This is a genomic window from Streptomyces sp. NPDC045026, from assembly GCF_056432625.1.
Window position 1 is genome coordinate 111587 of record NZ_JBWKIS010000021.1, and the last position, 55251, is coordinate 166837.

Annotated in this window: 59 protein-coding genes (2 of these 59 only partly in view); 33 read left to right on the forward strand and 26 right to left on the reverse strand. The window is 71.1% G+C overall.

Features of this window, described 5'->3' with window-relative positions; all coding sequences use genetic code 11:
- Positions 1-263: the final stretch of an enoyl-CoA hydratase/isomerase family protein gene (locus AC07EJ_RS33130; protein WP_389475523.1), read on the forward strand. It extends 550 nt beyond the left edge of the window; 263 of the gene's 813 nt are visible here — the last part of the coding sequence; the start codon falls outside the window, past its left edge; its stop codon occupies positions 261-263.
- Positions 264-296: 33 nt separating this feature from the next.
- On the opposite strand, the gene AC07EJ_RS33135 is transcribed toward AC07EJ_RS33130, so the two are convergent.
- Positions 297-1043 carry an Asp23/Gls24 family envelope stress response protein gene (locus AC07EJ_RS33135; protein WP_478885647.1) on the reverse strand — a complete coding sequence of 249 codons (747 nt, stop codon included), beginning with the start codon at positions 1041-1043 and terminating at the stop codon, positions 297-299.
- Between the two features lie 117 nt (positions 1044-1160).
- Between AC07EJ_RS33135 and AC07EJ_RS33140 the strand changes: the two genes are divergently transcribed.
- Genes AC07EJ_RS33140 through amaP form a run of 5 tightly spaced genes read left to right on the forward strand, consistent with a single transcriptional unit; the run spans position 1161 to position 3436 of the window.
- On the forward strand, positions 1161-1622 hold the full coding sequence (locus AC07EJ_RS33140; protein WP_329574603.1) for an Asp23/Gls24 family envelope stress response protein: 462 nt from the start codon (positions 1161-1163) through the stop codon (positions 1620-1622).
- Positions 1623-1659: 37 nt separating this feature from the next.
- Positions 1660-1845 carry a hypothetical protein gene (locus tag AC07EJ_RS33145; protein WP_362908099.1) on the forward strand — a complete coding sequence of 62 codons (186 nt, stop codon included), beginning with the start codon at positions 1660-1662 and terminating at the stop codon, positions 1843-1845.
- A gap of 3 nt (positions 1846-1848) precedes the next feature.
- Positions 1849-2193 carry an Asp23/Gls24 family envelope stress response protein gene (locus tag AC07EJ_RS33150; RefSeq protein WP_389475528.1) on the forward strand — a complete coding sequence of 115 codons (345 nt, stop codon included), beginning with the start codon at positions 1849-1851 and terminating at the stop codon, positions 2191-2193.
- Positions 2190-2852: a DUF6286 domain-containing protein gene (locus AC07EJ_RS33155; RefSeq protein WP_389475530.1), complete on the forward strand. Its 663-nt coding sequence runs from the start codon at positions 2190-2192 to the stop codon at positions 2850-2852. Before AC07EJ_RS33150 ends, AC07EJ_RS33155 begins: the two co-directional genes overlap by 4 nt.
- Positions 2849-3436, forward strand: a complete 588-nt coding sequence (gene amaP / locus AC07EJ_RS33160) for an alkaline shock response membrane anchor protein AmaP (protein ID WP_389475532.1) — start codon at positions 2849-2851, stop codon at positions 3434-3436. The genes AC07EJ_RS33155 and amaP overlap by 4 nt, the downstream gene beginning before the upstream one ends.
- Before the next feature lie 38 nt (positions 3437-3474).
- Here the strand turns inward: amaP and AC07EJ_RS33165 are convergent, their stop codons facing one another.
- From AC07EJ_RS33165 to AC07EJ_RS33190, 6 genes are all read right to left on the reverse strand, one after another.
- A complete protein-coding gene (locus tag AC07EJ_RS33165) occupies positions 3475-4230 on the reverse strand; it encodes an SDR family oxidoreductase (protein WP_393585787.1) in 756 nt (251 codons plus the stop codon).
- A gap of 4 nt (positions 4231-4234) precedes the next feature.
- Positions 4235-6019 carry a glycoside hydrolase family 15 protein gene (locus AC07EJ_RS33170; protein WP_389475536.1) on the reverse strand — a complete coding sequence of 595 codons (1785 nt, stop codon included), beginning with the start codon at positions 6017-6019 and terminating at the stop codon, positions 4235-4237.
- An 89-nt stretch (positions 6020-6108) separates the two neighbouring features.
- Complete coding sequence (locus AC07EJ_RS33175; protein ID WP_389475538.1) at positions 6109-6903, reverse strand: SURF1 family cytochrome oxidase biogenesis protein; 795 nt, start codon at positions 6901-6903, stop codon at positions 6109-6111.
- Positions 6904-6958: 55 nt separating this feature from the next.
- Complete coding sequence (locus AC07EJ_RS33180) at positions 6959-7192, reverse strand: hypothetical protein (RefSeq protein WP_389475540.1); 234 nt, start codon at positions 7190-7192, stop codon at positions 6959-6961.
- Between the two features lie 63 nt (positions 7193-7255).
- Complete coding sequence (locus tag AC07EJ_RS33185; RefSeq protein ID WP_389475542.1) at positions 7256-8251, reverse strand: DEDDh family exonuclease; 996 nt, start codon at positions 8249-8251, stop codon at positions 7256-7258.
- 97 nt (positions 8252-8348) lie between these two features.
- Positions 8349-8978: a TetR/AcrR family transcriptional regulator gene (locus AC07EJ_RS33190; protein ID WP_478885648.1), complete on the reverse strand. Its 630-nt coding sequence runs from the start codon at positions 8976-8978 to the stop codon at positions 8349-8351.
- 83 nt (positions 8979-9061) lie between these two features.
- Here AC07EJ_RS33190 and AC07EJ_RS33195 point away from each other — a divergent pair, with 83 nt between their 5' ends.
- The 8 genes from AC07EJ_RS33195 (at position 9062) to AC07EJ_RS33230 (ending at position 16929) form a co-directional block, all read left to right on the forward strand.
- On the forward strand, positions 9062-9859 hold the full coding sequence (locus tag AC07EJ_RS33195; protein WP_478885649.1) for an acetoacetate decarboxylase family protein: 798 nt from the start codon (positions 9062-9064) through the stop codon (positions 9857-9859).
- Complete coding sequence (locus AC07EJ_RS33200) at positions 9859-10743, forward strand: SDR family NAD(P)-dependent oxidoreductase (protein ID WP_393585784.1); 885 nt, start codon at positions 9859-9861, stop codon at positions 10741-10743. The genes AC07EJ_RS33195 and AC07EJ_RS33200 overlap by 1 nt, the downstream gene beginning before the upstream one ends.
- A 10-nt stretch (positions 10744-10753) precedes the next feature.
- Positions 10754-12037 carry an amidohydrolase family protein gene (locus AC07EJ_RS33205; protein ID WP_389475549.1) on the forward strand — a complete coding sequence of 428 codons (1284 nt, stop codon included), beginning with the start codon at positions 10754-10756 and terminating at the stop codon, positions 12035-12037.
- The gene (locus tag AC07EJ_RS33210) at positions 12034-13260 is read left to right on the forward strand and encodes an amidohydrolase family protein (RefSeq protein ID WP_389475551.1); all 1227 of its coding nucleotides are present in this window, start codon (positions 12034-12036) and stop codon (positions 13258-13260) included. The genes AC07EJ_RS33205 and AC07EJ_RS33210 overlap by 4 nt, the downstream gene beginning before the upstream one ends.
- Before the next feature lie 77 nt (positions 13261-13337).
- Complete coding sequence (locus AC07EJ_RS33215) at positions 13338-14060, forward strand: VIT1/CCC1 transporter family protein (RefSeq protein WP_389475553.1); 723 nt, start codon at positions 13338-13340, stop codon at positions 14058-14060.
- A 124-nt stretch (positions 14061-14184) separates the two neighbouring features.
- Positions 14185-15087, forward strand: a complete 903-nt coding sequence (locus tag AC07EJ_RS33220; protein WP_478885650.1) for a sterol desaturase family protein — start codon at positions 14185-14187, stop codon at positions 15085-15087.
- Complete coding sequence (locus AC07EJ_RS33225) at positions 15084-15827, forward strand: lysoplasmalogenase (RefSeq protein WP_478885651.1); 744 nt, start codon at positions 15084-15086, stop codon at positions 15825-15827. The genes AC07EJ_RS33220 and AC07EJ_RS33225 overlap by 4 nt, the downstream gene beginning before the upstream one ends.
- A 58-nt stretch (positions 15828-15885) precedes the next feature.
- Positions 15886-16929 (forward strand): zinc-dependent alcohol dehydrogenase family protein, encoded by a 1044-nt coding sequence (locus AC07EJ_RS33230; protein ID WP_389475559.1) that lies wholly within the window; start codon positions 15886-15888, stop codon positions 16927-16929.
- A gap of 18 nt (positions 16930-16947) precedes the next feature.
- On the opposite strand, the gene AC07EJ_RS33235 is transcribed toward AC07EJ_RS33230, so the two are convergent.
- The 4 genes from AC07EJ_RS33235 to AC07EJ_RS33250 all read right to left on the reverse strand — a co-directional run bounded on the left by AC07EJ_RS33235 (position 16948) and on the right by AC07EJ_RS33250 (position 22759).
- On the reverse strand, positions 16948-17979 hold the full coding sequence (locus AC07EJ_RS33235; RefSeq protein WP_478885652.1) for a CopD family protein: 1032 nt from the start codon (positions 17977-17979) through the stop codon (positions 16948-16950).
- Positions 17980-18063: 84 nt separating this feature from the next.
- The gene (locus tag AC07EJ_RS33240) at positions 18064-19470 is read right to left on the reverse strand and encodes a CoA transferase (RefSeq protein WP_478885653.1); all 1407 of its coding nucleotides are present in this window, start codon (positions 19468-19470) and stop codon (positions 18064-18066) included.
- A gap of 87 nt (positions 19471-19557) precedes the next feature.
- The gene (locus AC07EJ_RS33245) at positions 19558-21105 is read right to left on the reverse strand and encodes a S8 family serine peptidase (RefSeq protein ID WP_389475565.1); all 1548 of its coding nucleotides are present in this window, start codon (positions 21103-21105) and stop codon (positions 19558-19560) included.
- 112 nt (positions 21106-21217) lie between these two features.
- Positions 21218-22759, reverse strand: coding sequence for a S8 family serine peptidase (locus AC07EJ_RS33250; RefSeq protein WP_478885654.1), 1542 nt, complete (start codon positions 22757-22759; stop codon positions 21218-21220).
- Between the two features lie 335 nt (positions 22760-23094).
- Here AC07EJ_RS33250 and AC07EJ_RS33255 point away from each other — a divergent pair, with 335 nt between their 5' ends.
- The 3 genes from AC07EJ_RS33255 to moaA all read left to right on the forward strand — a co-directional run bounded on the left by AC07EJ_RS33255 (position 23095) and on the right by moaA (position 26237).
- Positions 23095-23478, forward strand: a complete 384-nt coding sequence (locus AC07EJ_RS33255; RefSeq protein WP_389475569.1) for a DUF485 domain-containing protein — start codon at positions 23095-23097, stop codon at positions 23476-23478.
- Positions 23475-25103: a solute symporter family protein gene (locus tag AC07EJ_RS33260; protein ID WP_389475571.1), complete on the forward strand. Its 1629-nt coding sequence runs from the start codon at positions 23475-23477 to the stop codon at positions 25101-25103. The genes AC07EJ_RS33255 and AC07EJ_RS33260 overlap by 4 nt, the downstream gene beginning before the upstream one ends.
- Positions 25104-25247: 144 nt before the next feature.
- On the forward strand, positions 25248-26237 hold the full coding sequence (gene moaA, locus AC07EJ_RS33265) for a GTP 3',8-cyclase MoaA (RefSeq protein WP_389475573.1): 990 nt from the start codon (positions 25248-25250) through the stop codon (positions 26235-26237).
- Between the two features lie 10 nt (positions 26238-26247).
- Here moaA and AC07EJ_RS33270 read toward each other — a convergent pair whose 3' ends face one another.
- The gene (locus AC07EJ_RS33270; protein ID WP_389475575.1) at positions 26248-26469 is read right to left on the reverse strand and encodes a hypothetical protein; all 222 of its coding nucleotides are present in this window, start codon (positions 26467-26469) and stop codon (positions 26248-26250) included.
- A gap of 196 nt (positions 26470-26665) precedes the next feature.
- Positions 26666-27076, reverse strand: coding sequence for a DUF3099 domain-containing protein (locus tag AC07EJ_RS33275; RefSeq protein ID WP_389475577.1), 411 nt, complete (start codon positions 27074-27076; stop codon positions 26666-26668).
- Between the two features lie 191 nt (positions 27077-27267).
- Here AC07EJ_RS33275 and AC07EJ_RS33280 point away from each other — a divergent pair, with 191 nt between their 5' ends.
- Positions 27268-27543 carry a GlsB/YeaQ/YmgE family stress response membrane protein gene (locus tag AC07EJ_RS33280; protein ID WP_329574648.1) on the forward strand — a complete coding sequence of 92 codons (276 nt, stop codon included), beginning with the start codon at positions 27268-27270 and terminating at the stop codon, positions 27541-27543.
- 70 nt (positions 27544-27613) lie between these two features.
- On the opposite strand, the gene tyrS is transcribed toward AC07EJ_RS33280, so the two are convergent.
- From tyrS to AC07EJ_RS33295, 3 genes are read right to left on the reverse strand one after another with little or no spacing between them, the layout of a single operon-like run.
- Entirely contained in the window at positions 27614-28882 is a 1269-nt protein-coding gene (tyrS, locus tag AC07EJ_RS33285; RefSeq protein WP_389475579.1) for a tyrosine--tRNA ligase, read from the reverse strand.
- 52 nt (positions 28883-28934) lie between these two features.
- A complete protein-coding gene (locus AC07EJ_RS33290) occupies positions 28935-30329 on the reverse strand; it encodes a metallopeptidase TldD-related protein (RefSeq protein ID WP_389475581.1) in 1395 nt (464 codons plus the stop codon).
- 5 nt (positions 30330-30334) lie between these two features.
- Positions 30335-31858, reverse strand: a complete 1524-nt coding sequence (locus AC07EJ_RS33295; RefSeq protein ID WP_389475583.1) for a TldD/PmbA family protein — start codon at positions 31856-31858, stop codon at positions 30335-30337.
- Between the two features lie 233 nt (positions 31859-32091).
- Between AC07EJ_RS33295 and fabG the strand changes: the two genes are divergently transcribed.
- The 3 genes from fabG to AC07EJ_RS33310 all read left to right on the forward strand — a co-directional run bounded on the left by fabG (position 32092) and on the right by AC07EJ_RS33310 (position 34130).
- Positions 32092-32808 (forward strand): 3-oxoacyl-[acyl-carrier-protein] reductase, encoded by a 717-nt coding sequence (gene fabG, locus AC07EJ_RS33300; protein ID WP_362908126.1) that lies wholly within the window; start codon positions 32092-32094, stop codon positions 32806-32808.
- A 5-nt stretch (positions 32809-32813) separates the two neighbouring features.
- Positions 32814-33590 (forward strand): enoyl-ACP reductase FabI, encoded by a 777-nt coding sequence (gene fabI, locus AC07EJ_RS33305; protein ID WP_389475586.1) that lies wholly within the window; start codon positions 32814-32816, stop codon positions 33588-33590.
- Between the two features lie 162 nt (positions 33591-33752).
- Complete coding sequence (locus AC07EJ_RS33310) at positions 33753-34130, forward strand: hypothetical protein (RefSeq protein ID WP_393585765.1); 378 nt, start codon at positions 33753-33755, stop codon at positions 34128-34130.
- Positions 34131-34191: 61 nt separating this feature from the next.
- Here the strand turns inward: AC07EJ_RS33310 and AC07EJ_RS33315 are convergent, their stop codons facing one another.
- Positions 34192-34875 carry a FadR/GntR family transcriptional regulator gene (locus AC07EJ_RS33315; protein WP_393585764.1) on the reverse strand — a complete coding sequence of 228 codons (684 nt, stop codon included), beginning with the start codon at positions 34873-34875 and terminating at the stop codon, positions 34192-34194.
- 131 nt (positions 34876-35006) lie between these two features.
- Here AC07EJ_RS33315 and AC07EJ_RS33320 point away from each other — a divergent pair, with 131 nt between their 5' ends.
- The 4 genes from AC07EJ_RS33320 to AC07EJ_RS33335 all read left to right on the forward strand — a co-directional run bounded on the left by AC07EJ_RS33320 (position 35007) and on the right by AC07EJ_RS33335 (position 37562).
- A complete protein-coding gene (locus AC07EJ_RS33320; RefSeq protein ID WP_389475592.1) occupies positions 35007-36305 on the forward strand; it encodes a CynX/NimT family MFS transporter in 1299 nt (432 codons plus the stop codon).
- Positions 36306-36399: 94 nt separating this feature from the next.
- The gene (locus AC07EJ_RS33325; protein ID WP_264484672.1) at positions 36400-36519 is read left to right on the forward strand and encodes an SGM_5486 family transporter-associated protein; all 120 of its coding nucleotides are present in this window, start codon (positions 36400-36402) and stop codon (positions 36517-36519) included.
- Positions 36520-36742: 223 nt separating this feature from the next.
- Positions 36743-36958, forward strand: coding sequence for a hypothetical protein (locus AC07EJ_RS33330; protein WP_389475666.1), 216 nt, complete (start codon positions 36743-36745; stop codon positions 36956-36958).
- A gap of 85 nt (positions 36959-37043) precedes the next feature.
- Entirely contained in the window at positions 37044-37562 is a 519-nt protein-coding gene (locus tag AC07EJ_RS33335) for a SixA phosphatase family protein (RefSeq protein ID WP_389475594.1), read from the forward strand.
- A gap of 155 nt (positions 37563-37717) precedes the next feature.
- Here the strand turns inward: AC07EJ_RS33335 and serB are convergent, their stop codons facing one another.
- Together serB and AC07EJ_RS33345 are read right to left on the reverse strand one after the other, a co-directional pair.
- Positions 37718-38956: a phosphoserine phosphatase SerB gene (serB, locus tag AC07EJ_RS33340; protein WP_389475596.1), complete on the reverse strand. Its 1239-nt coding sequence runs from the start codon at positions 38954-38956 to the stop codon at positions 37718-37720.
- Positions 38957-39069: 113 nt separating this feature from the next.
- The gene (locus AC07EJ_RS33345) at positions 39070-41025 is read right to left on the reverse strand and encodes a streptophobe family protein (RefSeq protein WP_478885655.1); all 1956 of its coding nucleotides are present in this window, start codon (positions 41023-41025) and stop codon (positions 39070-39072) included.
- A gap of 267 nt (positions 41026-41292) precedes the next feature.
- Here AC07EJ_RS33345 and AC07EJ_RS33350 point away from each other — a divergent pair, with 267 nt between their 5' ends.
- The gene (locus AC07EJ_RS33350; RefSeq protein ID WP_478885656.1) at positions 41293-43854 is read left to right on the forward strand and encodes an ABC transporter ATP-binding protein/permease; all 2562 of its coding nucleotides are present in this window, start codon (positions 41293-41295) and stop codon (positions 43852-43854) included.
- Positions 43855-43941: 87 nt separating this feature from the next.
- Here AC07EJ_RS33350 and AC07EJ_RS33355 read toward each other — a convergent pair whose 3' ends face one another.
- From AC07EJ_RS33355 to AC07EJ_RS33365, 3 genes are all read right to left on the reverse strand, one after another.
- On the reverse strand, positions 43942-44673 hold the full coding sequence (locus AC07EJ_RS33355; protein WP_478885657.1) for a transglycosylase SLT domain-containing protein: 732 nt from the start codon (positions 44671-44673) through the stop codon (positions 43942-43944).
- Between the two features lie 295 nt (positions 44674-44968).
- Positions 44969-46051 (reverse strand): S-adenosylmethionine:tRNA ribosyltransferase-isomerase, encoded by a 1083-nt coding sequence (locus AC07EJ_RS33360; protein ID WP_389475604.1) that lies wholly within the window; start codon positions 46049-46051, stop codon positions 44969-44971.
- Complete coding sequence (locus AC07EJ_RS33365) at positions 46048-46749, reverse strand: SDR family NAD(P)-dependent oxidoreductase (protein WP_478885658.1); 702 nt, start codon at positions 46747-46749, stop codon at positions 46048-46050. The genes AC07EJ_RS33360 and AC07EJ_RS33365 overlap by 4 nt, the downstream gene beginning before the upstream one ends.
- Positions 46750-46951: 202 nt before the next feature.
- On the opposite strand from AC07EJ_RS33365, the gene AC07EJ_RS33370 reads away from it, so the two are divergent.
- From AC07EJ_RS33370 to AC07EJ_RS33385, 4 genes are all read left to right on the forward strand, one after another.
- Positions 46952-48097: a GAF domain-containing sensor histidine kinase gene (locus tag AC07EJ_RS33370; protein WP_389475608.1), complete on the forward strand. Its 1146-nt coding sequence runs from the start codon at positions 46952-46954 to the stop codon at positions 48095-48097.
- Positions 48090-48734, forward strand: a complete 645-nt coding sequence (locus AC07EJ_RS33375; protein WP_362908139.1) for a response regulator transcription factor — start codon at positions 48090-48092, stop codon at positions 48732-48734. Before AC07EJ_RS33370 ends, AC07EJ_RS33375 begins: the two co-directional genes overlap by 8 nt.
- A 193-nt stretch (positions 48735-48927) precedes the next feature.
- Positions 48928-49170: a chaplin gene (locus AC07EJ_RS33380; RefSeq protein WP_389475610.1), complete on the forward strand. Its 243-nt coding sequence runs from the start codon at positions 48928-48930 to the stop codon at positions 49168-49170.
- Positions 49171-49369: 199 nt separating this feature from the next.
- Positions 49370-49609 carry a chaplin family protein gene (locus tag AC07EJ_RS33385; RefSeq protein WP_389475612.1) on the forward strand — a complete coding sequence of 80 codons (240 nt, stop codon included), beginning with the start codon at positions 49370-49372 and terminating at the stop codon, positions 49607-49609.
- Positions 49610-49956: 347 nt separating this feature from the next.
- Here the strand turns inward: AC07EJ_RS33385 and AC07EJ_RS33390 are convergent, their stop codons facing one another.
- Complete coding sequence (locus tag AC07EJ_RS33390; RefSeq protein ID WP_389475614.1) at positions 49957-50745, reverse strand: hypothetical protein; 789 nt, start codon at positions 50743-50745, stop codon at positions 49957-49959.
- Between the two features lie 124 nt (positions 50746-50869).
- On the opposite strand from AC07EJ_RS33390, the gene AC07EJ_RS33395 reads away from it, so the two are divergent.
- The 3 genes from AC07EJ_RS33395 to AC07EJ_RS33405 all read left to right on the forward strand — a co-directional run bounded on the left by AC07EJ_RS33395 (position 50870) and on the right by AC07EJ_RS33405 (position 53236).
- On the forward strand, positions 50870-51667 hold the full coding sequence (locus AC07EJ_RS33395; RefSeq protein WP_389475616.1) for an ABC transporter ATP-binding protein: 798 nt from the start codon (positions 50870-50872) through the stop codon (positions 51665-51667).
- A gap of 64 nt (positions 51668-51731) precedes the next feature.
- On the forward strand, positions 51732-52163 hold the full coding sequence (locus AC07EJ_RS33400; RefSeq protein WP_389475618.1) for an NfeD family protein: 432 nt from the start codon (positions 51732-51734) through the stop codon (positions 52161-52163).
- A 140-nt stretch (positions 52164-52303) separates the two neighbouring features.
- Complete coding sequence (locus AC07EJ_RS33405; RefSeq protein ID WP_100592537.1) at positions 52304-53236, forward strand: SPFH domain-containing protein; 933 nt, start codon at positions 52304-52306, stop codon at positions 53234-53236.
- A 74-nt stretch (positions 53237-53310) separates the two neighbouring features.
- On the opposite strand, the gene AC07EJ_RS33410 is transcribed toward AC07EJ_RS33405, so the two are convergent.
- The 3 genes from AC07EJ_RS33410 to AC07EJ_RS33420 all read right to left on the reverse strand — a co-directional run.
- On the reverse strand, positions 53311-53817 hold the full coding sequence (locus AC07EJ_RS33410) for an HNH endonuclease (RefSeq protein WP_389475622.1): 507 nt from the start codon (positions 53815-53817) through the stop codon (positions 53311-53313).
- Between the two features lie 145 nt (positions 53818-53962).
- Positions 53963-54502 carry a YbhB/YbcL family Raf kinase inhibitor-like protein gene (locus AC07EJ_RS33415; protein WP_389475624.1) on the reverse strand — a complete coding sequence of 180 codons (540 nt, stop codon included), beginning with the start codon at positions 54500-54502 and terminating at the stop codon, positions 53963-53965.
- Between the two features lie 95 nt (positions 54503-54597).
- On the reverse strand, positions 54598-55251 hold the 3' portion of the coding sequence (locus AC07EJ_RS33420) for a sporulation protein (protein WP_389475626.1). 129 nt of this gene lie beyond the right edge of the window; 654 of the gene's 783 nt are visible here — the last part of the coding sequence; its start codon lies beyond the right edge, outside the window — the gene reads right to left on this strand; it ends in the stop codon at positions 54598-54600.

Genomic DNA, 55251 nt, shown 5'->3' on the forward strand with positions numbered 1-55251 from the left:
TGGAGATCTGCGTCACCGGCCGCTACGTCCATGCCGACGAGGCCGGCCGTATCGGCCTGGCCAACCTCGTCGTGCCCGCCGACCAGCTCGACGCCGCCGCGCGCGATCTCGCCGGCGCACTCATCGCCGCGCCCCGCGACGCCGTCATCGAGACCAAGGCCCTGCTCCAGGGCGCCTTCGGACGCTCGTACGAGGAGCAGCGCACCGCCGAGCGCGCCGCACAGGGACGCCGGCTCCGGGACCTGGCGGGCCTCGGCGACTGACGCGCCCACGCACCACCTGGGCCGGACCGGCCCTCAGCCCACGGCGGTCACCAGAACGGCCACTGACGGATCATCCGCCAGGGCCCCGGTGACCGCCGTCCGCACGTCCCGCGCCACATCGAGCACCCGGCGCCCGCTCGACACGGCCAGTTCGATCCGCACGTGGCGCCGGGGCAGGGCGGCCGCGTCCTCGGGGTGCTCCCCGATGTGCACGGCACGCCCCAGGCCGCCCAGCGAACCGGTCAGCCGCGCCACCCCCGGCACGGACAGCGCGGCCTGCCCGGCCCGTTCCTCGTCACTGTCAGCCTTCGCCTGCCCGCCGTCCGCGATATCCGACTCCGCATCTCCTGAGGCATCTCCTGAGGCGGTCTCGGCTGCCGGACCGTCGTCGAGCAGCGCTGTCACCCGCAGGTCCACCTCCGTCACCGCGAGCCCGAGCCCCTCGGACGCCGCGCCGTTCAGGGCCACGCGCAACCGGGACGCGGCCGTGGGCAGCGGTTCGTCCGGCGCCGCCGCACACTCCGCGACGATCCTCAGCGGTCCCGGCGGCAGGGCACTCGGCGGCGCGGGCACCGCGGACTCGTAGGTGCCTTCGGGGTCGGCGAGCTCGATGCGCAGGCTTCCCAGCCGCACCCCCGGCACCGACCGGACTGCCTGGCGCAACGCCGACCGCGCCGCCGATTCGGCCAGCCAGCACCCGTCACGCGGCCCTCCGAGCGGTACCAGCCGGCCGAGCCCGAGCTGGTGTCGTACTGCCTGCGTCCATCGGTCAGCGCTCATTGCCCCAGCCTGCCGCATCCCTGGCGCGCGACCGGGCAACCGCACTTAGTGTGGTCGAAAGAGCAGTGACTCCCAGAGAACGACCTGAGAGAACCTCTTCGAAAGGGACGACCCGCGATGAGCGACACCGCAGAGAAGCCGGGAGAAGCGACCGGGGGCAGGACCAGCGTGACCAAGCGGGGCGGGGGATCCGCAGGGGCGCGGGGGCGCACCACCATCGCCGACGGTGTGGTGGAGAAGATCGCCGGCCTTGCCGCGCGGGACGTCATGGGTGTGCACGCGATGGGCAGCGGCCTGTCCCGCACCTTCGGAGCCGTACGCGACCGGGTGCCCGGCGGCACCAAATCCGTGTCGCGCGGGGTGAAGGCCGAGGTCGGCGAGGTACAGACGGCCCTCGACCTGGAAATCGTCGTGGAGTACGGGGTGTCGATCGCCGACGTCGCCCGCGACGTCCGCGAGAACGTGGTCGCGGCCGTCGAGCGCATGACCGGCCTCGAGGTCGTCGAGGTCAACATCGCGGTGAGCGACGTGAAGCTGCCCGACGAAGAGGACGAGGAGCCGGAGTCCCGGCTTCAGTGACTTCCGCCCGTGACTTGCCTTTGAGGAGGAGCGCTCGATGAACCTGGCCGTGATCGGCATGATCGCCGGAATGGCTCTCGGATTCGCCGGATACTTCGGCGGCTTCGGGGCCTTCCTGCTGGTGGCGGCGCTCGGCGCCGTCGGCTTCGTCGCCGGCCGGTTCCTCGAGGGGGACCTGGAACCCGGCGACTTCTTCCGCGCGCGCGGCGACCGGCGGCGGTGACCGGTGGCGACGCAGGTCGCGCCCGCCGAGCGCGGCGCGACCCGGATCGCCGACCGGGTCGTCGCGAAGATCGCCGCACAGGCGGCGCGTGAGGCGCTCCCCCCTGTTCCCGCGGACGGCAGCGCCCCGCGCGCCACCGTCTCCGTGCACCACGACATCGCCCGTGTGCGGATCAGTCTCGAACTGGAATACCCAGGCGACATCGGAACGCAGTGCGGCGCAGTGCGTCGCCAAGTCGCTGAGCGGGTAAAGGCGTTGGCGGGGATGGAGGTGCCCGAAGTGGCCGTCCAGGTGGAGCGGCTGCACTCGGAGCACGATCGCGGCGCGGGACAGCGGAGGATCCGATGAGCGAGCCCACACAGCCCCTGCCCGTCGTCGAACGCGGGCAGGGCGAGCTCGACCAGTTCGGCCAGTCGGGCTCCGCGGCCACCTACCAGGCGCTGCCCACGCTGGAGGGCGAACACGGCACCGGCCGCTTCTGGTCACCGCGCCGGATCCCCGCCGCACTGGTCGCGATCGTCCTCCTGGGCGGCTTCGGGATCCTGCTGTACGACATCGCCGCCGTGCGCGCCGGTCACTCCGCGATGCACTGGCGGCGCGCCCTCGCCCGCGAACTCGCCGCCCGGCCCCTGGACAACGTGTGGGTGCTGGTCGGCGCCGGGGTGGCCGCCGCGCTCGGGCTGTGGCTGATCGTGCTCGCCGCGACGCCCGGCCTTCGCGCCGTCCTGCCGATGCGCCGCACCCACACCCATGTCCGCGCCGGACTGCACCGCGACGCCGCCGCCATGATCCTGCGCGACCGGGCCATGCAGGTGTCGGGCGTGCAGTCCGTACGCGTGCGGATGAAGCGCTCCAAGGCCGAGGTGCGGGCCGTCTCGCACTTCCGTCAACTCGACGACGTACGCGCCGATCTGGACACCGTCATCGGTGAGGCCGTCAAGGGGCTCGGGCTCACCGCCACGCCCGGCCTCTCCGTGCACGTGGCGCGGCCCGGAAAGAAGGGGTGAACCCCGTGCTCAGGACCGTGAACCGGGTCGTCGTCGGCCTCGTCGGACTGATCCTCGTCCTGGCCGGCGGGTCCGTCCTCGCCGTCGGGCTCGGCGTGTCCCCGCCGTCCTGGTGGATCCACCACGGCCGGCACGACGTGTTGCTGAGCGAGGCGGACCGTGACCGGTGGCGTGACGACGGCTGGTGGTGGCCGGTCGTCATCGCCGTGCTCGCCGTCTGCGTCCTGCTCGCCCTGTGGTGGCTGGTCGCCCAGCTGCGCCGGCGCCGGCTCACCGAGGTCCTCGTCGACACCGGGGACGGCGAGGGCGCGCTGCTGCGCGGCCGCGCGCTCGAAGGGGTTCTCGTCAGCGAGGCGGAGTCGCTCGACGGCGTGGAGCGCGCCGGGGTCGTCCTGACCGGGCGGCGCTCCGCACCCCACGTACGCATGAGCCTGCTCCTCGAACCGCACGCGGAGCCCGGGGCGGCCCTCCAGCGGATCAGCGAGGAGGCCCTGGGCCACGCGCGTGACTCCGCCGGCCTCGCCGCGCTGCCTGCCGAGGTACGGCTCCGCGCGGTGAAGCACCGTGCGGAGCGCGTGAGTTGACCCCGTAACTCAGAGCCCGTAGCCCAGAACCCGGCGGCTCAGAAGCCGTGCCGGGAGCCGCCGTCCACCGGGAGCATCACGCCCGTGAGGTAGGACGCGGCGGGCGAGAGGAAGAACGCGGCGGTGCGGCCGAACTCCTCCGGCCTGCCGTAGCGGCGCAGCGGGGTGCGCGCCTCGTTGGCCGCGCGGGTCGCCTCCGGGTCGGCGGACAGCCCGTCGAGCTCGCGCATCCGGTCCGTGTCGATCCGCGCCGGGAGCAGCCCGACGACGCGGATGCCGCGCGGACCCAGCTCGTTCGCGAGGGACTTCGCGAACCCGGCGAGCCCGGGGCGCAGGCCGTTGGAGATGGTCAGGCCGGGGATCGGCTCGTGCACGGAGCCGGAGAGCACGAAGCCGATGACACCGCCCTCACCGAGCTCGGCCGCCGCGGCGCGGGCGAGCCGCACCGCGCCGAGGAAGACCGACTCGAAGGCCGACTCCCACTGCGCGTCGGTGTTGTCCGCGAGGAAGCCGGCGGGCGGCCCGCCGACGCTGATCAGCACGCCGTCGAAGCCGCCGAAGTTCTCTCGCGCGGCATCGATCAGGCGCCGCGCGACGGCGGGGTCGGCGTTGTCGGCGACGACGCCCACGGCGTTCTCGCCGAGCGCTTCGGCGGCCTCGGCCACCCCCTTCTCGTCCCGCCCGCTGATGATCACCTTCGCGCCGTCGGCGACGAGCTCACGCGCGGCCGCGTTGCCCAGGCCACGGGTGGCTCCGGTGACGACGTAGACACGGTCCTTCAGTCCAAGATCCATGGTCCTATCCTGCCTCGCCGGTCCCGAACAGCGTGAGGGCGGTCCCCACCAGGCCGATATGGCTGAAGGCCTGCGGGAAGTTCCCGAGCTGGCGCCCCGACACCGGGTCGTACTCCTCGGCGAGCAGCCCCACGTCGTTGCTGAGCCCGACGAGCTTGTCGAACAGCTCGCGGGCCTCCTTCGTATGCCCCGTCAGATACAGCGCGTCCGCGAGCCAGAACGAGCAGACGAGGAACGTGCCCTCGCGGCCCGGGAGTCCGTCGAGGCCGGTCGCCTCCGCGCTGTAGCGGCGCACGAAGCCGTTGTCGGAGAGCTCGTCGCGGACCGCCTGGACGGTGCCGAGGACGCGCGGGTCGTCCGGCGGCAGGAAGCCGACGCGGGGGATCATCAGCAGCGACGCGTCGAGTTCGGTCGAGCCGTAATACTGGGTGAACGTGTTGCGCTCCGGGTCGAAGCCGCGCTCCAGCACGTCACGGTGGATGTCGTCGCGCAGTCGCCTTATGGCGTCGAGATCGCCCGGCAGTCCGGGCTCATCCTCCATGGCGCTGACGATGCGGTCGGCGGCCACCCACGCCATCACCTTCGAGTGCACGAAGTGCCGGCGCGGCCCGCGGACCTCCCAGAGTCCCTGGTCGGGCTGGCGCCACGCGGTGCTCAGGAACTCCACGAGGGCCAGTTGCAGCCGCCAGGCGTGGGGCTCGGACGGCATGCCCGCCAGCCGCGCCAGGGCGAGCGAGTCGATCACCTCTCCGTACACGTCGAGCTGGAGCTGGTGCGCGGCGTCGTTGCCCGCGCGTACGGGGACGGAGTTGCCGTATCCGGCCAGCCAGGGGAGTTCGATCTCGGGCAGCCGGCGTTCGCCCGCGAGCCCGTACATGATCTGCAGGTCCGCCGGATCACCCGCGACCGCCCGCAGCAGCCAGTCCCGCCACGCCTTGGCCTCGTCCAGATAGCCGGCCGACACGAGCGCGCCGAGCGTGAGGGTCGAGTCGCGCAGCCAGCAGTACCGGTAGTCCCAGTTCCGCACACCGCCGAGTTCCTCGGGCAGCGAGGTCGTGGGCGCGGCGACGATCCCGCCGGTCGGGTCGAACGTGAGCGCCTTCAGGGTGAGCAGGGAGCGCAGGACCGCGTCCTTGTGCGGGCCCTCGTAGCGGCATCGCGACGACCACTTCCGCCACTCCTCCTGGGAGCGGCGCAAGGACTCGAACGGGTCGATGAGGTCCGGGCGCGGCTCGTGCGACGGGTGCCAGGTCAGCACGAACGCGACGGTCTCGCCCTCCTCGACGGTGAACTCGGAGTGCGTGGTGAGGTCCTTGCCCCAGGTGCGCACGGGAGGCTCGCTGCGCAGCCACATCGAGTCGGGCCCGGCGACGGCCACGCGGTGGCCGTCGGCCCTGCGCATCCACGGCACGATCGACCCGTAGTCGAAGCGCAGGCGCAGGGTGCCGCGCATCGTGACGCGGCCGCGGAGTCCCTCGACGATGCGTACGAGGTCGGGGGCCTGGTCGCGCTGTGGCATCAGGTCGGTGACCCGGACGCTGCCCTCGTCGGTGTCCCACTCCGTGTCGAGGACGAGGGTGCCGGGGCGGTAGGAGCGGCGGGTGCAGTCGCCCGCGCCCTTCGGGGCCAGCTGCCAGTGGCCGTTGTCCTCCTTGCCCACGAGTGCGGCGAAACAGGCCGCCGAGTCGAAGCGCGGGAGGCAGAGCCAGTCGACGGAGCCGGCACGGGAAACGAGGGCGGCCGTCTGCTGGTCGCCGATGAGCGCGTAGTCCTCAAGGGGTCGGTGCACGTGAGCCGGGTTCCCGCCGAACAGGGCCGCCAATCCCACCGGGGGCCGGGCGGGTGAGGGCGACTGCCCGCGCGGCGCCGGGCCGGGCCCTACACCGTGGCGGGCTCGGGGCCCGCGGGAGTCTCCTGTGCCGTCGCCGCCTCGGCGCGGTCGCGGCGCTCGCGCCGGACAAGCACGACGAAGCCGACGGGCACGGCCGCGGCGAAGAGCCACCACTGGACCGCGTACGCCATGTGCGGGCCGATGTCGCTGTGGTTGGGCGTCGGGATCAGCTGGGGCGTGTCGTCCTTCGACGAGGGCGACGTCTGCTCGATGAAGCCGCCGAGGACCTGCTTGCCGAGCGCCGTGGCCTGCTGGTCGCTGCTGATCAGCATGATCTGACGGTCCGGCAGGCCCTTGATGTCCTTGATGCCGCTCGCCGCGGTCGTCTCGTCGGCCATGAGGCGGCCGGTGACGGTGATCTCGCCGCGCGCGGGCGCCGGGATCTTCGGGAACGCGGTCTGCGAGCCCTCGGCCGGGATCCAGCCACGGTTGACCAGGAGTACCTTGCCGTCGTCGAGGACGAACGGGGTCAGGACGTGGAAGCCGACCTCGTCGTCGGTGTTCGTACGGCGCCGCACGACGACCTCGTGCGCGGTGTCGAACGTCCCCTTCGCGGAGACCCTGCGGTGGATCTCGGCCTTGGGAACGGGCTTCCCGGGGGAGGTGAGCTGCTCGGCGGGGAGCGGCTTCGCGGCGAGCGCGGCACCGATCTGATTGTTCTGCGCGACGCGGTGCTCGTGACGGTGCAGCTGCCAGAAGCCCAGCTCGATCATCGTCGGGATGAGGAGAAGGGTGATGAGGGTGAGGATCACCCACTGCCGGGACAACAGGAAGCGGTACACCCCACGACCGTACAACTCGGTCGTGGGGCGACATCACGGGGGTGTGCCGGAGAGCTCAGACCTTGTCGACGATCCCCACCCTCCCCTCCGCGCGGGAGCAGTGCGCCCCGCAGTACCAGTGCCCTTCGACCTCTACTCCCTGGCCGACGATCTGGCACCGGCAGTGCTCGCAGATCGGCGCCATGCGGTGGATGGCGCAGGAGAAACAGTCGAAGACGTGCACCGCGCCCTGCGCGTGCACCTCGAAGGACATTCCGTAGTCGTTTCCGCAGACTTCACAACGTGCCATGCGCCACAGGGTGGGCGTCGCGGTCGCGCGGGGCGAGCGGCGGGCGGGCGAGTCGCCGCGCAATCACCCGTCTGACGCCGGGGCGACATCGCGCAGGAGCTGCCCGAAGGCCGCCTCGTCGATGACCGGTGTCCCGTACTGCTTCGCCTTGACGGCCTTCGAGGTGTACGAGTCGGGGTCGTTCGTGACGAGGACGCTGGTGAGCCGGGACAGGCTCGTCGCGATGTGCAGCCCGGCCTCGACGGCGCGGTCCTCCAGGAGTTCGCGGTCGACCGAGGTGTCTCCGGAGAACGCCACCCGCATGCCCTGCTTGAGCTGTTTGCCCGGTTCGTATCGTCCGGGGTTCGGGTACGGGCACGGCTGCCGCTTGCGCGAGGGGCGCCATGTCCCGCCGCCCCCGTACGAGGACGACGACGGTGCCGAGCCCTGGCGGCCGATCCGTGCCGCGCCGTCCGTCCACTCCGTGAGCGGCCTGCACTCCAGCAGGGGCAGCCGCACCCCGCCGCTCGCGGCGGCCCGCAGGCTCGGCCGGAAGGCCTCGGCGAGCACGCGCGCGTCGTCGAGCGCATTGTGCGCGTTGCGCTGGACGACGCCGAAGTGCGCGGCGAGGGACTCCAGCTTGTGGTTGGGCAGCGGGAGGCCGAGCTCCTTGGACAGCGCGATGGTGCACAGGCGCTGGCGGACGGGGGCGGTGCGCTCCGCGCGGGCGTACTCGCGGGCGATCATCGACCAGTCGAAGACCGCGTTGTGCGCGACCAGCACGCGGCCGTCGAGCCGGGTCGCGAACTCCTCGGCGATGTCCTTGAAGAGGGGCGCGCCTTCGAGCACGTCGTTCGTCAGGCCGTGGATCCAGACGGGGCCCGGGTCGCGCTCCGGGTTGACCAGCGTGTACCAGTGGTCCTCGACCTCGCCCCGCGCGTCGAGCCGGTAGACGGCTGCGGAGATTATCCGGTCGTCCCGGGAGAGGCCGGTGGTCTCCACGTCGACGACCGCGTATCCCTGCGGATACGCGGCCGGCCACGGAGCGGCGGACGCGGCGGTCGTCTGGTCTTCGAGCATGGTCAATGAGGATACGGGCCACGGCTGACACCTCCGTCGCCCGGTCCCGCGGCCGCGTCCGTTATGTCCGCAACTGTGTCCGCAGCCATGTCCACAACTATGTCCGCAACAGGCCCGACACCAGAGCCCTGACGGAGGCGTCGAACACCTTCTCCGGGTCGGCCGGAAGGCTGAGCGCGCGGGCCAACGCGGCGTCGCCCTCCGCCGTCCGCGCGCCCCACAGCTCCTCCTCGCCGGGCCGCTGCACGGGCGCTCGCTCCCGTTGACGCTCCACCAGGACATGGCCGACGACATGGAACTGCACCGCCCGTACGACGCCGGCGGCGCGCGTTCCGCGCAGGCCCGCGGCGTGCACCTCGCGCACGAGGACCTGCTGCGCGGGCAGGAACATCCGCTCGGTCAGGCCGCGTTCGTGCACCATCGCGACGAGGTGCGGATGCTCGCGCAGCTGCCGGCGCAGGGCGCGGGCGACGGAGACGACGCGCTGCTCCGGGGTGGCGCCGCGGGGGCGGATCTCCCCGAGGTCGGCGACGGTGCGCTCGACGAGGGCTTCGAGTAGGGACTCGCGGTTGCCGACGTGCCAGTAGATCGAGGTGACGGCGGTGCCGAGCTCTGCGGCGAGCTTGCGCATCGTCAGGGACTGCGGGCCCTGCTGTTTCACGAGCTTCGCGGCGGCGGCGAGGACCTGTTCCCTGTCGAGATGTGTGCGCGTGTCTTTACCCTTCACGGAAGCTGTTGTAACTGTGTTACAGAGCATCCGCAAGTGCACGCCCGTCCAGGCAAGTCCGCGCCGACGAAGGGTGGTACGACATGGCACGCATTCGATACGGAGCACGCACGGAGGCGGAGATCTCCGCCGCGCGCACCGCGAGCTCGAAGCTTCCCGACATCTGGTCCACGGGGGTGGTGGCCGTCTGGGAGAGCGACCCGGACGCGGTCGCGGCGGTTCTCCCGCCCCCGCTCAAGGCCACCGAACGCCCGCTGGTGCGGGCCAACATCAGCAAGGTCGACCTGCCCGGCTACCCCCTGGGCGCGGGCTCGGTCGCCGTCGCCGCCGAGCACGGCGGTGTCGAGGGCTGGTATCCGCTGGTCATGCCGATGACGCACGAGCGCGCCCTGATCGGCGGCCGTGAGGTCTTCGGCGAGCCGAAGAAGCTCGGCGAGGTCAGCGTCGAACGCGACGGCCTCGTGGTGCGGGCGGCCCTCGCCCGGCACGGCATCGCCTTCGTGGAGGTGCGGGGCGCGGCGAGCGGCGCCCTGCCGCTGCCCGAGCCGACGCTGAAGACGGACTTCTACTTCAAGTTCCTTCCCGCGGTGGGCGGATCGGGCTTCGACATGGAGCCGGTGCTCGTGCACTGCCTGCGCAACGAGAAGGTCCGCAAGCTGGAGCGGATCACCGGGGACGTCATCCTGCGGGAGTCGATGTACGACCCGGTCGCCGACCTGCCGGTGCGCGCCGTCGTCGAGCTCACCATCGGCGAGAAGACCACCGACCAGAAGGGCCGCGTCGTCGAACGGGTCAGCGCACAGGCCCTGCTGCCGTACATCCACCAGCGCTACGACGACCCGCAGCAGATCCTCGACGGGCCGCCCGAGGGGAGTCTGTGATGCGGCTGGAGGCGGGGCAGGTCGCCGTCGTCACGGGCGCGGCGAGCGGCATCGGACTTGCGATGGCGCGGCGGTTCGCGGCGGACGGTCTGAAGGTCGTGCTGGCGGACGTCGAGGAGTCCGCCCTGGAGAAGGCCGCCGCCGGCCTGCGCGAGGACGGCGCCACCGTGCACGCGCGCGTGGTCGACGTCGGCGACCGCGGCCAGGTCTTCGCCCTCGCGGACGCGGCGTACGAGAAGTTCGGCGCCGTCCACGTCCTGTGCAACAACGCGGGCGTCGGCTCGGGCGCCGAAGGCCGCATGTGGCAGCACGAGCCGAACGACTGGAAGTGGGCCTTCGAGGTCAACGTGTGGGGCGTCTTCCACGGCATCCAGGCCTTCGTGCCGCGCATGATCGAGGGCGGCGCGCCCGGCCACGTCGTCAACACGTCGTCCGGCGACGGAGGAATCGCCCCGCTGCCCACCGCCTCCGTGTACGCGGTCACCAAGGCGGCCGTCGTGACGATGACCGAGTCCCTGTACGCGCACCTGAAGGCGGAGCACGCGCGCGTGGGAGCCTCCGTGCTTTTCCCCGGACCCCACATGCTGCGCACCGGACTGTGGGAGTCGCACCGCAACCGGCCCGAGCGGTACGCCAAGGAGAGGCCGCGCAGGACCCCGTACCGCAGCCTCGGGCAGTGGGAGTCCGCCATGAAGGAGGCGGGCCAGGAGGTGGAGTTCACGCCGGTCGAGGAGGTCGCGGACCTCGTCGCCGAGGGCGTCGCGGCCGGCCGGTTCTGGCTGCTGCCCGAGAGCGAGCACAGCGACCGGCAGATCAAGGCCAGGTCCGCCTCGATGCTGGAGCGCGCGAACCCGGCGTACCTGGAGAGCTTCATTCTGGACTGAAGGGCATGTGATGACCGACCAGGATCCGTACCTGATCATCTCCTCCGACTGCCACGCCGGTCTCCCCACCGAGGAGTACCGGCCCTATCTGGACAGCCGTTTCCACCGCGCCTTCGACGAGTTCCTCGGCGAGCGGGGCGCCCGCCGCGAGGAGGCGACGCGGCTCGGCATCCGCAACGACGCGTTCGCCGCCAAATGGTTCGCCGACAACTCGGAAGGTCTGCGCGGCGGTTGGGACTCCGCGCAGCGCCTCAAGGAGCTGGACGGCGACGGGGTCGTCGCCGAGGTCGTCTTCCCCGACGCGGACGCCGTGGACAGCCGGACGGCCGCGCCCTTCGGTGTGGGGCTCGGGCTCTCCGGTGACCAGGACCCGGAGCTCGGCATGGCGGGCGCCCAGGCGCACAACCGCTGGCTCGCCGACTTCGTGTCCGAACACCCCGAACGGCACTGCGGTGTCGCCCTGTTGCCCATCACCGGCGAGGTCGAGCGCGTCGTGGCGGAGGTCCACCGGGCCAAGGAGTCCGGGCTCGGCGCGCTGATGATCCCCTCCATGTGGGTCGACAAGGCGCCCTACCACGACCGGCGTTACGACCCCGTGTGGGCCGCGGCGGCGGAGTGCGCCATGCCCGTGGTCACGCACTCCGGGGCGGCGCCCCGCCACGAGTACGGCGACCATCTCGGGATCTATGTCTCCGAAGTGACGTGGTGGCCCGCGCGGCCCCTGTGGTTCATGCTCTGGTCGGGCGTCTTCGAGCGCCACCCGGGGCTGAAGTTCGGCGTCGCGGAGTCCGGCTGCTGGTGGCTGCCGAACCTCCTGTGGTTCATGGACCGCCTCTACCTGGGTGCGCACGGCGGCAAGAAGCTCTCCCCGTTCGCCGAGCTCAAGCGGCCCCCGCACGAGTACCTGGACCGCCAGATCTTCATCTGCGCCACCAACACCAAGCGCCGGGAACTCGCCCAGCGCTACGAGATCGGCGTCGACAACATCCTCTGGGGCAGCGACTTCCCGCACCCGGAGGGCACCTGGCCCGACACGCGCGCGTGGCTGAAGAAGACCTTCCACGACATCCCGGTGGCGGAGACCCGGCGCATGCTGGGCCTCGCCGCCGCCGAGGTCTTCGGCTTCGACACGGAGGAACTGGCCCCGCTGGCCGCCCGCATCGGCCCGACCCCCGCCGAACTCGGCCAGAACACCGACCAGTCGGCCGTCGAGGCGTCCTGGGCGCGCTCGCGCGAGGTGGGCCGCCACTGGCTGACCGACCACGACTTCCCCACCCTGGGGGTGACCTCATGAGCGAGCGCTACACCGTGATCTCCGCGGACTGCCACGCGGGAGCCGACCTCCTCGACTACCGGCCCTACTTGGAGTCCCGCCACCACGACGCGTTCGACGCGTGGGCGGCGAGCTACGTCAATCCGTACGCCGACCTGCTCGCGGCTACTGCTGACCGCAACTGGAACTCTGACCGGCGCATCGCCGAACTCGAACAGGACGGGATCGTCGCGGAGGTCGTCTTCCCGAACACGATCCCGCCCTTCTTCCCGTCCGCCTCGCTGATGGCCCCGGCCCCGACGCGCGAGGAGTTCACGCGGCGCTGGGCGGGGCTGCGTGCCCACAACCGCTGGCTCGCCGACTTCTGCGCCGCCGCCCCGGGGCGCAGGGCGGGCGTCTTCCAGATCCTCCTCAACGACGTCGACGAGGCCGTCAAGGAGATCAGGTGGGCGGCGGCCGCCGGGCTGACGGGCGGCCTGCTGCTGCCCGGCACACCGCCGGGCTCGGGCCTTCCCGAGCTGTACTCGGCAGCGTACGACCCGATCTGGGCCACCTGCGCCGAGCTCGGTGTGCCGGTCAACCACCACGCGGGCTCGGCGTCCCCGCCGCTGGGCGACGAACCGGCCGCGCGCGCCGTGTTCATGGTGGAGACGACGTGGTTCTCGCACCGGGCCCTGTGGCACCTGGTGTTCGGCGGCGCGTTCCGCCGTCACCCCGGCCTGAAGCTGGTCCTCACCGAACAGGGCTCGGGCTGGATCCCCGGGGTCCTGGACATGCTGGACTACTACCACGGGCGTCTGGTGGCCGCCTCGACGCGAGCGAACACGGCGGAGTCCAAGTTCGGTGCGGGGCTGGCGGATTCGATGGGTAAGGGGCCGTCCGAGGTGTGGCGCGACAACTGCTACGTGGGGGCCAGCTTCATGCGCCCGCACGAGGTGCCGCTGCGTGAGCGCATCGGCCTCGACAAGATCATGTGGGGCAGCGACTACCCGCACGACGAGGGCACGTACCCGTACACGCGCGAAGGGCTGCGGATCGCGTACGCGGGGCTGCCGCGCGACGAGGTCGCCGCGATGGTCGGCGGCAACACGGCCCGTGTCTACGGCTTCGACCTCGGTCTGCTCGACCCGATCGCGGCCCGCGTCGGACCGACCGTCGAGGAACTGGACGAACCTCTCGAACAGGCGCCGAAGGACGCGACAAGTCCGGTGTTCGCCCAGGGAGGATCGGTCCGGATCTGGTGACCTAGGGTCTTTCGTTTGGATCACGCCGGGCTCGCGGCGTGATCCAAACGAAAGACCCTAGGTGCGATGCTCATCGGGTGACTGACGATGCGCAGGATGCACCGCACGAGGAGTCCCACGGCGGCGCGCTCGGAGCGCGGCTCAACTGGCTGCGCGCCGCCGTGCTCGGCGCCAACGACGGCGTGGTGTCCACCGCCGGTCTCGTCGTCGGCGTGGCCGGCGCCACCGAGGACCGCGGCACGCTCCTGACGGCGGGCCTCGCCGGGCTGCTCGCCGGCTCCATGTCGATGGCCGCGGGGGAGTACGTCTCCGTGTCCACGCAGCGCGACTCGCAGAAGGCGGCCCTCGCGCAGGAGAAGCGGGAGCTGCGCGAGTACCCGGAGGCCGAACTCGTCGAGCTGACCGGGCTCCTGGAGGACCGCGGGCTCAGCCCCGAAGTGGCGCGGGAGGCCGCCGAGCAGCTCACCTCGCGCGACGCGCTGCGGGCGCACGCGCGCGTGGAGCTCGGGATCGATCCCGACGACCTCACGAACCCATGGCACGCCGCCTGGGCGAGCTTCCTCGCCTTCACCGTGGGCGCGCTGCTGCCGCTGCTCGCGATCGTCCTGCCGCCCGGCGTCTGGCGCCTGCCCGTCACGGTGGTCTCCGTGCTCGCGGCGCTCGCCCTCACCGGCTGGAGCAGCGCCCGGATGGGCTCGGCGGCGGTGCGGCCCGCCGTGTGGCGGAACATGGCGGGCGGGGCGCTCGCGATGGCGGTGACGTACGGGGCGGGGTCGCTCCTGGGGGCGGCCGGGGTCTGAGCGAACGCGCGGGAACCGGCGGAGATCAATGGGGGAAGGCACCAACAACGAGCGTCTTACCGCTGGTAATACTTGTGGGTAACACCGTCTAGCCGTGGCCCGTCCGTGGCCCTACGGTGCAGGCATGTCGCCGAACCTGCCCGATGTCGTGCTCTGGTCGATCCCGGCCTTCGTGCTGCTCACCGTCGTCGAGATCGTGAGCGTACGCATACATCCCGATGACGACGCCGCAGGCTACGAGACCAAGGACGCCGCGACGAGCATCGGCATGGGGCTCGGCAGCCTCGTCTTCGACTTCCTGTGGAAGATCCCGATCGTCGCGATCTACACGGCGGTCTACGAGCTGACGCCCCTGCGCGTGCCGATCCTGTGGTGGACGATCCCGCTGATGCTCCTCGCGCAGGACTTCTTCTACTACTGGTCGCACCGCGGGCACCACGTCATCCGCATCCTGTGGGCATGCCACGTCGTGCACCACTCCAGCCGCAAGTTCAACCTGTCGACGGCGCTGCGCCAGCCGTGGACGAGCCTGACGGTGTGGCCGTTCTACCTGCCGCTCATCGCGTGCGGCGTGCACCCGGCCGCGCTCGCGTTCTGCTCGTCGGTGAACCTCGTCTACCAGTTCTGGATCCACACCGAGCGCATCGACAAGCTGCCCCGCGCCTTCGAGTTCGTCCTCAACACCCCCTCCCACCACCGCGTCCACCACGCCTCCCAGGGCGGCTACCTGGACCGCAACTTCGGCGGCATCCTCATCGTCTGGGACCGCCTCTTCGGGTCGTTCGTGCCCGAGATCGAGCGCCCGGTGTTCGGCCTGACCAAGAACATCGACACGTTCAACCCGCTGCGGGTCGCCACGCACGAGTACGCGGCCATCGCCAGGGACCTGAAGGCGGCCGGCAGCTGGCGCGAGCGGGGCGGCAGGGTGTTCGGCGGGCCGGGGTGGCAGCCGAAGGACGCGCCCGCGCCGACCCCGGCCTCCGCTACGAGCCAGAGCACCGAGAAGGCAGCCGAGGGCGCCGCGTGACGCCGACTCCGGCGCAGGCACCTTCCCCGGCGCAGCCGTCCTCCCGGGCGCCGGGACCCGCCCGTGAGCGCGCGGCACGCCTCCTGCTCGCCGCCTTCGCGCTGGCGACCGCCGTCGACCTGGTCGCCCTGCTCGCCGGGACCGGCGCCGTGCACACCGCCGCCAAGCCGCTCCTCATGCCGCTGCTCGCCGCGTACGTCACCGTGCGCGGTGGCCCCCGGCTCCTGACCGCCGCCCTGCTCCTCGGGTGGGGCGGCGACGTGCTCCTGCTGTTCGACGCCGACGTCGCGTTCCTCGCGGGCATGGGCTCCTTCGCCGCCGGACACGTCTGCTACCTCGTGCTCTTCAAGCGCACCGGCACGTCACGCGCGCGTGGCACTCTGCTCGCGGCCGCGTACGGCGTCGCGCTCGTGACGACCGTGGCGCTCCTGTGGCCGGACCTGCCGGCCGACATGCGCGGACCCGTCGCCGGATACAGCCTGCTCCTGACCGCCATGGCGTACGGCTCCTCGCGCCTGGGCCGCACGGCGGGGTGGGGCGGCGCGCTCTTCCTGCTGTCGGACACCCTCATCGCGACGGGTGTCGCCGACTGGCCGCAGCTCCCGCGGCCCGACTTCTGGGTGATGCTCACCTACGCAGCCGCCCAGTACCTGCTGGCGCGCGGCGTGCTCGGACACCCCCTCGACGCGCGGCCCGCCTCCGCTGCGGCGTACCGTGAAGGACGCACGACCATCACCTGAGGCGCCCCGCACGCGATCCGTCAGCGGCGCCTGTGACCAGCACGAAGGACCCCCACTCATGCGCGCCACCACCATCCACGCCCCCTTCGACATGCGCGTGGAGGACGTGCCGGAGCCCCTCGTCCAGCTCCCCACCGACGCCGTCGTCAGGGTCCTGCGGGCCTGCATCTGCGGCAGCGACCTGTGGGCGTACCGCGGCGAGGCGGCCCGTCAGCCCGGCCAGCGCATCGGACACGAGTTCCTCGGCATCGTCGAGGACACCGGCTCCGAGGTGACCGGCGTCCGGCGCGGCGACCTGGTCGTCGCCCCCTTCATGTGGTCGGACGGAGTCTGTGACTACTGCACCGAGGGCCTCACGACCTCCTGCGAGCACGGCGGCTTCTGGGGCGCGGTCGGCTACGACGGCGGCCAGGGCGAAGCGGTCCGCGTCCCGTACGCCGACGGCACCCTCGTCCAGCTGCCCGCCGACGCCGCCTCCGACGACCACCTGCTGTCCGCGCTGCTCACGCTCTCCGACGTCATGGGAACCGGCCACCACGCCGCGCTCGGTGCGGGTGCGCGCGCGGGCGCCACGGTCGCCGTCGTCGGTGACGGCGCCGTCGGCCTGTGCGCGGTCCTCGCCGCCAAGCGGCTCGGCGCCGAGCGCATCATCGCGCTCGGCCGCCACCAGGTCCGCACCGACATCGCCCGCCGCTTCGGCGCCACCGACGTCGTCGCCGAGCGCGGGGACGCCGCCGTCGAGGCCGTCCGCGAGCTGACCCGCGGCCAGGGCGCCCACGCCGTGATCGAGGCCGTCGGCACCGAGCAGTCCATGAGCACGGCCGTGAACATCACCCGCGACGGCGGCGCCATCGGGTTCGTCGGCGTTCCGCACGGCAGCGGCACCGGTCTCGACCTGAGCGTCATGTTCGACCGGAACATCGCCCTGCGCGGCGGAGTCGCGCCCGTGCGCACGTACATCCCGCAGCTGCTGCCCGACATCCTCGACGGCACGATCGACCCGTCGCCCGTCTTCGACCTGACCGTCGGCATCGAAGGCGTGCCCGACGGCTACAAGGCGATGGACGAGCGCACCGCCCTCAAGGTGCTGGTCACCAACTGACGGTCCGCGCGCGGGGGTTCAGGACCAGCGGATCGGGAGCGGCAGCGCGGTCAGGACCGCCGACACCGCGACCACCACGCCCAGGACTGCCACCTCCGCGCGCGCGGGCACGTAGGCGGCCCCCAGGCCGCCATGGCGCTGCCGGCGCCGCGCGGCCAGGGCGAGCACGGAGACTACGGCCACGAGAAGCACCTTCGCGAGCAGGGTGCGCCCGTAGGCCGTCGTCACCAGCTGGCCGAGGACCGTGCCCAGCGGCATCCGGCGCAGCGTGCTGCACACGCCCGTCGCCGTGATGGCGGCGAGCAGAACGGCCGCCACGCGCGCGTAGAGCCCCAGCAGCGCGGCACCCGCCTCAGGAGCCGTCGTACGCCACCGGCGCAGCGTCCGCAGGACGTGCAGCAGACCGCCCACCCACAGCGCGGCACACGTCAGATGGACGACGGTGAGGGCCGAGCCCGCGTACGCCGTGTGCTCGGCGGGCGGGTGGGCGCGCAGCGCCTCGGCCACCACGACGGTGGCCAGCGGCGCGAGCGCGGTCGCCGGGCGGCGCGAGCGGGCGCACAGCGCGGCTACCGCGAACGCGTTGACCTCCAGGAGAGCGAGGGTGCCGTCCCTGGTGCCGTAGAGCCCGGCGATGTCCAGGTCGGAGAGCGCGTGTGGCACGAGGTTGCCGTTCGCCACGATCGACGCGAGTCCCAGCGCGGCCAGGAACCCCGCCCAGGGCGCGAACGCCGACCAGCCGCGCGGCCCGTCCCCGGGCGGCGCCCCGGGCACCCGCCGGGCCAGCCGCGCCGCGAACAGTTCGCCCAGCTGGACGCAGAGGGCGGCGAACAGGACCGCTCGAAGGAGCGCTACGACGGTGACTCCGGGCGCGGCCGCCTCCCCCGTGCCGCCAAGGGCCGCGGGGGGCCCGAGCAGGGGGATCATCGCGGCGGCGGCCACGAGGACGAGCACGGCGACGGCCCGCCGGGTGGCGGGCCGTCGGACGGGAGGGCCGTTGTCGTCCGCGGTGGCGGCGGGCACCTCGGTGGACGGTCGTATGGAACTCACCACAAGATCTTCGCCAGTTGTGACAGATCCAGGCAAGTCCACGAAAACAACTGGCGCAGCGGCATTCCGCCTGAGCGTCCGGCTTCAGCCATGGCGCCACTCGGGCGCATCGACCCCCCAAAGCCCGGACGGGCGCGCCCAGTTGACGGGGCCTCCGGCGAATCCGGCCGGCGGCAGCGCGTGGCGCAGCCGCCCCGCGGGACTGTCGGTCTCCGTGAGCCAGCGCGCCGGATTCCCGGCGTCGTACGTCCGCGTGACCGCGCCGGGCCCGTGCGGGAGCTCCCGAGTCAGCCAGTGGGCGGTCCGGGCGAGCGCCAGCCGCAGGGCACGGGTGCCGCCCTCGTCCAGCTGCTCGGTGACGGCGCGCAGCACGGCCGCCGCGAGGAGATAGCCCGTGCCGTGGTCCAGGGCCTGCGCGGGCAGCGCCCCCGGCCGCTCCCCGGACCCCTCGACGGCCGCGATTCCCGTGGCCACCTGCACCACGCTGTCGAAGCCCCGCCGCTCGCCCCACGGACCGTACGCGCCCCACGCGGACAGCTGCGCCACCACGAGCCCCGGCCTGCGCGAGGCCAGCGCCTCGGGAGCGAGGCCGAACCGGTCGAGCGCGCCGGGCCGGTAGCCCGTCACGACGACGTCGGCGCCCGCGAGGAGGTCGCCGAAGGCACGGCGGTCCGCCGCGCCCGTCAGATCCAGCCGCGTGGACCGTTTCCCGAACCCGGTGTCCGCGTGCGCCTCCGGATCCTCCGGCAGCTGCGGCGCGTCGACGCGCAGCACGTCCGCGCCGAACAGCGCGAGGGTGCGGGTGGCGACCGGACCGCCGGTGACCCGTGTCAGGTCGAGGACGCGCAGGCCGGACGCGGGCAGCAGCGGGTCACCCGTGAGCGGGGGCAGCGACCGCGGCGCCGCGCCGTCGAGCCGCTCCCGCTCCAGCAGCGGCCGCCCGGCGACTGCCGTCCCCTGGGGGTGCGCGGCCCACTCCTCCATGGTCCGCAGGGCGACGGCCAGGCCCCCGGCGGCGTACACGGTCTCCTCGGCCTCGGCGGCCGACCGCTCCGCGAGCAGCGCGGCGACCTGCTCCACGGACGCGTCGTCGCCGAGCCCGAGGGCTTCGCACAGCCGTGCCCGGTGGTGCGGATAGTTGGCGTGGGTGCGCAGCCACCCGTCCGCCGTGCGCCAGAACCGGGACAGCGGAGCGAAGTTGACCGTCGCGCGCCCGTCGATCAGCAGATGCCGCTCGCTGACGAACGCGGTGGCCGGCGCCCCGTCGTCGAGGACCACGCGCGGCAGTGGCCGTCCGGTGCGCCGGGCGGCCAGCTCGGCCGCGGCCAGCGAGCACGCGCCCACGCACGCGCGTGCCAGGTCGATCACGGGCAGCCGCGAGGGCAGCGCCCCTTCGCGCAGGACGGACGCGATGTGCGAGGTCAGGGCCGGGTCGCCGCCGAGCGCCGCCCACGCCGCCCGCGTCCCCTCACCCACCGGTGCATGTGTCATGCAGGCACTATCGCGCACGGCTTCCGAAACGATACAGGTGGGCCGGGCGAAGCCGCCCGGCCCACCTGAACCGCTGTGCCTACGCGGCTACTTGGTCACCGCGTCCAGGGCGTCGGCGATGCCGTGCCCGTAGAAGCCGTTCTTGTTCTTGCCGCCCTCGCACACCGCGTCGACCTTGCCGTCGCCGTCGATGTCGTACGGGTCGGTGCACGGCGTGGCGTCGGCCTGCGCGTACAGGAGCGCCTTCACGGCCGCCGCGGAGGCGTGCGGGTGCGTCGACTTGATCAGCGCGGCGACGCCGGCGACGTGCGGGGACGCCATCGACGTACCGGCCATGTAGCCCCACTTGCCGCCGGGCAGCGGGCCGAGGATCAGGCCGCTCGTGGCGGGCGGCGCCGGGGTCTGGTAGGCCGTCGAGTCGCCGCCCGGGGCCGCGATGTCGATGGTGCCCTGACCGTAGTTGGAGAACGACGACTTGAGGCCCTTGGCCCCCGTCGCCGCGGTCGTGACGACGCCCGGCAGCTGCGTCGGGATGTCGAAGCACTTGGACGGGTCGACGACCCGGTCGCCCGGCGTCGTGTCGTTCGGGCTCGACGGGTCGGTGATCTCGTCGGACGCGAGGTCGTAGTTCTCGTTGCCCGCCGCCGCGACGTTCACGGCGCCCTTCTTCTCCGCGTACTGCGAGGCCCGCGCGACGGCCTTCACCAGGGCCTTCTGGTCGGGGTCGTCCGTGCAGTTGAAGTACCACGGGTCGGTGTAATAGCTGTTGTTGGTGACGTCGACGCCGTGCTCGGCCGCGAACACGAAGCCGCACACCACGGCCTCCGTGTAGAAGAAGCCGTCCGGGTTGCCGACCTTGATGCCGGAGACCTTCACACCGGGTGCGACGCCCGTGATGCCGACGCCGTTCTTGGCGCCCGCGATCTCGCCCGCGACATGCGTGCCGTGCGGGCTCTCCGAGGCGCTGGGGCGCCACGAGCCCTCCGTCGTGTCCGGCTTGCCCGACACACAGTTCGCGGACGCCCCGCGGTCGAAGTTCGGCGCGATGTCGGGGTGGGTGTCGTCGACGCCGGTGTCGATCACGGCGACGGTGACTTTCCTGCTGCCGAGGGACTTCTCGTGTGCCTTGTCCGCCTTGATGGCGGGCAGGTCCCACTGCAGTGGCTCCAGCGGGTCCTGTCCGGCGGCCGCCTGACCGGCCGCGGCGCCCAGCTGGGCGGCGGTCAGTGCCTTCGGGGTGCCGAGGTCACCGGTGGACTGGGCGGGCAGCGGCGCGGTGCGCGTGGCACCCGCCGAGTCGACCCCGCGGGCCTTGCGGATCGTCTTCGCGAAGTCCGGGTTCGAGGAGTGCGCGACGATGACGCCGATCTTGTCGTACGCGACGACGACGGTGCCGCCGGCCTTCGTGATCTCCTTCTGGACGGCGGCCGAAGTGCCGTGTCCTGAGCGCACGTTGACGACATAGCTGAGCGCGGGGCCGTCCGTGGCGGCCGGCGCCGCAGGAGCCTGCGGGGCCTGTCCCGCGGCCGACGCGGTCACGTTCGGCAGGAACGCGAGGGCCGTGGCCATGGCCATCCCGGCCGGGATGGCTATCGAACGGCGGATGGAGCGGGAGCGCGCGAGGGGCGCCGTCATGGTGTCTCCTGAGTTCGTTGCGTTCGGGATGCGAGGGGCGGCACGCAGTCGGTGCCACGCCAAGTGCGGCTGGTGCAGGGCTGCTTGACGGCCTTCGGGTCGCGGGTCCGCGTCACTTCTTGACGGCGTCGAGCGCGTCGACGATGCCGAAGCCGTAGAAGCCGTTGACGCGCTTCCCGCCCTCGCAGGTGGCGTCGACGACACCGTCGCCGTCACCGTCGTACGGGTCCGACGGGCAGCCCGGGTTGTCGGCCTCGGCCTTGAGGAGCGCCTGGAGCTGGGCCGGAGTGGCCCTCGGGTGGGTCGACTTGAGGAGCGCGGCGACACCCGCGGCGTGCGGCGACGCCATTGACGTGCCCTGGAGGAAGCCGTACTCGCCGCCCGGCATCGTCGACAGGATGCGGCCGTTCTTCGACGGGGTGTCGGGGAACTGGAGCTTGTCGCCGCCCGGCGCCGCGATGTCGACGACACCCTTGCCGTAGGTGGAGTAGTACGCCTTGGCGCCCGTCGGGCCCGAGGCGCTGACGGTGACGACGCCCGGCAGCTGCGTCGGGATGTCGAAGCACTTGTGCGGGTCGATCGTGCGGTGGACCGGCGTCGAGTCGTCGGGGCTGGAGTCGTCGACGAGTGCGTCCGAGTCCAGGTCGTCGTTGGAGTTACCGGCCGCCGCCAGATTGAGCGTGCCCTTCTTCTGGGCGTACAGCTGGGCCCGGTTCACCGCGTCGACGATGGCCTTCTGGTCCGGGTCGTCCATGCAGTTGTAGAGCCAGGGGTCCACGTAATAGCTGTTGTTGGTGACCTCGACGCCGTGGTCGGCGGCGAACACGAACGCGCAGACCACGTTCTCCGGGTAGAACAGGCCGTCGTTGGGGTCACTGACCTTGATGCCCGCGACCTTCACGCCGGGAGCGACCCCGGCGACGCCTATGCCGTTGCGGGCCGCGGCTATCTCACCGGCGACGTGCGTGCCGTGATAGTCCTCGGCCGGGTCGTACGGGCGCCACGCGCCGGGCGAGGTGTCCGCCTTGCCGCCGACACAGTTCGCGGACTGCGACGCGGAGAAGTTCGGGGCGAGGTCCGGGTGGGTGTCGTCCACGCCCGTGTCGATGACGCCGACGGTGACGCTGCGGCTGCCCGGGTTGATCCGCGCGGCCTTGTCGGCGCCGATCGCCCGCAGGTCCCACTGGTCGGCCTCGAGCGGCTCGGCACCCGAACCGGCGTGTGCGGCAAGGGACTTGACCTGTGCCTTCGACAGGACCTGGGCGCCGCCCTCTTCGGTGGTACCGGCGGCGACCAGCGGCGACGTACGCGTGGCGCCCGCCGACTGCACGCCCTTGACGGCGCGGATCCGCTTCCCGAAGTCCGGGTTCGACGCGTGGACGACGATCACGCCGATCCGGTCGTACGAGACGACGACGGTCCCGCCCGCCTCGGCGATCGCCTTCTTCACGGAGCCGAGGGTGCGGTGGTCCGTCCGGGTGTTCACGACGTACGCGAGGGCCCTGGCGTCGGCGGTGGCCGAACCAGCCGTGACCGCAAGGGAGTTGGCCGGTGTGGCCGACGCGGCGCCGGGCAGGAAGCCGAGGGACGCGGTGAGCGCGAGGCCGAGCGGCAGGGTGAGCGCCAGGCGGCGTCTGGAGCGCAGATGAGCCATGGGATCTCCACATCATCCGTCGTATATGGAAAAGCCCGAACACAGTGGTGCTCGGGCAGGTACATGACGCGTGGTGCACGGGTGAACGTATCCCGGGTCCTCGCAGGCCAGCAATGAATTCCCGAAGAAAACGCATGATCGGGCAAAGGAGTTGAACCGGTGCGCGCGTGTCTCCGTGACGTTGAGCAGGGGGCACGCACGTGATCCCCGCCCCCTGTCGGATCACGCCGGGTAGCCCTACCATCGCCACCCGGCCCAGGTGATCCACGTCACTGCGAGGTCCGAGAAACCACATGTCCGTTCCATCCGCCGCACCCGCACCGCGAGGAGACCCCGTGGCCACCGATGCATCGCCACCGTCGAAGGGCGGCCCCGACACCCGTTCCGCACCCCCTTCCACGGAGGGTCCCTCCACGGGGGAATTCATCGCGGAGCAGGAGAGCGCGGAGTTCGCCGAACTACGCCACGCACACCGCTCGTTCGCCTTCCCGCTGACCGTCGCCTTCATCGCCTGGTACCTGCTGTACGTACTGCTGTCGAACTACGCCGGCGACTTCATGGGCACCAAGCTCTTCGGCAACATCAATGTCGCGCTGGTCCTCGGCCTCGGCCAGTTCCTGACCACGTTCCTCATCGCCTGGTGGTACTCCCGCCACGCCGCCGCCAAGCTCGACCCCAAGGCCGAGGCGATCAAGTCCCGGATGGAGGGCGGCGCATGAGCCCCGCAGTCACGCAGGTACTCGCCGCGGGTGAGGCGAGTGAGCACCGGCCGCTGATCATCTCCCTGTTCGCGGTGTTCGTCCTCGCCACCCTGGTGATCACGGTCTGGGCGGGCCGCCAGACCAGGAGCGCCGCCGACTTCTACGCGGGCGGGCGCCAGTTCACCGGCTTCCAGAACGGACTCGCCGTCTCCGGCGACTACATGTCCGCCGCCTCGTTCCTCGGCATCGCCGGAGCCATCGCCCTCTTCGGCTACGACGGCTTCCTCTACTCGATCGGCTTCCTGGTCGCCTGGCTGGTGGCGCTCCTCCTGGTCGCCGAACCGCTGCGCAACTCCGGCCGCTACACGATGGGCGACGTCCTCGCCTACCGGATGCGCCAGCGCCCGGTCCGCACCGCCGCCGGCACCTCCACGATCGTCGTCTCGATCTTCTACCTGCTCGCGCAGATGGCGGGCGCGGGTGTCCTCGTCTCGCTGCTGCTCGGCATCACGTCCGACGCGGGCAAGATCGGCATCGTCGCCCTCGTCGGCCTCCTGATGATCGTGTACGTCACCATCGGCGGCATGAAGGGCACCACCTGGGTCCAGATGGTCAAGGCCGTGCTCCTGATCGCGGGCACGATACTGCTCACCTTCCTGGTCCTGTTGAAGTTCAACTTCAACATCTCCGACCTGCTCGGCAAGGCGGCGTCCAACAGCGGAAAGGGCGCCGCGTTCCTGGAGCCCGGACTCAAGTACGGCGCCACGTCGACGTCGAAGATCGACTTCATCTCGCTCGGCATCGCGCTCGTCCTCGGCACCGCGGGACTGCCGCACATCCTGATCCGCTTCTACACGGTCCCGACGGCCAAGGCCGCCCGTAAGTCCGTGAACTGGGCGATCGGCATCATCGGCGCCTTCTACCTGATGACGATCGCGCTCGGCTTCGGCGCCGCCGCCCTCATCAAGCCGGACGAGATTATCGCGTCCAACCCGGCGGGCAACACCGCGGCGCCGCTGCTCGCGCTGCACCTCGGCGGGGTCGACTCGTCGTGGGGCGCGATCCTCCTCGCGACCATCTCGGCGGTCGCCTTCGCGACGATCCTCGCGGTCGTCGCGGGCCTGACCCTCGCCTCGTCCTCCTCGTTCGCGCACGACATCTACGCGAACGTCATCAAGAAGGGCAAGGCCTCCGAGAAGGAGGAGATGAAGGCGGCCCGCTGGGCGACCGTCTTCATCGGCATCGTCTCCATCGGCCTCGGCGCCCTCGCCCGCGATCTGAACGTGGCCGGCCTGGTCGCGCTCGCCTTCGCGGTCGCCGCCTCCGCCAACCTGCCGACGATCCTCTACAGCCTCTTCTGGAAGCGCTTCACCACACAGGGCGCGCTCTGGTCGATCTACGGAGGCCTGTTCACCGCGGTCTTCCTGGTGCTGTTCTCACCGGTCGTGTCCGGAAACCCGAAGACGTCCATGTTCAAGGGCGTGGACTTCCACTGGTTCCCGCTGGAGAACCCGGGCATCATCTCGATCCCGGTCGGCTTCCTGCTCGGCTGGCTCGGCACGGTCCTCTCCAAGGAGAAGGCGGACGCCGGCAAGTACGCGGAGCTCGAAGTCCGCTCCCTCACCGGCACGGGAGCCCACTGACCTCGGGATTCGGACGGCCGCGTCGCAGATCCTCGTACGGATCTACGATGCGGCCGTCCCGCTCCCGTGGGATCTGGAGCCCCCTGGTGTCGGACCCATCACGTAGGCTCGGATAATCAGATCCGCATCGGAGAGGGGGCCCACGTGCTGATCGACACTTATGGCCGAGTGGCCACCGACCTCCGCGTCTCGCTGACCGACCGGTGCAATCTCCGGTGTACGTACTGCATGCCCGAAGAGGGCCTGCAGTGGCTGGCCAAGCCCGATCTGCTCACGGACGACGAGATCGTCCGGCTCATCCGGATCGCCGTCACCCAGCTCGGCATCACGGAGGTCAGGTTCACCGGCGGCGAGCCCCTGCTGCGCCCCGGCCTCGTCGGCATCGTGGAGCAGGTGGCCCAGCTGGAGCCCCGCCCCCAGATGTCCCTGACGACGAACGGGATCGGACTCAAGCGCACCGCCGCCGCCCTCAAGCAGGCCGGCCTCGACCGGGTCAACGTCTCGCTGGACACCCTGCGCCCCGACGTCTTCAAGACCCTCACCCGGCGTGACCGCCACAAGGACGTCATCGACGGCCTCGAAGCCGCCGGCGCGGCGGGCCTCACCCCCGTCAAGGTCAACTCCGTACTGATGCCGGGGCTGAACGACGACGAGGCACCCGACCTCCTCGCCTGGGCCGTCGAGCACGACTACGAGCTGCGCTTCATCGAGCAGATGCCGCTGGACGCCCAGCACGGCTGGAAGCGCGACGGCATGATCACCGCCGGTGACATCCTGGCGTCCCTGCGCACGCGCTTCGACCTCACGCCCGAAGGCTCCGAGGAGCGGGGTTCCGCCCCCGCCGAGCGCTGGCTCGTGGACGGCGGACCGCAGCGCGTCGGCGTCATCGCCTCCGTCACCCGCCCGTTCTGCTCGGCCTGCGACCGCACCCGGCTCACCGCCGACGGACAGGTGCGCACCTGCCTGTTCGCCAGCGAGGAGACGGACCTGCGCGCGGCCCTGCGCTCGGACAGCGGGGACGACGAGATCGCCCGTACCTGGAAGCTCGCCATGTGGGGCAAGAAGGCCGGCTCCGGTCTGGACGACCCGACGTTCCTCCAGCCCGAGCGCCCGATGTCCGCGATCGGCGGCTGACCCGGGGCGCTCAGCCCTCCTGGTCCGCGGACTCCCAGTCCTTGAGCGCGACGACGTCCTTCAGGAAGCCACGCACACCGAGGAACTGGGAGAGATGCTCGCGGTGCTCGTCGCACGCGAGCCACGTCTTGCGCCGCTCCGGCGTGTGCAGCTTCGGGTTGTTCCAGGCGAGCACCCAGACCGCGTCCACGCGGCAGCCCTTGGCGGAACAGATCGGGTTTTCGTCACTCACAGGTACCGCCCCAAACACTTACGCGCCCAAACAAAGGCGACGCCGAGCAGCCACGGGGGGAGCTGCCCGGCGTCGGTCCGTCGCTCCGACGGGGGATGCGGAGCGCGTACGAAGTATGTCATGGGGGACCGGCCGCCCGGCACCGGAACTACATGATTGATCTGAGCTTTTCTTGAGCTTTGCGCATTGTCGGTGGTCAGCCGCGGTCACCCAAGTGATCACGCCGCTCCTCGTCGTACGCACCGGTGTTGTCCTCCGGAACGGATTCCGCGGGGGCGGTGGCGGCGGGCGATGTGAGCATCGGCCGCATCGGCGCGGTCACGAACGTCGACGGCAGCGAAGGGACGTTCTCCCGGCCCGCGTTGGCGATCACCACGGCGACGTAGGGGAGCAGCAGGCCGAGCACCAGAGCCACGATCGCGACCGGGCGCTCGACATTCCACAGGGCCGCACCGAGGATCACGGCGAGGGTGCGGACCGACATCGAGATGATGTAGCGGCGCTGCCTGCCGCGGACGTCGTCGGCGAGGCTCTGCCTCGCCCCGGTGATCCGGAAGACCTCGCCGCTGCTCTGCTTCCGCATCACATTCCACCGCCTGCCTGCCATGCCGGACTCTCCCCGGTCCGGACTGCCTCCACCGTACGCCCGGCTTTCTCCGCGTTCGAGACCGGGGAGGGCCCGGCCCGTGCGTACTTGCTGCGCCGCACCACGTACGGATGCGCCCGACATGCGCCGTATGGCGGACAAGCCGAGACTGGGCGCAGATGCGCACAGCGCGCCACAGAGGAGGCGACGACATGAGCTGGTTGTGGGCGATCATCGTGGGTCTGGTGCTCGGACTGATCGCGAAGGCGATCCTGCCGGGTAAGCAGCAGATTCCCCTGTGGCTGACCGTGGTCTTCGGGATCATCGGCAGCATCCTGGGCAACTCGGTCGCCACCTGGATCGGCGTCAACGACACCAAGGGCATCGACTGGACCCGTCACCTGCTCCAACTGGCCGGAGCCGTGGTCATCGTGTGGCTCGGAGACATGGCCTGGGTGGCCATGCGAGGCAACAAACAGCGAGCCTGAAACAGCCGGAAGGGCGGCCCCGCACCAGATGCGGAGCCGCCCTTCCGGCTGTGACTTCGGACCAGCGCGCTCAGGCGCCGACGACCTCGACCGCCGCCAGGTTCTTCTTGCCGCGGCGCAGCACGAGCCAGCGGCCGTGCAGCAGTTCGTCCGCGGCCGGCACGGCGTCCTCGGCGGCTACCTTGACGTTGTTCACGTACGCGCCGCCCTCCTTCACCGTGCGCCGGGCGGCCGACTTGCTCGCCACGAGGCCGACCTCGGCGAGCAGATCCACGACCGGGCCGAGCGCGTCGACCTTCGCGTGCGGCAGCTCGGACAGGGCGGCCGCGAGGGTCGCCTCGTCCAGCTCGCCCAGGTCGCCCTGCCCGAACAGCGCCTTGGACGCGGCGATGACGGCGGCGCACTGGTCGGCGCCGTGCACCAGCGTCGTCAGCTCCTCGGCCAGCGCCCGCTGAGCGGCGCGCGCCTGCGGCCGCTCCTCGGTCTGCCGCTCCAGGTCCTCGATCTCCTCAAGGGACTTGAAGCTGAAGATCCGCAGGAACTTGGACACATCGCGGTCGTCGGCGTTCAGCCAGAACTGGTAGAAGGCGTACGGGGTGGTCAGCTCGGGGTCGAGCCAGACCGTGCCGGACTCCGTCTTGCCGAACTTGGTGCCGTCCGCCTTGGTGATCAACGGGGTGGCCAGCGCGTGCACCGACGCCTCCGGCTCGACCCGGTGGATCAGGTCGGTGCCCGCGGTGAGGTTTCCCCACTGGTCGCTGCCGCCGGTCTGCAGCGTGCAGCCGTACCGGCGGTTCAGCTCCATGAAGTCCATGCCCTGGAGGATCTGGTAGCTGAACTCGGTGTAGCTGATGCCCGCGTCGGAGTTGAGCCGTCGGGAGACGGCCTCCTTGGCGATCATCTTGTTGACGCGGAAGTACTTGCCGATGTCCCGCAGGAAGTCGATCGCCGACAGACCCGAGGTCCAGTCCAGGTTGTTGACCATGCGGGCGGCGTACGGGCCCTCGAAGTCGAGGAACCGCTCGATCTGCCCGCGCAGCCGCTCGACCCACAGCGCCACCGTCTCCGGGGCGTTCAGCGTCCGCTCAGCGTTCGGCTTCGGGTCGCCGATCAGGCCGGTGGCCCCGCCGACCAGACCCAGCGGGAGGTTCCCCGCGAGCTGGATCCGGCGCATGGTGAGGATCTGGACCAGGTTGCCGAGGTGGAGACTCGGCGCGGTCGGGTCGAACCCGCAATAGAACGTGAGGGGACCGTCCGCGAACGCCTTGCGCAATGCGTCCTCGTCAGTGGACAGGGCCAGCAGGCCGCGCCACTGAAGTTCGTCGACGATGTCCGTCACGGTTCTCGTATCTCCTTGGATGACATGGATGCTGCCCGACCAGGTTACGGGGTCAGACGCCCTGGCTGACCGAGCTCATGTTGAAGTCCGGCACCCGCAGGGCCGGCATGGCAGCCCTGGTGAACCAGTCGCTCCACTCCCGGGGCAGCGTCTTCTCCGTCCGCCCGGCCTCCACCGCGCGCCCCAGCAGGTCGACGGGCGACTCGTTGAACCGGAAGTTGTTCACCTCGCCCACCACCTCGCCGTCCTCCACGAGGTACACCCCGTCCCGGGTCAGCCCGGTCAGGAGAAGCGTCGCCGGATCGACCTCGCGGATGTACCAGAGGCAGGTCAGGAGCAGCCCGCGCCCGGTGGCCGCGACCATCTCGTCCAGCGAGCGGTCCTCGCCGCCGTCCAGGATGAGGTTGTCGATCGCGGGTGCCACCGGGAGACCGGTGAGGCCCGCGCTGTGCCGCGTCGCCGTCAGACGGGCGAGCTCGCCCTCGCGCACCCAGTCCGTCGCCGTCAGCGGAAGACCGTTGTCGAAGACGGAGGCGCTGTCGCCCGAGGCATGGGCGAGGACGAACGGCGCCGACTCCAGGCCCGGCTCGTTCGGGTCGCTGCGCAGTGTCAGTGGCAGCTCCGTCAGCCGCTCGCCGACGCGCGTGCCGCCGCCGGGCTTGCTGAAGACGGTCCGGCCCTCGACGGCGTCCCGGGCCGCCGCCGACCACATCTGGTAGACCAGCAGATCGGCGACCGCGGTCGGCGGCAGCAGCGTCTCGTAGCGGCCTGCGGGCAGCTCGACGCGGCGGCGCGCCCAGTCGAGGCGCTGTGCCAGCTCGGCGTCGAGCGCGCCCGGGTCGACGTCCTTGAAGTCACGCGTCGAGCGGCCGGCCCACGCGGAACGCGTCCGGTCCGGCGACTTCGCGTTCACCTCCAGCGTCCCGTTCGGCTGGTCGTGCCGCAGGCGCAGGCCCGTCGACGTACCGAGATAGCTGGACACGAGCTCGTGGTTGGCGAAGCCGTACAGCTCACGGCCTCCCGCGTGGGCGCGGGCGAACGACTCGCCCAGGGCGGGCGCGAAGTCCGCGAAGACGGCCGACGAGGTCTCGGCGGGCGCGTCCGTGAAGTCGGGGGAGTGCGGACTTCCGGAGACCAGCGGCCCGGCGTCCTCGGCGGGCGCCGCACCCCGGGCGGCGGCCTCGGCGGCCCGCACCAGTGGTTCGAGGTCGTCCGCGGTCACGGCCGAGCGGGAGACGACTCCGGAGGCCGTGCCCTCCTTGCCGTCGACGGTCGCGATGACGGTGAGGGTGCGCCCGCGCGTCACCCCGTTCGTCGTGAGCGCGTTACCGGCCCAGCGCAGATTGGCGGTGGACGTCTCGTCGGCGATGACCACGCAGCCGTCGGCCGAGGACAGTTCGAGGGCACGCTCGACGATCTCGTGCGGCTTGTTGGTTCGAGGACTCATAGAACTCATCGCCCGGCCTCCTGCGTGGTGTTCAAAATGTTCACGCCCTTGAAGAGGGCGGACGGGCAGCCGTGCGACACCGCCGCGACCTGTCCCGGCTGGGCCTTGCCGCAGTTGAACGCGCCGCCCAGTACGTACGTCTGCGGGCCGCCGACCGCCGCCATCGAACCCCAGAAATCGGTGGTCGTGGCCTGGTACGCGACATCGCGCAGCTGCCCGGCGAGCCGCCCGTTCTCGATGCGGTAGAACCGCTGACCCGTGAACTGGAAGTTGTAGCGCTGCATGTCGATCGACCAGGACCGGTCGCCGACGACGTAGATCCCGCGGTCGACGCCCCCGATCAGATCCTCGGTCGACAGGCCGCCCGGGTCCGGCTGGAGCGACACGTTCGCCATGCGCTGGACGGGCACATGGCCGGGGGAGTCCGCGTAGGCGCAGCCGTTCGACCGGTCGAAGCCCGTCAGCTTCGCGATGCGGCGGTCCAACTGGTAGCCGACGAGCGTCCCGTCCCTGACCAGGTCCCAGGACTGCCCGGCGACGCCCTCGTCGTCGTACCCGATGGTCGCGAGGCCGTGCTCGGCGGTGCGGTCACCCGTCACGTTCATGATCTCGGAGCCGTACCTGAGCTTCCCGAGCTGGTCGAACGTGGCGAAGGACGTGCCCGCGTACGCCGCCTCGTAGCCGAGCGCACGGTCCAGCTCGGTCGCGTGTCCGATCGACTCGTGGATGGTCAGCCACAGGTTGGACGGGTCGACCACGAGGTCGTACAGGCCCGCCTCGACGCTGGGCGCCCGCATCTTCTCGGCGAGCAGCTCCGGGATCTCCGCCAGCTCGCGCTCCCAGTCCCAGCCGGTCCCGGTGAGGTACTCCCAGCCCCGGCCCACCGGCGGCGCAAGCGTCCGCATCGAGTCGAACTCGCCGCTCGACCCGTCCACGGCGACTGCTGTGAGCTGCGGATGCAGCCGCACTCGCTGCTGCGTCGTCACCGTCCCCGCCGTATCGGCGTAGAACTTGTTCTCGTGCACCGTGAGCACCGAGGCGTCCACATGGTCGACGCCGTCCGCGGCGAGCAGCCGCGCACTCCAGTCGGCGAGCAGCCCGGCCTTCTCCTCGTCCGGCACGGAGAACGGATCGATCTCGTACGAGGACACCCACGTCCGGTCCTCGTGCACCGGCTCGGCGGCCAGCTCCACTCTCTCGTCCGAACCCGCGGCCTTGATCACCTGCGCCGACAGCTTCGCCATCGCGACGGCCTGCGACGCCACCTTCGCGGCGGCGTCCATCGTCAGATCGACGCCGGACGCGAAGCCCCACGTGCCGCCGTGCACGACCCGCACCGCGTACCCCAGGTCCGTGGTGTCCGACGAGCCCGCGGGCCGCGCGTCCCGCAGCCGGCGCTCCGCGCTGCGCACCCGCTCCAGGCGGAAGTCCGCGTGGTCGGCGCCGAGGGCCCGCGCGCGGGCCAGCGCGGCATCGGCGAGGGCCCGCAGCGGCAGCGCCGTGAAGGCTTCATCGATCGAATGGGGCACGGATGTTCTCCCTGCTGTCGGAGGCGCTGTCAGGAGTCTTGGTCGCCGGCCGTTTCCGCGTGCGGGCACCGGTCAGCCCCGATCATGTCGCGTCGACGGGCCCCGCGGCCACATTTTTCTGTAGGGATCCGACAGTGACTGTCCGGCGCCACTGTCGGTGACCGATTCTCCGTATCCCATGCGGTACCGATAGGTTTTCGAGGTACCAGACCCGCTATCGAAAGGGTGATCCGTTGAGCCGCTCGGTTCTCGTCACCGGAGGAAACCGGGGCATCGGCCTCGCTATCGCCCGTGCATTCGCCGACTCCGGCGACAAGGTCGCGATCACATACCGCTCGGGCGACGCGGCCGAGCTGGAGAAGGCCGGCTTCCTCGCCGTCAAGTGCGACATCACTGACAGCGAGCAGGTGGAGCAGGCCTACAAGGAGATCGAGGAGAAGCACGGTCCCGTCGAGGTCCTCGTGGCCAACGCCGGCGTCACCAAGGACCAGCTCCTGATGCGCATGTCCGAGGACGACTTCACGTCGGTCCTCGACACCAACCTCACCGGCACCTTCCGGGTCGTGAAGCGTGCCAACCGCGGCATGCTGCGCGCCAAGAAGGGCCGCGTCGTGCTGATCTCCTCCGTGGTCGGCCTCCTCGGCTCCGCGGGACAGGCGAACTACGCCGCGTCGAAGGCTGGTCTGGTCGGGTTCGCGCGCTCCCTCGCCCGTGAGCTCGGGTCGCGCAACCTCACTTTCAACGTCGTCGCGCCCGGTTTCGTCGACACCGACATGACCAAGGCGCTCACCGACGAGCAGCGAGAGGGCATCGTGAAGCAAGTGCCGCTCGGCCGCTACGCGCAGCCCGAGGAGATCGCCGCGACGGTGCGGTTCCTCGCCTCGGACGACGCCTCGTACATCACTGGAGCCGTCATTCCCGTCGACGGCGGATTGGGCATGGGTCACTGATCACCATGAGCGGAATTCTCGAGGGCAAGCGCGTCCTGATCACCGGTGTGCTGATGGAGTCCTCCATCGCCTTCCACGCTGCGAAGCTGGCCCAGGAGCAGGGTGCGGAGATCATCCTCACCGCGTGGCCGCGGCCGACGCTCACCGAGCGCATCGCCAAGAAGCTGCCCCAGCCCGACAAGGTCAAGGTCCTGGAGCTCGACGTCTCGAACGACGAGCACCTCGCGCGCTTGGAGGGCCAGGTCCGTGAGCACCTTGGCGACCGGCTCGACGGCGTCGTGCACTCCATCGGCTTCGCGCCGCAGGACGCGCTCGGCGGCAACTTCCTCAACACGCCGTTCGAGTCCGTGGCCACCGCCATGCACGTCTCCGCCTTCTCCCTGAAGTCACTGACCACCGCGCTGCTGCCGCTGATGACCGAGGGCGGGTCCGTCGTCGGCCTCACCTTCGACGCGCAGTTCGCCTGGCCGCAGTACGACTGGATGGGCCCGGCCAAGGCCGCGCTGGAGGCCACCAGCCGCTACATGGCGCGTGACCTGGGCAAGCAGGACATCCGCTGCAACCTGATCTCGGCGGGTCCGATCGGCTCCATGGCCGCGAAGTCGATCCCCGGCTTCAGCGAGCTCGCCGCCGTCTGGGACAGCCGTTCCCCGCTGGAGTGGAAGCTGGAGGACCCGGAGCCGGCCGGCAAGGGCATCGTCGCCCTCCTGAGCGACTGGTTCCCGAAGACCACCGGCGAGATCATCCACGTCGACGGCGGTCTGCACGCGATCGGCGCCTGATCACCCGTACACCTGTACGTGGCCGACGCCCCGTTTCCCGCACCGCGCGGGAGGCGGGGCGTCACCCGTTCGGCCCACCGGCCGGGCGGGCGCGCGGGGTGGGCGCGCAGGCTGGGAAGGCGTTCGTTCCCCCTCTCCCGTACGGCCGAGGAGGTCCCCCTTGTGCGCCTGTTCCAGCGCGGTGCCCCGGTACTCGCAGCTCTCGTACTCCTCATCGCGGTGCCGTACGACGCCGCTTCCCACCCCGCCCGGACCGCGCCCCACGCGCGCGTGGCCGACGCCGGGGACGACCGCAGGACCGAACCCTTCGGGGCTGACTGCCGGGTGGCTGTCGCCGGTTCGGAGGTGACGGCGTACTGCCACAACCCGTATCCGGCGACCGACGCGGTCAGCCTCCACGTCGAGTGTGAGCGCTGGTGGGACATAGACAGCGACGGCGGACAGGTCCGGGCAGAGGCCGCGGAGACCGTGCGGCTCACCGGCCGGTGCTGGAAAGAGGTCCGCTCGGCCTGGATCAGCCACGCCAAGGTCGACGGCTAGGCGCCGGCAGGTACAGCGGTACAGGGGCCAGGCGCTCCAGGCGCTGGGTTTGTGCTCGGGCTCATTGAGTGGCCGGCCGGCCCGGCAGGCACAGGAACGGGTAGCGCGCCGCCTCCGCCGCGGCGGCCTCCGCGTCGCCCACCCGGATCGCGTCGAGCAGACTCGTGTGGTCCATGTGGTTCTCGGGTGTCAGCTCCTCACCCACGTCCACGCGCAGGACGTCCCGCAGGACCTCGCCGAGGTCCGCGTACATCGCCGTCATGACGTCGTTGTGGGACGCGGCCACGACCGCCAGGTGGAACGTCGCGTCGGCCGCCACGAACGCCTCCGCGTCGCCCGACGCCCAGGCGTCCTCCCGGCGCACCATCAGCGCGTCGAGCTGCTTGAGTTCGCGCTCGGTACGGCGCTGCGCGGCAAGACTCGCGGCGCTGGACTCCAGGGTCGAACGCAGTTCGGCGATGTGCCGGGGGTCGGCGTCGGCGAACCTGCGCTGCATCACGCCCGCCAGCTCGCTGGTCGCGACGACGTAGGTGCCCGAGCCCTGCCGGATGTCGAGCAGGCCGTTGTGGGCGAGCGCGCGCACGGCCTCACGCACCGTGTTGCGAGCGACGCCGAGCTGCTCGACCAGCTCGGGCTCGGTCGGGATGCGGGAGCCCACCGGCCACTCGCCCGACGAGATCTGGGCGCGCAGTTCGGCGATGACCTGCTCGGAGAGAGCCGAACGCCTGGGGGAGGTCAGCGGCATGACGGTCCTTGGTGCGATGTCCGGGGCGAACCGGGGCGGGGGCGGGCAGAAACGGGCGCGGGCGGGGGCCGCGCGAAGTGTGACGCAATCCGATTGGACACCCAATCATCCCATGATTCTAAGATGGGGGCATGGCAAGTGAGGAAACCCCGACGATGACCCAGACCCCGATACGGACCACGAGCGCACCCGAAGCGAAAACAGCCCCCACGCGCGCGTGGGCCGTGCGCCTGATGATGGTGGGCATCGTCCTCGCGGCGCTGAACCTGCGACCCGCCATCACCAGCCTCGGCGCCCTCCTCGAAGAGGTGCGTGACGGGCTCGGCATGAGCGGCAGCGTCGCCGGCCTCCTCACCTCCGTACCGCCGCTCTGTTTCGCGATCTTCGGAGTGATGGCGCCCCGGCTCGCCCGCCGCTTCGGCCCCGGCGCCGTCGTGTGCGCCGGCATGGTCGCGATCGCCGCCGGTCTGGTCATCCGCCCGTTCACCGGCAGCACCGTCGGCTTCCTCGTCGCCAGCGCCCTGGCCCTCATGGGCATCGCGGTCAGCAACGTCCTCATGCCGGTGATCGTCAAGCGCTGGTTCCCCGACCGCGTGGGCTCCATGACCGGCCTCTACTCGATGGCCCTCGCGCTCGGCACCTCCCTCGCGGCGGCCGTGACCGTGCCCATGACGGACGCGCTCGGCGGCAACTGGAAGAGCGGACTCGCCGTCTGGGCGGCGCTCGCCGTGGCCGCCGTCGTGCCGTGGGTCCCGCTCGCACGGGAACGGGGCGCCAAGGGCGGTGCCACCGCGGGCACCCCGCAGAAGGACGACGGTCTGCGCATCACGCGCAGCCGCACCGCCTGGGCGCTCGCGGTCTTCTTCGGCCTCCAGGCCACCGCCGCCTACATCACCATGGGCTGGATGGCGCAGATCTTCCGCGACGCCGGAGTCTCCGCGGGCACCGCGGGCGTGCTGCTCGCCGTCACCATGGCGATGGGCGTACCGCTCGCCTTCGTCATCCCGCGCCTCGCCACGCGCCTGCCCAGCCAGGGCCCCATCGTGATCGCCCTCGGCGTGTGCGGCCTCGCCGGTTACGCGGGCCTCTACTTCGCCCCCTCCGGCGGCGCCTGGGCGTGGGCCGTCCTCCTCGGCATCTCCAACTGCGCCTTCCCGCTCGCCCTGACGATGGTCGGCATGCGGGCGCGGACCGGCACGGGCGTCGCCAAGCTCTCCGCCTTCGCCCAGAGCACCGGCTATCTGATCTCGATCCCGGGACCGCTGCTCGTCGGCGTGCTCTACCAGCACAGCGGCGGCTGGGGTGTCCCGATCGCGCTCATGGCGGCCCTGATGGTGCCGCAGATCGTGGTGGGAATCATCGCCGGCCGCAACCGTACGGTCGAGGACGAGGCCGCCCCCGCTGAGGCCGCCCCCGCCGGGGCGGCCTGACATCGGCCGCGGGCTCACCCTGGCTCCGGGCTCACCCTGGCTCCGGGCCCACCCCGGCTCCGGGAGCCGGGGCAAAGGGTGCGAGACTGACCGCATGTCGCCTGTGCTCGACCCGAACCCCCAGAACGGCCAGAAGAAGCTCCTCATCGTGCTCGGCTCGATGCTGGCCATCACCGTGATCATCGCGGTCATCGCCTCGATCGCCTCACCGTGACCGTCGCCGCCATCGCGGTCGCCGCCTCGCCGTGACAGCGGTCCCCGGCCCGTTCGCGGCCGGGGATGGTGGTGCTGGCACCCCCATCCCCTAGGGGGCCAGTGTCAGGGTCAACTGGGTGGATCACCGGATGGGTTGAGGGCCCGGCCTTCCGTAAATTCGAGATGTGACCGCGAGCACCGCGGACCACGGCACCGTGCATCTCGAGGACACCGGAGGCGTCATGTCGGCCCCTACGCACACCCGGCCCCACCCGGCCCGAGCGGGCGGCGTCGACGTCAGGCTCCCGTGGTGGGCGATCGCTCTGCCCGCGATCACCTTCGCCGTGCTCCTGCTCCTGATACTCAACCCGGCCGACGCGCACGCCGCGACCGGCGACCCGGCGGTCGGCCGGCTCCTCGACCGCATCCAGCAGGCGGTGCTGCACACGGCCCCGTGAGCGGCCCACGAGGCGCGTCACCCGTGCAGGTCGAGCGCGTCAACTCCCTGCGCCCCGTGGCCGGTTTCATGCGAAGCTGGGACCCATGAGCGTCGCAGAACCCCGCAGGATTGTCCTTTTCCGGCATGCGAAAGCGGACTGGCCCCAGGTCTCCGACCACGAGAGGCCGCTCGCCGAGAGGGGCCGAAAAGACGCCCCCGTCGCCGGCCGTAAGCTCGCCGACTCCGGTATCGACCTCGACCTGGCCCTCTGCTCGACCGCCGCGAGGACCCGCGAGACGTGGAAGCTCGCCGTCCACGAGCTGCCCCACCGGCCCAGGACGGTGTACGAGGAGCGGATCTACGATGCCTCGCCCGGTGAGCTCATCGCCGTGCTGAACGAGACCCCGGACAACGTGCGGAACGCGGTGCTGGTCGGCCACAACCCCGGGATCCAGGGGCTCGCCGAGATCCTCTCCGGGGAGGCCGAGGGCGACGCGGGGGAGCGGATGGCCCGGCGCGGCTTCCCGACCTCCGCCTACGCGGTCCTGTCCTTCACCGGTCCCTGGAAGTCCCTCGAGCCGGGCACCGCCACCCTCGTCGACTACTGGGCGCCGTCCGAGTGACCCGCTGACCGGCTGATCGGCGGCCGGACGGTGATACGCCGGCGGGCCCCGGTACCCATAGGTGCCGGGGCCCGCCGGCGTCAGTGATCGTCCGCGTCGACCGGGTCAGTCGTTGTGGATATTGATTGGGTCAGTCGTTGTGGGCATCGACCGGCTCAGTCGTCGTGGGCGTCCGCCGCCTCGACCTCTTCCCGGGTGATGCCGAGGAGGTAGAGGACGGTGTCGAGGAACGGCACGTTCACCGCGGTGTGCGCGGCCTCGCGGACCACGGGCTTCGCGTTGAAGGCGACGCCGAGCCCCGCCGCGTTCAGCATGTCGAGATCGTTGGCGCCGTCGCCGATCGCCACGGTCTGTGCGAGCGGCACCCCGGCCTCCGCGGCGAACCGGCGCAGCAGCCGCGCCTTGCCCGCGCGGTCCACGATCTCGCCGGTGACCCGTCCGGTCAGCTTTCCGTCGACGATCTCCAGGGTGTTGGCTTGGGCGAAGTCGAGCCCGAGCCGGTCCTGCAGATCGTCCGTGACCTGGGTGAACCCGCCCGAGACGACGCCTACTTGATAGCCGAGCCGCTTCAGCGTCCGGATCAGGGTCCGCGCGCCGGGCGTGAGCCGTACTTCGGTGCGGACCTTGTCGACGACCGACGCGTCGAGCCCGGCGAGCAGCGCGACCCGCGCGTGCAGCGACTGCTCGAAGTCCAGCTCGCCCCGCATCGCCGCCGCGGTGACCTCGGCGACCTTGTCCTCGCAGCCGGCGTGGGCCGCGAAGAGCTCGATGACCTCGTCCTGGATGAGCGTTGAGTCGACGTCCATCACGACGAGGCGCTGGGCGCGCCGGTGCAGGCCGGCCGCGACGACGGCGACGTCGACGCCGAGTGCCGCCGACTCCGTCGCGAGCGCGGTGCGCAACGGCTCGGTCTCGGTGCCGGAAACGGCGAACTCGACCGCGGTCACGGGGTACTTCGCGAGCCGGAAGATACGGTCGATGTTGCCGCCGGTGCCGGTGATCCTGGCGGCGATGGCGGCCGTCGTCTCCGCGGTCAGCGGGTGGCCGAGCACGGTGACGAGGGAGCGGCCGAGCCCGCGCGGACGGTTGTCGCCGATGCCCGAGATGATCTCGGCCTGCATCCGCATGGACTCCGCCCAGCTGTGGACGGTGGCCCGCAGATCGCCCTCGAGGCCGGGGGGCGGCTCCGTGACCAGGGCGCACAGCACGATGCGGCCACGGGTGACGACCTGCTCGATGTCGACGACATCGACGGAGTAGGCGGCGAGGGTGTCGAAGAGCCCGGCGGTGATGCCGGGGCGGTCCTTGCCGAATATCTTGACGAGGAGCGTCGGGACGTCGTCCGGAACTGCGACCGGGACGTCAGCGGGGTGGCGGGGCTGCGAAGCACTCATGGTGGTCCCACGTTATCCGGCCCGTGTCACGGGGCGCGGCGGTGGTCCGCGTGGCGGACATGTGCGGCGTGCCCTCCGACCGGCCGGTTCACCCTCCGCGGCCCGTACTCGACTCAGCCGCGCGGGCCCCTCCGGGGTGGGGGCGGCCCTTCTTCCTCCGGCGACGACTGCGATGGCGAGGGTGGCGAGTGCGGCAGTGGTGGTGGGGGAGGCGGGGGCGGCGGTACGGGCCATCGGCCCTTGCCGGACCCGGACCCGGACCCGGACCCGGACCCGGCCCCCGCCCCGGGCCGCCCCCGCGGACGCCGCGGCACCGGTGGCCTGACCGGCCCGACCATCGTCGGCGCACCGGACACATCAACCGGTGAATCGTCCTGTCGATGGCCCGACTGCTCGCCAGACCGCTCGTCCGACTGCTCGCCCGAGCGATCATCCGACTGCTCGCCCGAGCGATCATCCGGCGGCTCGCCCGAGCGATCATCCGGCGGCTTCAGATTCAGATAAGGGTTGGTCCCGTCCGGCGACGCCCGGTACGGAGCGCTCGGCCGGTACGGCCCCGCATCCTCGGGCCGGCCGCGCCGGACCACACCGTTCCCCCATTCCTCCAGCTCCCCCAACACCTGCCGATCCCCCCGATCCCCCCGATCCCCCCGATCCTCCCGTTCCGCACCGCCCAGCACTGCCGCATGCCGCCCCGCCGCACCCGCCCCGTAAGCGAGCAGCGCCCCCACCGCCCCCGCCCCCGCTCCCCAAGCGGCCCCGAGCAGCAGTGCCATGGCGAGATGTCCGTGGAGCTCGATCCCGGCCCCGAACGCGTCGAAGCCGAGCACGGACAGGGATGCGTTCGCCGACACGTCCGTCAGTCGCACGAGCAGCGGCAGGCCGAGCGCCGTGACGACCCCGAGCCGCAGCGCGCACCGCCCGGCGAAGGCGGCAACCCCCATCGGCCGCGACGCCCCGGGCCCGCCGGTCACGGCCGGTGTCCGTACGGCGGTCAGCACGCCCGCGAGCACCATCATCAGAACGGTCGCGAGGGCCAACAGCCATACCCTGCCGTCCAGTTCGGCGAGACGGCTCAGTGTCACAGGCTCGTTCGTGCGCATCCGCAGCAGCTCGTCGACGGGATGAGGAAGGGCCTGCGCGAGCGCGCCCGTCGCCTTGCCGTCCCAGGGAACGAGGAGGCCGAGGGGAATGCCGAGCCACACCCCGTTGGGCGCCCCGAGCAGAGCGGCGCCCGCGATCCGCCCCGGACGGGCGTCGCCGATCATCGCGTACGCCGCCGTCGCGAGCCCGGCGGCAACCGCCACCAGTAACACTGTGACCAGCGACGACACGGCGGGACGGGCCACCCGGTGCACCGCGTCGAGGGCGCGGGGGAGCGGCGCCCGGCGCGACGCGAGCAGGGCGATCAGCAGGACGCCGAACACCCATGCAGCGCCGCCCAGCAGTGAGGCCCCGCTCTCGACGGTGAACCCGACGGTCGCCTTCGCGTCCACGAGGCCGCCGATGTGGTCCGGCAGCAGCCCTCCGAGGTCGAGACCGCCCGGCAGCTTGTCCTTGATGCCGCCCGGCAGATCGCCGTCCGGTATCCGGTCGAGCCCGAGCTTCCCGCCGTCAATCGTGATGAGGTCGTGACCCGCCCAGGCGAGCCCTGCGAGCATCGCCAGGAACAGGGCCGCCAAGCTCCCCGCGCGTGCCGCGAGTTCTGCCGGCGAAACCTCAACTCCCGTCCCACGCAGGGAATGCAGGAAGATCCAGCTGAGCAGCAGGGCGCCCGTCAGGCCCACACCGAGCGGCGCGATATCGATCGCCGTGCGGGCCTGCGCGCCGTCCAGTCCGAAGGCTGAGACGTCTCCCGACGGCGTGACTTTCCCACCCACCCCAAGTGCCACGACCGCGGCCGTCATCGGGCCGAGCGAACCCACGGAATCCGCACCGAGCAGATGGAGGCCGACCGCGGCGACCGCGGCCATCCCGATGAATGCCCAGCTCACGGAGGCGACTGCGGAGAGCAGTACGTCGCTCCAGCACACGCCCTCGCGTCGGCTCCCCCGCACAACGGTCTCCATCAGGGCCCCCGATCCGTACCGCGATGTATCGGATGTCCCATTCGCGCATGATCCGTAGGCACTTGTGGGCGCTTACCACTCTCCGGGGCTGTTTCTGCCGCGTCAACGGGGCGGGCGTACAGGCGCGCAGGCAGTCTTCACAAGGCCCGCCTCAAGGCCCGACTTTCGGTCAGGGGGCTCCGCCTGAAATAGTTCCCCACGATGTTCGACATCCCTAGACTCCCCAAGATGGGGGCTAGCTCGGGGGACAACTCAGTGGGGCATGGAGTGCCGGAACTCGTACTGGAATTGAATGGAAGGACCTGGACGCTCGACCCGTCCAGGCCATACACCCTCGGACGTGATCCGCAGGGGGACGTCGCGATCGACGATGCCAGGGTCTCCTGGCGTCACGCCACGATCAGCTGGGGCGGCCGCAGTTGGGTCATCGAGGACCACGGCTCCACCAACGGCACGTTCGTGCAGGGCCAGCGGATCCATCAGATGGAGATCGGCCCGGGCTCGACGCTGCACCTCGGCAACGCGACGGACGGCCCGCGGGTCAACCTCTCGGGCAGCGCCGCCGGCGCGGCCGTGCCGGCGGCCCAGCAGGTCCAGAAGCAGACCCATCCGCAGCAGGCACCGGCTCAGCAGCCGCACGCCGCGCCGCAGGGTGGTGACGCCGGCTGGGCGCACCACGCCCCGCCGCAGCAGCAGATGCCCGCCCAGCAGGGCTGGCAGCAGCCGCAGCAGGCGCACAACATCCCGCCCCAGCAGGCGCACAACATCCCGCCCCAGCAGGGGCCCGGCGGTGCCGCGGGGGCGCCGCCGGTCTACGGCGACCGCAGCCCCACCACGTTCCACCAGCTGGCCCTCGGCCGCGTGATGCGCATCGGCCGTGCGCTCGAGAACGAACTGGTGGTCTCCGACCTCCAGGTCTCGCGCCTGCACGCCGAGTTCCACGCGACGCCCGACGGCCGCTACGAGATCCGTGACCTCGGTTCGCACAACGGCACGTACGTCAACGGTATGCCGATCGCCAAGGGCGGCTCCGCGCTGCTCGGCCCGAACGACATCGTCGGCGTCGGCCACTCGACGTTCCGCCTTGTCGGCGACCGCCTCGAGGAGTTCGTCGACACCGGTGAGGTCTCCTTCTCCGCCCGCCATCTGACGGTGACGGTCGACGGCGGCAAGGACATCCTCAAGGACGTCTCCTTCGGCGTCCCGGAGAAATCGCTCATCGCGGTCATCGGCCCCTCGGGCTCCGGCAAGTCCACCCTGCTCAAGGCGCTCACCGGCTACCGGCCCGCCAACAAGGGCGACGTGCTCTACGACAACCGGAACCTGTACAAGCAGTTCGCCGAGCTGCGCCAGCGCATCGGTCTGGTCCCGCAGGACGACATCCTGCACAAGGAACTGACCGTCAAGAAGGCCCTCAAGTACGCGGCCAAGCTGCGCTTCCCCTCGGACACCAGCGAGCAGGAGCGCGAGCAGCGCATCGACGAGGTGCTGCGCGAGCTCAAGCTGGACATCCACAAGGAGAAGAAGGTCACCTCCCTCTCCGGTGGCCAGCGCAAGCGCGTCTCCGTAGCCCTGGAGCTGCTCACCAAGCCGTCGCTGATCTTCCTGGACGAGCCGACCTCCGGCCTCGACCCGGGCATGGACCGCGACGTCATGCAGCTCCTGCGCGGCCTCGCCGACGACGGCCGCACGGTCCTCGTCGTCACGCACTCGGTCGCCGAGCTGGCGATCTGCGACAAGCTCCTGGTGATGGCGCCCGGCGGTTCGGTGGCGTACTTCGGTCCGCCCGAGGAAGCCCTGAACTTCTTCGGCTACAGCACCTGGGCCGACGTCTTCTCCGCCTTCGAGAACTACCGCGACTACGACTGGGCGGGCCGCTGGAAGGGCTCGCAGCACTACCAGATGTACGCCGCGGACATCGACGCCGTCGCCGCACAGTCCGTACACATGCCGCCGCCGCAGGCGATGAAGCCGCCCAAGCCGCAGGGCTGGGGCTCGCAGCTGTGGACCCTGATCCGCCGCTACACGTCGGTGATCGCGTCCGACAAGGGCTTCCTGGGCCTGATGGTGATCCTGCCGGCCGTCCTCGGCGTGGTCAGCACGGTGATTCCGGCCGACTTCGGCCTGGGCCCGCCCAAGCCGCCGTCCCGGTTCAACGGCGACGCCGGCACGATCATGCTGATCCTCGCGGTCGGCATGTGCTTCTCGGGCGCGGCCAACTCCGTACGTGAGCTGATCAAGGAACGCGTCATCTACGAACGGGAGCGGGCCACCGGCCTGTCCCGCTCGGCGTACCTGATGTCGAAGGTGATCGTCCTCGGCGTCGTCACGGCCATCCAGGGCGTGATCATCTGCGCCATCGGCTTCGTCCCGCGCGACCTGCCGGCCGAGGGCCTGATGATGCCGCCGGCCGTCGAGCTGTGCATCGTGATCATCGCGCTCGGCTTCACGTCGATGATGTTCGGCCTGGTCATCTCCTCGCTGGTGAAGACCGCCGAGAAGACGATGCCGCTCCTGGTCATGTTCGCCATCGTCCAGGTCGTCTTCACCGGCATCCTGTTCCAGGTGTACGGTTCGCCGGGCCTCGAGCAGTTCGCCTGGCTGATGCCGTCGCGCTGGGCCATCGCCGGCGCCGGTTCGACGCTGGACCTCGCGCACCTCATGCCGCCGTGGGACCAGGCGCACCCGAACGACCTGGACCCGCTGTGGGAGCACTCGGTGAGCCAGTGGGGCATCAACCTCGCGATCCTGATCGCCCTCGGTGTCATCTGCGGCTTCGCGGTCGCGCGCCTGCTGCGCCGCCACGAGCCGGAGGTCATGCGCAAGTAGCGTGACCCGCGCACGGATGAAGGGCGGCACCCCGCACGGGGTGCCGCCCTTCGGCGTTCAGTGAGGCCCTGAGGTCCAGGGAGGGCCTCAGTAAGCGCTGTTCACGTTGTCCATCGAGCCGTACTTGTCCGCGGCGTAGTTCGCGGCAGCGGTGATGTTGGCGACCGGGTTGTAGATGTTCCACGACGTACCGGGGACGTGGTACGCGGCGAAGGTCGGCGGGATGACCTGCAGCAGACCCTTCGACGGGATGCCGTTGATCGCGTTGATGTCCCAGTTGTTGATCGCCATCGGGTTGCCGGACGACTCGCGGATGATGTTGCGGTGCAGGCCTTCGTAGGAGCCGGGTATGCCCTTGGCCTTCATGATGTCCAGGGACTCGCGGATCCAGCCGTCCAGGTTGTTGGCGTAGACCGGCTTGCGGGCGGCGGCGCGGCTGGCGGCCTCCTTGACGGCGCGGTCCTTCTCGGCCTTCACCTTGGCGGCGGCCTCGGCCTTGGTCTTTGCAGCTGCGTCGAGCTTCGTCTTCACCGCGGCAGAGTCCTGCGCGGCCTTCAGCTTGGCGGCCGCGTTCTTGACCTGCTGGTCGGCGGTGGCCATCTGGTTGGTGACGCTGGCGTGGACATCCTTGATCTGGGGCTTGCCGGCGGCCACCTCGAAGGCGACCGGAGCCGCCGAAATCGTCTCCGCCTCCGCGTGGGAGTTGCCCGGCACCAGCGTGAACGCGAGGGCAGCGGCGCCGAGCGTGGCGATACCGGCGATCGAGAACTTGTGGGTCTTCGTCAGGGGACTATGACCGGAGAAGCTGAGCTTGGACATGGAGGACCTCTTCGAATCGGGGAAGTCGCTCACCGGTCCAAAGCAGGACCGCTCATGTTTCGGTCATGAACGCTGTGGGTAGAGGCCCACGCTGTCGAGCAACGAGAGCCATTGTTAGCGGCCGCAAAATTGCGTGGCAATCATGTGACGTACGAAGCCGGGTAGTGGATCAGGCTCCCCACTGAGGTCCGTTTCGCCCGTCCTGCCCCGGTGTCGCGGCCCACAGCCAATTCCTAGCCGCCTTCGTACGTGACGTGCGTCCTATGCGCGGGCTCACATCGGGCACGTGACAAACTCACCAAGCGTTGCCATCGCAACGCGCTGCGTGACAGGATTTGTCGGTAAGTAGCAGGTTGACGTCCCCGAACTCATGCCACAGGTAAAAATGTCCCAATGCTTCCGCATATGTACGGGTGATTGCCGCGGTCCCCGCGATGGCCTCCAGCATCAGGAGATGTGAGGCCTCGGGCTCGTGCAGCCCGGTGAGAAGCCCGTCCACCACCCGCACCCCGCGCTCCGGCGTCACCACGAGGTCCGTCCAGCCCGAGGCCGCCCGCACCAACCCGTCCGGCCCCGCGGCGGACTCCACGGCCCGTACGGCCGTCGTGCCGATCGCCACCACCCGCCCGCCCCCGGCCCTCGCCGCGTTGATCAGCCGCGCCGACGCCTCCGGCACCTCGAACGGCTCCGGATACGGCGGCTCGTGCGACTCCGCCGACGCCACCCCCGTGTGCAGCGTGATGGGCGCGAACTGCACCCCCCTGCTGACCAGCTCCGCCACGAGCCGCGCCGTGAACGGACGCGCCGCGCTCGGCATCTCCGCACTGCCCGCCCCGTCCGCGTACGGCAGCGCGAACACCGTCTGATAGACGGAGAGCGGCTGATCACGCTCCGTATAGGAGTAGCGAATGGCCCTGCCGTGCCGCCGCAGCAGCGCGGGCACGTCCCCCGTGACCCGCACCCACCACAATCGCGCCGCACCGGCCGCCAGTGGTTCCTCCCATACGAGGCGTACGTCTCCGGGGAGCAGCGCCACTGTCCCCTCCGGACCGCCCGCACGCGGGCGCGTGGTGCCATGCCCGTCCGGGTCCCGCAACTCGACGGCCCAGCGCCCGTCATCGCCACGCGTCGAGAAATGCACCACTACGCGCGCGTGCCCGATCCGCCCGTCGACCGCCGCGGCCAGCGTCGGCGACGTGTTGACCACGAGCAGATCCCCGGCCCGCAGCTCTCCAGGCAGCTGGGCGAAATCCCGGTGCGTGACGTCCGTGCCGCGTGAGACGAGCAGCCGCACCGAGTCCCTGCCCAAGCCGGGCCCACGCTGCTCCGCCGGCACCCGGGCCGACAGCTCCTCCGGTACCCGCACCGCGACCGTCACCGCGCCTCCAGAAGAAGAGAGGGGGCGGCATACCGCCCACTGTCCGGCCGCTCGTCAAGGAGCCGCAGGAACGCCGGCACCACCGTCTCCGGCAGCGGCCGGTCCGAGTCGTCGTCGAGCGGCACCGCCGCCCGGTAGAGATCCGTGCGCATGTCGCCCGGATCCACCGCCCACACGCGCAGCCCGGGCTCCTCCACCGCGAGGACCGCGGACAGCTGATCGAGCGCCGCCTTCGAAGCGCCGTAGCCGCCCCACGTCTCGTACGCCTCCGCCGAAGCGTCCGAGCTGACCGAAACGACCGCGCCCCCGGCCGACTCCCGCAGCGGCGGCAGCGCCTCCTGCACCAGGCCGAGCGCCGCCACGACATTGACCTCCAGCGCTCGCCGCAGCCCCTCCAGCGGCAGGGCGTCGAGGCTCACCAGCGGCTCGGCCCCCAGCGCGCTCGCGTTGTTCACCAGCAGATCGAGGCCCCCGAGACCGCGCGCCAGCGCCACCAGCTCCGCGCGGTGCGCCGCGTCCGTGACATCCCCGGGCAGCGCCTCCACCCGCGTCCCGTACTCACCCGCCTCGTCCGCCGCCTCCCGCAGCGCGGCCCCGGACCTGGCGTCGAGCACCAGATCCCAGCCGCGCCGCGCGAGAGCCACGGCGAGCGCGCGGCCGAGCCCCTTCGAAGCCCCCGTGATGATCGCCACCGGCATGACATCCGTCCCCTCGGGCCCGTCGGGCCGCCCTTGTGCCGTACGTGCTTCGATCCGCCTCCAACGTAGGAACCCACCCGCCCCCGGCGCCTCGTCCGCGGGCCGCACCTCACCGGGGCCCTTCGCCCTACGTCCACCGGACCAGAAGGCGGCCGCCACAGGTCCGATACGCGCTGTCACACCCCGCCGGTACCTTGAGGTCATGAGTCACGGCCCACGATCAGGCCTCTCCGCGGTGAGTTCCGCGCTGCTGGCCATGAGCAGACACCTCGAGGTGCGCGACGTCCTCAAGACGATCGTCGCGTCGGCCCGAGAGCTGCTCGACGCCGAGTACGCGGCCCTCGGAGTGCCGGACGACCACGGAGGCTTCGCCCAGTTCGTCGTCGACGGTGTCAGCGACGCGCAGTGGAAGGCCATCGGCCCGCTACCGCGCCAGCACGGCATCCTCGCCGCGATGCTGCGCGACGCGAAGACCGAGCGCCTGGGTGACGTGCGCAAGGACCCGCGCTTCGAGGGCTGGCCGTCCGCGCACCCCGACATGTCGGACTTCCTCGGCCTGCCCGTCCGGGACGGGGACGAGGTCATCGGCGCCCTCTTCCTCGCCAACAAGAAGTGCCCGAAGCCACAAGGAGGTTGCGGCTTCACCATGGAGGACGAGGAACTGCTGACGATCCTCGCCCAGCACGCCGCCATCGCCCTCACGAACGCCCGCCTGTACGAGCGCAGCCGCGAGCTCACCATCGCCGAGGAGCGCTCGCGCCTCGCCCACGAACTGCACGACGCCGTCAGCCAGAAGCTCTTCTCCCTGCGCCTGACCGCCCAGGCCGCCGCGGCCCTCGTCGACCGCGACCCGTCCCGCGCCAAGGGCGAGTTGCAGCACGTGGCCGAGCTGGCCGCCGAAGCCGCCGAAGAACTGCGCGCCGCCGTAGTGGAGTTGCGCCCCGCCGCGCTCGACGAGGACGGCCTGGTCGCCACGCTGCGCACCCAGATCCAGGTCCTCGACCGCGCCCACTCGGCCCACGTCACCTTCGACTGCGCCGGCATTCGCGCCCTGCCCGCCGCCCAGGAGGAGGCCATGCTCCGCGTCGCCCAGGAGGCGCTGCACAACGCGCTGCGCCACTCGGGCGCCGAGCACGTCCGTGTGACGCTCGACAAGCATGGCCCCGGAGCCGTCCTGCGCGTCACCGACGACGGCAGCGGCTTCGAACCGAAGGCGGTCCGGCACGCAGGCCGCCACCTCGGCCTGGTCTCGATGCGGGACCGGTCCAGTGCCGTCGGCGGCCGTCTGACGGTGGAATCGGAGCCCGGCAAGGGCACCACGATCGAGATGGAGGTCCCCGGTGGCTGACAACAGGATCCGGGTGCTGCTGGTCGACGACCACCAGGTCGTCCGCCGAGGGCTGCGCACGTTCCTCGAGGTCCAGGACGACATCGAGGTCGTGGGGGAGGCGTCCGACGGCGCCGAGGGCGTCGCCCGTACCGAGGAGCTGAAGCCGGACGTCGTCCTGATGGACGTCAAGATGCCCGGCATGGACGGCGTGGAGGCCCTGCGCAAGCTGCGCGAGCTCGCCAACCCCGCGCGCGTGCTCATCGTCACCAGCTTCACCGAGCAGCGCACCGTGGTCCCCGCCCTGCGCGCGGGCGCCGCCGGGTACGTCTACAAGGACGTCGACCCGGACGCCCTGGCCGGCGCCATCCGCGCGGTGCACGCGGGCCATGTGCTGCTCCAGCCGGAGGTGGCCGACGCCCTGCTCTCGCAGGAGGAGACCAACGGCGGGCAGGGGAGAGGCAATTCCCTGACCGAGCGGGAGCGCGAGGTGCTCGGCCTGATCGCGGACGGCCGGTCGAACCGCGAGATCGCCCGCGCCCTCGTCCTCTCCGAGAAGACGGTCAAGACCCATGTGTCCAACATCCTGATGAAGCTCGACCTGGCGGACCGCACCCAGGCCGCGCTGTGGGCCGTACGCCATGGGGCGGCCGGCTGAAGCGCGCAGGGGCGGCAAGCGGTTCCGTGACGGCAAGCGGTTCCGGGACGGCAATACGGATGGTTCCGTTCCGGGCTGAGATTCATACTGTCGTGTGTATGTCCCCCGAATGGCGCATCCTGCGCGAGGCTCCGGCGTTCTCCAGTGCGTGCTGCGGCGGTTCGTCGCAGTGATCGCCTAGGAGGGTCAAGAAGTGAAGAAGCTGAAGAGGGTCGCGGCCGTATCGATGGTTGCCGGTGGGCTCGTCGCCGCCGGTGCCGGTATGGCCTCCGCCACCGACGCGCACGCGGACGGCCAGGCCGTGCACTCGCCGGGCGTCGTCTCGGGCAACGTGATCCAGGCCCCGATCCACGTCCCGGTCAACGTCGTCGGCAACACCGTGAACGTCATCGGTGTGCTCAATCCGGCCTTCGGCAACCTCGGCGTCAACCACTGACGTACGCCTCAGGTCCACCAGTGACCACCGGCCCCCGGTATCCCCGGGGGCCGGTCCCGTTTCCGCCCCGGTCGCAGGCCAGTTGATCCGAACGAGCGCATCGCCACACCCGCCCGTGTCATCCGCCCGGCCTGCCCGTTGCACAGCGTGCGACCCCGTGGCTGGGGGTCGAATCGCCACAGCTGGAGGAATACTTCTCATGAACATTGCCAAGAAGGCCGGCCTCGCCGTCGCCGTCGCCGGTCTCGCCGCGGGCGCTTCCGCCGGAGCCGCTTGCGCGGACGCCGGCGCCCACGGCCTGGCCGCCAAGTCCCCGGGTGTGGTCTCGGGCAACCTGGTCCAGGTCCCGGTCCAGGTCCCGGTCAACGCCACGGGAAACAGCGTCAACGTGATCGGCCTGCTGAACCCGACGTTCGGCAACGCCTCCGTGAACAACTGACACACCCCCAGGAAGGGCCCCACGGACACCGATCCGCGGGGCCCTTCCGGCGTGTTACGCCACATCATCCGAGCGCGCGCTCCGGCGCATCTGCGCCGCCACCCCGTGCCACCGCCCCCTTGCCCCGTCCCGCCCCGGCGCATCCGTGCCCAGGCACTCCCCACGTCACCGCCTCGCGCTCCGGCGCCACTGCCCGCGCCCCAACGTCTATGCGCGCTCGCGTCGCCGCCCTGGTGCTCGGGTGTCCCCGCCCCACGCCCCAACGCCCAGGCGCGCGCCGGGTCCCTCCCGCTCCAATTCCCTACGCGCGCCCCCGCATCACCGCCCTCGACGTCACCGCCGTCAGGTCACCGCCCCCCGCGCTCCCGCTGCTCCACGAACGCGTTGTACGCCGCCACCTGCGCGCGCCGGGCCGTCCGCTCCACCGGCCGCAGCGCCTGGGCCCGCGCCGCCATCTCCGAGGCGCTCACGGCCCCGCCGTGCCCGCTCTCGTACGCCACCGAGATCAGCAGCCCGACGCGCTGCGCCAGTTCCAACACCCTTACCGCTCGCGGCGGATAACCCGGTGCGAGAACCTCGCGCCCCCGCTCCGCCCGCGCCCGGTACGCGTCCACCGCCGCCTCGGCCACCGGCCCCGACCCGGCCACGTCGAGCCGCGAGAGCACAGCCGTCGCGTCCCGCAGCGCCTCCGCGAGCTCCCGCTCGGCCTCACCGAGAGAGGGCACGTCCGCAGGGGGCGCCTCCCGCACGGGAAGGCAGTGCCACAGAACGTCGACATGGACATCGCCGGCGGGCCCGGCCTCGTACACCTCGGGCACGAGCCCGAGCGCGGCCCCCTGGCACACGACGGCCTCCTCCGCGTCGAGGGCGCGCGCGTTGAACTCGGGGGGACCGCTCAGGCCCAGCGGATGGCCCGGCGCGGGCAGCGCCACCCGCAGCCCGGTCGCCCCCAGCGTGCGCAGCCGTCCCAGGGCGAGCGTCAGCCCCACCGGCGCCGACTCACCGGGCAGCCCCTCCACCCGGTGCACCGCGTCCTCGCCGACTATGGCGAGCGCGGCGTCATCGGGAGCAACAAACCCGGCCAAAAGGGCATTTCCCCATGAGGCCAGCCGACCTGAGCGTGGTTCCGAAAGCATGGGCACCACCCTAAAGACCGGCCGATGGATTGGACCCGTCGACCGGTGGCGTAGGTTTTCCCTTGGGGGATGCGTCCACAAGACGCACGCGACTGCCGAGACTGCAATGGGAGACAACGCGCTCATGAGCGATGTACTGGAGCTGGTGGACGTATCCGTGGTCCGCGAGGGCCGGGCTCTGGTGGACCAGGTCTCCTGGTCGGTCAAGGAAGGTGAGCGCTGGGTCATCCTCGGCCCGAACGGTGCCGGCAAGACGACCCTCCTGAACGTCGCCTCCAGCTACCTCTACCCCAGCCAGGGCACCGCCACGATCCTCGGCGAGACCCTCGGCAAGCCCGGCACCGACGTCTTCGAGCTGCGCCCGCGCATCGGCGTCGCAGGCATCGCGCTCGCCGAAAAGCTCCCCAAGCGCCAGACGGTCCTGCAGACCGTCCTCACCGCCGCCTACGGCATGACCGCCGGCTGGCACGAGGACTACGAGGACATCGACGAGCAGCGCGCCCGCGCGTTCCTCGACCGCCTCGGCATGAGCGACTTCCTGGACCGCAAGTTCGGCACGCTCTCCGAGGGCGAGCGCAAGCGCACCCTGATCGCCCGCGCCCTGATGACCGACCCCGAGCTCCTCCTCCTCGACGAGCCCGCCGCCGGTCTCGACCTCGGCGGCCGCGAGGACCTCGTACGCCGCCTCGGCCGCCTCGCCCGCGACCCGATCGCCCCCTCGATGATCATGGTCACGCACCATGTCGAGGAGATCGCGCCCGGCTTCACCCACGTCCTCATGATCCGCCAGGGCAAGGTCCTCGCCGCGGGCCCCCTGGAGCTGGAGCTGACCTCCCGCAACCTCTCCCTCTGCTTCGGCCTCCCGCTCGTCGTCGAGCAGCGCGGCGAGCGCTGGAGCGCGCAGGGCCTCCCGCTCGGCTGACCCGGCGCGGGCCGCCCCCACGGCACCCTGTCCCCGGAGGTGACCCCGGTCCTACCATGACCATGTGGCAGACATCGACGCATGGGTGTGGTGGCTGATCGGAGCGGCCGCGCTCGGAATCCCCCTCGTCATCACCGCGATGCCCGAGTTCGGCATGCTCTCCGCCGGCGCCATCGCGGGCGCCGTGACCGCCGGGCTCGGAGGCGGCATGGTGATGCAGGTCCTTGTCTTCGCCGCCGTCTCGGTCGCGCTCATCGCCGTCGTACGGCCCATCGCGGCCCGGCACAGAGCCGGGCGGCCGGTGCTCGCCACCGGAATCGAGGCCCTGAAGGGCAAACAGGCCGTCGTCGTCGAACGCGTCGACGGCGCCGGTGGCCGTATCAAGCTGGCGGGAGAGATCTGGTCCGCCCGCTCACTGGACGAGTCCGAGAGCTACGAGCCGGGCCGTCAGGTGGACGTCGTCGACATCGAGGGAGCCACCGCGATCGTTGTGTGATCATGGTGACGTGATCGGGGAGGTGGCTTGAACTCCCCACGCTGCAGGGCCCGTTCTGACAGACTCGACCAGCAAGATCCTCAAGATCTTCCGGCGGGACCCGCCGGAACGACGACGGCAAGAAGGGCACGGGAGACGCGATGTCAGCGATCATCATCGTCCTGATCATTCTGGTGGTGCTGGTCTTCATCGCCCTGATCAAGACCATTCAAGTCATCCCGCAGGCGAGCGCGGCGATCGTCGAACGCTTCGGCCGCTACACCCGCACACTGAACGCGGGCCTGAACATCGTCGTCCCGTTCATCGACTCGATCCGCAACCGGATCGACCTGCGCGAACAGGTTGTGCCCTTCCCGCCCCAACCGGTGATCACCCAGGACAACCTGGTCGTGAACATCGACACCGTCATCTACTACCAGGTGACCGACGCCCGCGCCGCGACCTACGAGGTCGCCAGCTACATCCAGGCCATCGAACAGCTCACCGTCACCACCCTGCGCAACATCATCGGCGGCATGGACCTGGAGCGGACCCTGACCTCCCGCGAGGAGATCAACGCGGCCCTGCGCGGAGTCCTCGACGAGGCCACCGGCAAGTGGGGCATCCGCGTCAACCGCGTCGAGCTCAAGGCGATCGAGCCGCCCACCTCCATCCAGGACTCGATGGAGAAGCAGATGCGCGCCGACCGAGACAAGCGCGCCGCGATCCTCACCGCCGAAGGTATCCGCCAGTCGCAGATCCTCACCGCCGAGGGCGAGAAGCAGTCCGCGATCCTGCGCGCCGAAGGTGAGGCCAAGGCCGCCGCCCTGCGCGCAGAGGGCGAGGCCCAGGCCATCCGTACGGTCTTCGAGTCCATCCACGCCGGCGACGCCGACCAGAAGCTCCTCGCCTACCAGTACCTCCAGATGCTCCCGAAGATCGCCGAGGGCGACGCCAACAAGCTCTGGATCGTGCCCAGCGAGATCGGCGACGCACTCAAGGGACTCTCCGGCGCCATGGGCAACTTCGGCCCGATGGGCGGCGGTTCGGCTCCCGCGGGTGCCGAGCGCCGCGAACAGCCCCCCATCGACTGACGCCCCCCCCGCACACGAAGAAGCCCGCCCCGGCACCCCGGAGGCGGGCTTTTCCGTGCACACCGCGTCCCGCGCTACGCCGCCGTACGAGCCAGCCAAGCTGGCAGCGCGTCCCGCTCGGACTGCCCGAGCGTCAGCAGCATCGCGTCGGCCGGCGTGGGCTCGAACGGCTCCCGCAGCAGCGGCATCCCCGCCTGCTCCGGAGTCCGGTCCGCCTTGCGGTGGTTGTCCTCCGCGCACGAGGCGACCGTATTCAGCCAGGAGTCCGCACCACCGCGCGACCGCGGCACCACGTGGTCCACGGTCGTCGCCCGCCGCCCGCAGTACGCGCACCGGTGCTGGTCACGCACCAGCACACCCCGCCTCGACCACGGAGCCTGTCTTCGGAAAGGCACCCGTACGTACTTGCAGAGCCTGATCACCTGCGGCACCGGTATGTCCACGGCGGCCGCACGCACACGGAGTCCGGGGTGGGCCTGCTCGACGACGGCCTTGTCCTGCAGCACCAGCACGACGGCCCGGTTGAGCGTCACCGTCGACAACGGCTCGAAGCTGGCGTTCAGTACCAGCGTGTCCCGCATCTCGCCCACCTCCCGTACGTCCCCGGCCCACCCCCGTGGCGGGCTTGGATCAACTCTGGCCGGGCGCGCCGAGATGGACAACGCAATAAAAATGCCCGCCCCCGATCACTTCCATGACCGGGGGCGGGCAAACAGAGAATGAACGCTAGCTGTCCGCGGAAGCTGCGTACTCCGCGATCACCTGCGCGCGCGCCAGCGTGTGGAAGCGCAGGTTGAACCCGACGACAGCCGGCGAGGCGTCCGAGTCGGGCCCCAGCTTCTCCTGATCCACCGCGTACACGGTGAAGACGTAACGGTGGGCCGGGTCACCGGGCGGCGGCGCGGCGCCCCCGAAGTCCTTCGTCCCGTAGTCGTTGCGCACCTGCACCGCACCAGTGGGCAGCCCCTCGAACTTGCCGCTGCCCGCGCCGGCCGCCAGCTCAGTCACCGAAACCGGGATGTCGAACACGGTCCAGTGCCAGAAACCACTGCCCGTAGGGGCGTCCGGGTCGAAGCACGTCACGGCGAAACTCTTCGTCCCGGCCGGGAAGCCCTCCCACCGCAGCTGCGGCGAGGTGTTCCCGGCCGCGTAGACCTGAGCGTCCTTGAGGACCGCACCCGGCTCGAAGTCCTCGCTCACCACCGTGAACGACGGCACCTGAGGATGGAAGTCATGGGGAAGCGGCGGCCTCTTGAGGTCGGTCACGTCGGCACCTCCTGATCGGCGAAAACTCTCGGAGCCGAGCCTATGCCCCGGCCGGCCGGCGGTGGACGGCGCCGCCACCGGCCACCGCACACGGGTCAGAACCAGTTGCGCTTGCTGCCGACCTCGGACAGCCACTGGTGCAGATACGCCGACCAGTCCGTCCCCTGGAAGTCGTTGTGCCCGACGACGAAGGACCGGAACGTGTCACTGCTCTCGCTGAAGAGCCCCGGCTTCTTGTCCATCTCCAGGACGACGTCCATCTCGCGGTCGTCCGCCACGAAGCTCAGCTCGACCTGGTTGAGCCCGCGGTACTGCTGCGGCGGGAAGAACTCGACTTCCTGGTAGAACGGCAGCTTCTGCCGCGTCCCCCTGATGTGCCCGCGCTCCATGTCGGCACTCTTGAACCGGAAGCCCAGCCCGATGAACGCGTCCAGGATCGCCTGCTGCGACGGCAGCGGATGCACGTTGATCGGATCGAGGTCACCGGAGTCCACGGCGCGCGCGATCTCCAGCTCCGTCGTCACACCGATGTTCATGCCGCGCAACTGCTGCCCGTCGATCGTCGTGACCGGCGTCTCCCACGGGATCTCGAGCCCGAACGGAACCGCGTGCACCCCGTTCGCCTGCAGCTGGAACGCCCCGCCGAGGCGCAGCTTCGTGAACTCGATGTCCTGCTTGGTCTCCTGGTCGGCACCCTCGACCTCGACCCGCGCCTGCAGACCGACCGACAGCCCCTCGATGTCCTGGTC

Bases quoted from the DNA above. Each gene is read 5' to 3' on its own strand.
- AC07EJ_RS33135 (WP_478885647.1), bottom strand. From the start codon at position 1,043: ATGAGCGCTGACCGATGGACGCAGGCAGTACGACACCAGCTCGGGCTC.
- AC07EJ_RS33140 (WP_329574603.1), top strand. From the start codon at position 1,161: ATGAGCGACACCGCAGAGAAGCCGGGAGAAGCGACCGGGGGCAGGACC.
- AC07EJ_RS33145 (WP_362908099.1), top strand. From the start codon at position 1,660: ATGAACCTGGCCGTGATCGGCATGATCGCCGGAATGGCTCTCGGATTC.
- AC07EJ_RS33155 (WP_389475530.1), top strand. From the start codon at position 2,190: ATGAGCGAGCCCACACAGCCCCTGCCCGTCGTCGAACGCGGGCAGGGC.
- AC07EJ_RS33165 (WP_393585787.1), bottom strand. From the start codon at position 4,230: ATGGATCTTGGACTGAAGGACCGTGTCTACGTCGTCACCGGAGCCACC.
- AC07EJ_RS33180 (WP_389475540.1), bottom strand. From the start codon at position 7,192: ATGGCACGTTGTGAAGTCTGCGGAAACGACTACGGAATGTCCTTCGAG.
- AC07EJ_RS33185 (WP_389475542.1), bottom strand. From the start codon at position 8,251: ATGCTCGAAGACCAGACGACCGCCGCGTCCGCCGCTCCGTGGCCGGCC.
- AC07EJ_RS33195 (WP_478885649.1), top strand. From the start codon at position 9,062: ATGGCACGCATTCGATACGGAGCACGCACGGAGGCGGAGATCTCCGCC.
- AC07EJ_RS33200 (WP_393585784.1), top strand. From the start codon at position 9,859: ATGCGGCTGGAGGCGGGGCAGGTCGCCGTCGTCACGGGCGCGGCGAGC.
- AC07EJ_RS33205 (WP_389475549.1), top strand. From the start codon at position 10,754: ATGACCGACCAGGATCCGTACCTGATCATCTCCTCCGACTGCCACGCC.
- AC07EJ_RS33210 (WP_389475551.1), top strand. From the start codon at position 12,034: ATGAGCGAGCGCTACACCGTGATCTCCGCGGACTGCCACGCGGGAGCC.
- AC07EJ_RS33220 (WP_478885650.1), top strand. From the start codon at position 14,185: ATGTCGCCGAACCTGCCCGATGTCGTGCTCTGGTCGATCCCGGCCTTC.
- AC07EJ_RS33230 (WP_389475559.1), top strand. From the start codon at position 15,886: ATGCGCGCCACCACCATCCACGCCCCCTTCGACATGCGCGTGGAGGAC.
- AC07EJ_RS33240 (WP_478885653.1), bottom strand. From the start codon at position 19,470: ATGACACATGCACCGGTGGGTGAGGGGACGCGGGCGGCGTGGGCGGCG.
- AC07EJ_RS33245 (WP_389475565.1), bottom strand. From the start codon at position 21,105: ATGACGGCGCCCCTCGCGCGCTCCCGCTCCATCCGCCGTTCGATAGCC.
- AC07EJ_RS33250 (WP_478885654.1), bottom strand. From the start codon at position 22,759: ATGGCTCATCTGCGCTCCAGACGCCGCCTGGCGCTCACCCTGCCGCTC.
- AC07EJ_RS33260 (WP_389475571.1), top strand. From the start codon at position 23,475: ATGAGCCCCGCAGTCACGCAGGTACTCGCCGCGGGTGAGGCGAGTGAG.
- AC07EJ_RS33275 (WP_389475577.1), bottom strand. From the start codon at position 27,076: ATGGCAGGCAGGCGGTGGAATGTGATGCGGAAGCAGAGCAGCGGCGAG.
- AC07EJ_RS33280 (WP_329574648.1), top strand. From the start codon at position 27,268: ATGAGCTGGTTGTGGGCGATCATCGTGGGTCTGGTGCTCGGACTGATC.
- AC07EJ_RS33290 (WP_389475581.1), bottom strand. From the start codon at position 30,329: ATGAGTCCTCGAACCAACAAGCCGCACGAGATCGTCGAGCGTGCCCTC.
- fabI (WP_389475586.1), top strand. From the start codon at position 32,814: ATGAGCGGAATTCTCGAGGGCAAGCGCGTCCTGATCACCGGTGTGCTG.
- AC07EJ_RS33315 (WP_393585764.1), bottom strand. From the start codon at position 34,875: ATGCCGCTGACCTCCCCCAGGCGTTCGGCTCTCTCCGAGCAGGTCATC.
- AC07EJ_RS33320 (WP_389475592.1), top strand. From the start codon at position 35,007: ATGGCAAGTGAGGAAACCCCGACGATGACCCAGACCCCGATACGGACC.
- AC07EJ_RS33325 (WP_264484672.1), top strand. From the start codon at position 36,400: ATGTCGCCTGTGCTCGACCCGAACCCCCAGAACGGCCAGAAGAAGCTC.
- AC07EJ_RS33330 (WP_389475666.1), top strand. From the start codon at position 36,743: ATGTCGGCCCCTACGCACACCCGGCCCCACCCGGCCCGAGCGGGCGGC.
- AC07EJ_RS33335 (WP_389475594.1), top strand. From the start codon at position 37,044: ATGAGCGTCGCAGAACCCCGCAGGATTGTCCTTTTCCGGCATGCGAAA.
- serB (WP_389475596.1), bottom strand. From the start codon at position 38,956: ATGAGTGCTTCGCAGCCCCGCCACCCCGCTGACGTCCCGGTCGCAGTT.
- AC07EJ_RS33345 (WP_478885655.1), bottom strand. From the start codon at position 41,025: ATGGAGACCGTTGTGCGGGGGAGCCGACGCGAGGGCGTGTGCTGGAGC.
- AC07EJ_RS33355 (WP_478885657.1), bottom strand. From the start codon at position 44,673: ATGTCCAAGCTCAGCTTCTCCGGTCATAGTCCCCTGACGAAGACCCAC.
- AC07EJ_RS33365 (WP_478885658.1), bottom strand. From the start codon at position 46,749: ATGCCGGTGGCGATCATCACGGGGGCTTCGAAGGGGCTCGGCCGCGCG.
- AC07EJ_RS33370 (WP_389475608.1), top strand. From the start codon at position 46,952: ATGAGTCACGGCCCACGATCAGGCCTCTCCGCGGTGAGTTCCGCGCTG.
- AC07EJ_RS33385 (WP_389475612.1), top strand. From the start codon at position 49,370: ATGAACATTGCCAAGAAGGCCGGCCTCGCCGTCGCCGTCGCCGGTCTC.
- AC07EJ_RS33390 (WP_389475614.1), bottom strand. From the start codon at position 50,745: ATGCTTTCGGAACCACGCTCAGGTCGGCTGGCCTCATGGGGAAATGCC.
- AC07EJ_RS33395 (WP_389475616.1), top strand. From the start codon at position 50,870: ATGAGCGATGTACTGGAGCTGGTGGACGTATCCGTGGTCCGCGAGGGC.
- AC07EJ_RS33405 (WP_100592537.1), top strand. From the start codon at position 52,304: ATGTCAGCGATCATCATCGTCCTGATCATTCTGGTGGTGCTGGTCTTC.
- AC07EJ_RS33410 (WP_389475622.1), bottom strand. From the start codon at position 53,817: ATGCGGGACACGCTGGTACTGAACGCCAGCTTCGAGCCGTTGTCGACG.